Consider the following 50244-nt stretch of genomic DNA (forward strand, 5'->3'; position numbering starts at 1 on the left):
ATAAAATAATTTCAAACTGTCAGCAATGTAGCGAAAGCTTGCAAAACATTACTGATTTTAATAATAAGTAGTCATTTAAAATTAGGTATTTACACATAATGAGTAAGCAAAAGCAGCAGGGTAAAACGAATATAACGTGGGCCGCTTTTATCGCAATAGTACTGTGTATTGTTGTTGGCAATGCAGTTTTGGCATTAAGTACTATTCAGGGATTAACGCAAACCCAAAAAAGCTTGGATAACACCAGCTTATTAGCCGATGGTATTGACCGTCTTCACTTATCAATTGTGCAGGCAGAGTCTGGCCAGCGCGGCTACTTACTCACCGAAGAAGAAGACTACTTAATGCCTTATTACGATGCGATAGGGCAAATAGAATCGCAAATGGAGCATGTAAAGTCTCTACACTCTGAAATTGAGGGCCAAGCTGAGCGAATTGCTGAGCTATTAGTGTTAACAGAAGCTAAAATTAAAGAGCTTAAACAAACGGTTAAGCTGGCTACGAATGACAAAGAGCGCCGTGCGTTATATGTATTAAATACGCACAGAGGGCGAGAGCTATACAAAGATATTCGCGTTAAAGTTAATGATATTCAAGACCGAGAATTACTGTTTAAGGTGAGCCATTTTTCTAAGCTGGCACAAATAAAAAATGAAGCAAAAATCACCTTTGCTATTACAGCGGTTACTAGTGCGCTTTTAATAATAGGTATGTTTTTATTAACCCGGCTAAACTTAAGAAACGCGGCTAAATACCGTGAGGAGCTTGAAATACAAAACGAAACACTTGCAACTAAAGTGTCTGAGCGTACCCAAGAGCTGACCTTATATTCAGATGAGCTTAGCCGCTCAAACCGTGAGCTTGAAGAGTTTGCGTTTGTTGCCAGCCATGATTTACAAGAACCACTTCGAAAAATTCAAGCATTTAGTGACCGCCTAGAAACCATGTTTAAAGATGAACTGGGCGAAAAAGGCATAGATTATATAGGCCGTATGAAAAATGCAGCGCAACGTATGTCTAACCTTATTAACGACTTGCTAGAATTTTCGCGGGTAACAACGCGAGGTAAAGACTTTGATGACACTGACTTAAAAGGCGTAGTTAACGACATTTTAAGTGATTTAGAAGTTGCCATTAAAGAAAGCAATGCGCAAGTAGAGGTGGGCGAACTACCGGTTATACAAGCCGATAAAAGCCAAATGCAGCAGTTGTTTTTAAACTTACTGTCTAATGCTGTTAAGTTTAGAAAACCAGGTATTGAGCCACACATAAGCGTAATGTACGAGCACAAAGACGAGTTTAGTGAAGAGCACAACGAGAAAGTGGGTTGGCAAATTATTACCATAAAAGATAATGGTATTGGTTTCTCACAAGAGTATGCTGATAAAATATTTGTACCATTTCAGCGCCTGCATGGGCGTTCGGAATATAAAGGCACAGGGATTGGGCTTTCAGTTTGTAGGCGTATAGTTGAGCGGCATGGTGGGATAATTACCGCTCATAGTAAAGACGGTGAAGGGGCAACCTTCATAATAAAATTACCTGTGGAAACAACGCTTTTCACACTTCAAGGAGAGGCTTAGATGCCGTATTCAAAAGTGAAACCTATTACAATATTAATGGCAGATGATGACGAGGATGATCGCCTACTCACGCAAGATGCGCTAGCCGAAAGCCGTGTATTAAACGAGCTGCATTTTGTGGAAGATGGGGTTGAATTATTAGAGTACTTAGAGCGCAAAGGTAAGTTTGAAGATAAAAATTCATCGCCACGCCCAGGGTTGATTTTGCTTGATTTAAATATGCCACGTATGGATGGCCGTGAAGCACTTGAGGCCATTAAGGCAAACCCAAACCTTAAAGGCATACCGGTTGTTATTTTAACCACCTCTAAGCAAGAAGAAGACATGGTTAAAGGTTATAACTTAGGAGCGGCCTCTTATATTACTAAACCGGTAACATTTGATGGCTTGGTTGATTTAATGAAAACCCTAGGAAAATACTGGGTAGAATTTGTAGAGCTGCCGACAACGTTTAACGACTAAATAAGTAGCAACATTAAGCCCCTAATTAGGGGCTTATTAAATGCAATTAAAAGGAGGTAGTATGTTAGATAAAGTGACTCGCTTACTTTTAGTAGAAGACGATGAAGATGATTACATTCTCACTTGCGACTACTTAGATCAGTTAGATTCACATACATTTGACATAGAATGGATAAGCTCTCCTGAGCAAGCAATAAGCATTTTAAGTAAAAACGATCACGATATTTGTTTGCTTGATTATCGATTAGGCGCCTCAAATGGGCTAAGTGTATTAAAAAAGGCCATTGCTAATGGATTTAGCGGGCCAATTATTATGCTTACGGGGCAATCTAATGATGAATTAGACTCTGCAGCACTTGATGCCGGCGCGGTAGATTACCTTATAAAAACAGAAATGAGTTCGAGCCGGTTTGCTCGCGCTATACGTTATGCTTTAGCGCGTAAAGATGTTGAAGGCGAGCGAGTAGAGCGTTTAAAAGCCGAGGCAGAGAACCGCTCAAAAGACAGATTTTTAGCCCACTTAAGCCACGAATTACGTACCCCGCTTTCATCTATATTAGGTTATACAGAGTTACTGCTACAAAGCGACTTTAGCAAACAGGCCGAAAACGAATTAGGGGTTATTTACCGAAACGGTAAGCACTTGCTGAGCTTGTTAAACGACGTGCTCGATTTATCTAAAATTGCTGCCGACAAATTAGAGCTCACCTTAAGTGAAGTAAACTTAGATAGCATGCTGGCTGATGTTTACACCTTAATGCGTGTATCTGTGCTTGATAAAGGTTTAAAGCTTCGCTTTGAGTCTCTACAGCCTTTACCTCTTATTGTTAGAGTAGATGCCACCCGCGTACGCCAAATACTCATTAACTTAATCAATAATGCGGTTAAATTTACCGAAAAGGGCGAAATAGTGGTTAGTGCCTGGACCGAGTGGGTTGAAGGCCAAGAAATGCTATTTTTTAGTATTAAAGACTCAGGCATGGGGATTGCCCCTGAAAAACAAGCATTAATTTTTAAACCCTTTGAGCAAATAGCCGATGTAGAATCGCGCTCTGTTGGCGGAGCAGGCTTAGGCCTTGCTATTTGTGCCGAGCTATTAACGCGTATGCACGGCAGTATTGATTTAACCTCTAGAATGGGGGAAGGCTCTACCTTTACTATTTCGGTGTACCCAGGTGATATAAGCGAAGTAGAACGCCAAGTATTAAACTTTAGTAGTGGCTCGCAATTACAGACAAAATCAGCGCCATGCAAAGTGACTGGCCGCGTATTAGTGGTTGATGATTTACGCGATTTACGCATGTTAGTTGGTCATATGATTAGCACATGTGGTGCGCGCGTAGACTACGCCGAGCATGGCCAGCAAGCGCTTGAAAAAGTAAGAATTGCACAAGCGTATCGCTCGCCTTATGATATTATTTTTATTGATATACATATGCCTGTAATGGGTGGTAAAGAAGCCACAATAGAGCTTAGAAAAATGGGCTACACAGGCCCAATTATTGCGCTTACTGCCGCCACTATGAAAGGCATACATGAAGAGCTGGCAGCCCTTGGCTTTAACGATGTAATACCAAAGCCCGTTGATAGCTCTTCTTTGTATCAATGCTTACAAGATTACTTAGTATCGCCAGAGCATGCGCCTCAAGCTAAAAACATTCACAGCGACAAAGCTGTAATAGAGAAAAAGCAGCGCTTTTTATTGGTTGAGGACGACCAAGATGCAGCGCAAATTACGCAGTTGTTGCTAGAAAGTTTAGGGGTAGAAACCGTTATTACCTCAACGTGTGCACAGTGTTTACAAACCCTCAATCATGACCAACAATTTAATAAGGTTTTGCTAGATATGCACTTACCTGACGGGCGTGGTGTCGATTTAGGTAAGCAAATTAACGAACGTTACCCTGACTTAAGCTTGGTGATTGTTAGTGGTGCAGAGCCCGATCCTAAGCAGATCAAAGATTTAAATATTAATCATGTACTTTTGAAACCGATTAATCTGAGCTTATTAGAAACCTTGATCAGCTCGTAATTTAGAAGTTATTTTATGCAGTCGATAAAACTAGAAAGTGAGTTATTAACGCCCTCTAAAGTAGTATGCGTTGGGCGTAATTACACCGCGCATATTGCTGAGCTTAATAATGAGCTACCAGATCAAATGGTATTGTTTAATAAACCGAACAGTGCGCTTTCGTCTACCTTATTTGCTACGCACAATAACGACACACTGCACTATGAAGCCGAGCTGTGTTTTGTTATTAAAAATAATGAGTTGGCAGGCGTAGGTTTAGGGTTGGATTTAACTAAACGTACCGTGCAAAGTAAGCTTAAAAATAAAGGGTTACCGTGGGAGCGCGCCAAGGCGTTTAACGGCTCGGTATTATTAACGCCCTTTGTCGCTATAGCGGATGCTGAGCAGGCGTTTACGTTTGAGCTTAAAATTAACGATAACGTTATTCAACAAGGCGATACGCAATTTATGATACACAAGCCTAAAGATATTTTAAGTGAAATTAATGAGTTTATGCACTTAGAAAATGGCGATGTAATAATGACAGGAACGCCTGCAGGCGTAGGGGAAGTGCCTGCAAACAGCGTATTTACAGTAAGCTTGTATGCTAATTCGACCTGCTTGTTATCGCAAAGTTGGCAGGCACAATAGGATTAAGTATTTGCTGTTGGTAATGCTTAGTAAACTGCGGAAAACTTTGCTCTAACCAAAAGCGCTGACTATTTATATAAGCAGGCGATTGCAATACCTGCTTATGTAGCGCTTTATTTATTTTATTAAGCGCCTTGGTAGCAAAATCATTCGGTGCTCTTACTGCACACCCTATAGCCCCTAAAACAAACTTTCTAGGGTCTTCTTCAATTGGTAAACTGACTATATTTTTAAACTTACTGTGGTTGACAAAATAATCCCTCATAAACGGGTAGTCTATTGTGTAATCTAAAAAGCCGCGACTTAAGCGAGCAATAACAGCTTGGCTTTCATTCTCGCTGCTCCAGCTTAGCGATGCTTTATGATACACCGTGGTGTTTTCGATTATTTTATTAATTTTTGAAGTAAACTTGCGCGCCGCGGCTTGACCATACACATATTGCTCGTCTGACAATAAATGAATAAGTTTAATAGGGCTGCCATACTTAGCGTGTATTTCTGGAGCAAGTTTTTGAGTGGTTAAAACCGAAAAAGGCGGGTAAACCGTGGTGGGGGTAGAAAACTGTAACACCCCATTGGCCGTTTTTTTATGAATAACACACGGAAAGCATACATTATCGCCTTCATTTAAGTGCTTATTAATTCGCTCTTGCGGCACGATTAGTCGTGTATGTTTTACATCATCAATGCTGTTAATTAGTTGCTCGGTGAGGTTGTCGCAAATACCACCTTGCGGCGCATGCGAATCTTTATCCATATGAAAGGGGGGCGTGTAACTTTGTAGCCATACAATTTCTTTAATTGGGTGAGTATTGTCAGCGTACCCGTAACGCATTAAACCACCTAGGACACCAAAGAATAAAATTACATTTCTAAGCATAACTCACTAAAAATAATCCATTTAAGTTAACTTTAGTATAGTTTTACTTTGTATATGTTCAAATGTAAGAGAGAAAAAGGCAGTAAAAAAACTGCCTATTATTTTGGTTTAATATGGCTGCGGGTAATCTTTAAAAATAGTGCCAATTTCAGTTAGAGTGTCGTCGCTTAAAGTTATGCTAAAAGCGTCAATGTCTTCTTTTAATTGGGCCATGCTGGTCGCACCAATAATTGACGAGGTAACGCCATCGACTTGATTACACCAAGCAAGAGCCAATTGGGCTGGGGTTATGCCGCTTGCATGTGCAAGCTCTACATAACGCTGCGTGGCTTTTTGCGCGTTAGGGGTATCTCTAAAAATGCCATTGCGCTGCATAAATGTCCAACGCGAGCCCGCTGGGCGTGCGCCGTTTAGGTATTTACCCGTTAGCAGGCCAGCAGCAAGCGGCGACCAAGGTAAATAAGCAATGTCTTCATGGATACACTGCTCAATTAAATAAGGCCAATCTTTAGCGTGCGCTAGGCTAAATTCGTTTTGAATAGACACCATACGCGGTAAGTTATGCACTTTTGCTAAATTTAAAAATTGGCTAATGCCCCATGGGGTGTCATCTGAAAGGCCACAATATTTTATTTTTCCGGCTTTAACACACTCATTAAGGCCCTCTAAAATATCAAGCATACCCGCTTGTTGTTGCTCAGTATCTACGTCACTAAAAGTGAGTTTACCTGGCCACTGCCTGCCAAAATGTGGGGTAGAGCGATTAGGCCAATGCAATTGGTATAAATCTATGTAGTCGGTTTGTAGGCGTTTAAGCGAGTTATCTACGGCCTCAATGACAGCGCTGCGTGTTATATCGCCGCCATCTCGTACCCACGACAAGCCATTGCCTGCAATTTTACTCGCCAATACAATATCACTGCGCTTTTGCGCATTGCGACTTAGCCAGTTACCTATAATTTGCTCTGTTTTACCGTAGGTCTCTGGTGAAGGAGGAACGGCATACATTTCGGCAGTATCTATAAAATTAACGCCTTGTGCCAAGGCATAAGCTATTTGCTCATCGGCGTCTTGTTGGGTATTTTGTTTACCCCAAGTCATGCTGCCTAAGCATACTCTAGAAACATCAACACCGCTGCTGCCTAACGGACTGTATTGCATTTAAAATCCTTAAATTATGTAAGATCTTGAGAGTGGATAATTAATATCAATTCGCAATAAAACCTAATTAAGCGAATTGGTGTAGCGCCGATAGTAATGGCTCTGAAATCGCCGCTTTTTGTCCTGTTTTAAAGTCAAACATAACAACTTGAGAATAGCCTGTGGTAGTAATAGCTTGCTGAGCATGGCTAAATACAGAGTAATTCATCATAAAACGGTCGCTTTTTATATCTGAAATAGTAATACCTACGGTTAAGGTATCTGGGAAGGTCACTGGACGTTTATAGCGAATATTGTTTTCACTAATGACCGGGCCTATTCCACCTGGTTTTATCGTATCAAACTGATTTATTTTATTTAGAAAATCGATACGCGCAATTTCAAAATAACGCAAGTACACCACGTTGTTAACATGTTGTAGGGCGTCCATATCGGCCCATGCTACGGTGATATCGGTATGAATAGGGTGCTGATCTTTGAACCTTTGCATGTATGTGTACTCTTAGTTTTAAATGAATGAGGTTATCAATATGGTGTTTGTAGCTCAAGACAATAAATGCCATGTTTTTTTATAAGATGATTGTACCTATTTATTTTTAGGACTACAGTTAAATAACACAGACAACACACACGAGAACACACATGCAAAATATAATTAATTGGGCTTTAGCCAGTTTAGTTTTTATAGCGTCTTTTGCTTGCTATGCAATGGGTAATGCCTCCGGCGGCATAATGCTTTTAGCTGCGGGGTTTTTATTGGAGTTTGTTTTTTGGCTACATTGCTTTAAAAAATCAAAGCGCTTTAAGCAGCCGTTTTAAAAAAGCGGTTTAAAGCTTGCGCGGTTTAACGCGCGACACCTAGTAGCGCTTTAACTTTAGCAAGCTAAACAGGCTTTAATGGACTTGCTTAATGAAAGTGAATCCTTAATAATGGCTGTATAAATAAACAGTTGTTATGTGGTAATGAAAAAGTTTATTCATATCGACATGGACTGCTTTTATGCAGCGGTTGAAATGCGCGATAACCCCAAACTTGCCAGTGTGCCTTTAGCGATTGGTGGCAATAGCCGTCGTGGTGTGCTCTCTACAGCAAATTATATAGCGCGCGAATATGGTGTTCGCTCGGCTATGTCTAATTACCACGCTAAGCAATTATGCCCCGATTTAGTTATTGTGCCTGGGCGCATGGCGGTTTATAAAGAAATTTCTAACCAAATACGCGCTGTATTTAAACGCTACACCGACCAAATAGAGCCGCTGTCGCTTGATGAAGCTTACCTAGATGTAACTAACAGCACCGCATGCAAAGGCAGCGCAACGCTTATTGCTCAGCAAATTAGAGCAGATATTTATAACGATACCGGCCTTACTGCCTCTGCCGGAGTTGCCCCCATTAAGTTTATTGCCAAAATAGCCAGTGACGAAAATAAACCCAATGGCCAATTTGTGGTTTTGCCGGATGAAGTTGATGCGTTTTTAAATAATTTACCGCTGGGTAAAATCCCTGGTGTGGGCAAAGTAACCCTCGAAAAGCTTAATTTAAAGGGGTTATACACAGGTAAAGACGTTCGCGAGAAAGGCGTTAATTGGATGCAGCAGCATGTGGGGAATTTTGGTGTATCGCTTTATCAAAAATGTGCTGGCGAATATATTGGTAAAGTAACCACTGAGCGAGTGCGTAAATCCCTTAGTGTTGAACACACCTATGAATACAATAAAAATAGCTTACAAGAATGTTTAGATCAGTTACCTAAATTACTGGAAGAGCTAACAGCGCGCCTTAATAAGCAACAGCTACAAAATCGTATTAATAAGCTAAGTGTAAAAGTGAAGTTTGCAAACTTTGTTGTTACCTCAGCGGATCAAGCTCATCATCAATTAAATACTGCTATTTTTACTGAATTACTCTCTAAGGCGTATCAACGCGGGATGCAGCAACCAGTGCGTTTATTAGGTATTGGAGTGGGTGTTAAAAATGAACCTAATTTAAATCTGCAACTGAGTATTCTTGATTAACTACATGCTTTTTGCAATTTAGAGTACTTTAGCAAAGTAATTTAAACATAGAGTAAGCAGGGGCTACCATTACTAAAAACTATATAGTGGTTGTTAATTTCTTCTTAAAATATGGAGTCACATTAGTTAGCTGTAAAACCAAGTTGCCAGATTAAAATGAGCTGATCGCAGTTGGCTGGTTTTGTGTTTTTATATCAACGATAATAGCCCCTTATGTTTTCTAACAGGAGTTTTACTTATGGCATATCCTCAAGCGATAGCTGCACAATCACTTAGTGCAAGCTTTGACTCATTTTCTCACGATGCACTTATTATAATTAGTGATGACTTTTCTCAATTAGCCAATAACTCATTAAGTGATGCTATCGAATCACACGCTAAAGTAGATTCTCGTATTGGTAAACAAGTTACGTTTTTAGTGGTTGATAATGTACGCGTTGTTTTAGCACCTACGGGGCCGCTTAACCGCGATTACGATGATGTAAGACGCTATTTTGATGCCGCTAAGCTAGCGATTAACGAAGCAAAAGCCGCGGGTAGTGTAAACCCTGCTATTTACTTACCAAAATTACATACAGATGCGCGTTACCAGCATGCATTAGAAGTGGCGTATTTAGGCGCATGCCAAGCCTTATGGCAACCTTTAGAGGCGCGCGAATACCACGGCGAAAGCATTGAGCCTATTACGCAAATAGGTTTAATAGATGCAAATGAGCAAACAGTTAAAGCTGTAAATGCAATTGCAGCAGGGCAATATGCAGCACGTGACTTATGCGGTACTGAGCCTGAACGTATGGCGCCACCACGTTTTGCCGATTACTGTGTTGAGCTTTTTAAAGGCTCTAAAGTAGCGGTTGATGTGATTGACGATATTAACACGATAGATAAAAACTACCCTATGCTTAGCACCGTTGCTCGCGCATCTTATGCGGTTGAGCGCCACCACCCACGTGTTGTAAAGCTAGAATACGTGCCAGAAGGTGAAGTAACGCGCACGCTAATGTTTGTTGGTAAAGGCTTAGTTTACGATACCGGCGGCGCCGATTTAAAAGTAGGCGGTTACATGGCAGGTATGAGCCGCGATAAAGGCGGGGCTGCATCCGTTGCGGGCTTTATGAAAGCCGTGGCAGATTACCAACCTAAAGGCGTTAAAGTTATTTCTTACCTAGCTGTGGTTCGTAATTCAATTGGCTCTGATTGTTTTGTACCAGATGAAATTATCACTAGCCGTGAAGGCGTACGTGTACGCATTGGTAACACCGATGCAGAAGGGCGTTTAGCTATGGGTGACCTACTTAGCGAAATGAAAGATGTAGCTAAAGGCGAAGTTAATCCAACACTGTTCACCGTAGCAACCCTTACAGGCCATGCGGCACGTGCTATGGGCCCTTACGGAGCGTATGTTGAAAACGGACCTGCACGTAGCGCTAATACCTCTCGTCAAATAGCGGATTGTGGTGATTTATGGGCAGATGCAGCTGAGGTTTCTCGCTCTCGCCGTGAAGATTACGACTTTATCAAACCGCGTACTCTCGCTGATGATGTTTTATCAAGCAATAATGCGGCCTCTGCTGTTACAGCCCGTGGGCATCAATTCCCTATGGCGTTTTTAGCCGTTGTTGGTGGGCTTGATAAACACGGTAACGACTCTGAGCAGCCGCTTCCTTATGTACATATGGACATTGCTGGTAGTGGTGTTGAAGGCGGTGATTGGCAGCACGGTAAGCCAACCGCAGCATCAGTAACCAGCTTATTTGCACGCTACTGTTTGTAAGTTAAAAACGCTTATGTAATAAAAAGCCCTGTTAATTCAGGGCTTTTTTTAATTATTTTAATTTAAAGCGATTAACCACGCTCGAAAGCCCTTGGCTACTTTGTTTAAGGTTATCGCTGGCATCGGTAAGTTGCTTTGTATTATTTAGTGATTGCTCGGTTGATTGAGATAGCTCGTTAATACGTAAATTAACCTCGTCAGCAGCTTGTGTTTGCTGCTCGGTGGCACGTGCTATTTGGCTGTTCATGTCGGTAATTATAGATACCAGCCTTTCTATTTCATTGAGCGATGTATCGGCAGATGAAACCTGCTCTACCGTCGTCACCGACAGTGCTTGGCTTGATTTTACCGCCTCTACAGCCGCTTTAGCGCCTTCTTGTAATTTAGTGATCATGGCTTGAATTTCATCTGTGCTTTGCCCGGTTCTGCTGGCTAATGTGCGCACTTCATCGGCAACAACTGCAAACCCTCTGCCGTGCTCGCCTGCACGAGCCGCTTCTATAGCAGCGTTGAGTGCAAGTAAGTTTGTTTGCTCCGATATACTTCTGATCACATCAAGCACAGAGCCTATATTGTTACTTTCGTTTGCTAAATCTTCAGTTACTTGGCTCACTGTCTCTATATTACTTGAGAGTGTTTCTATGGCGGTAATGGTATTCGCTACCACGTTTTTACCGGTTGAGGCATTGTGCGCTGCATCATTGGCTGCTTGTTCAGCGGCTTCGGCATTGCGACTCACATCATGAATTTGGTGCGTCATTTGCTCCATGGCGGCGGCTACTTGTGTGGAACTGTCGTTTTGTAGTTCAATGAAGGAGTGGCTTGTTTTACTTGACTCATCCACCGTATGAGCGTGTTTGCTTACATCATCAGCACTGTGCGATACATGTACTAACGACTCGCGCATTTTTAAAACAAATAAATTAAAAGAGCGTGACAGCTCTGATATTTCATCATTGCCCGATTCGCTTAGCGTACGTGTTAAGTCACCTTCACCTTGCGATATGTTTTTCATCATATCTGCGGCAAGACGAGTAGGCGTGAGTATACTTTTACCAATAAAGTAACTTAATAAAATGACAGCAATAATCATAACTAGGGCGCTAATTATGATGAGGTTACGCTGCTCGCTAAATGCTTCATCTATTGAATCTAGGTATACGCCTGAGCCAATAATCCATTGCCACGGGCTAAAACCTTTTACAAATGCGACTTTATCTACCGGCTGATCTTTTCCTGGTTTTGGCCATTTATAAGGTATAAAACCTTCTTTTTGTTGTTTTACAATGTTCACCATTTCTACAAAAAGTGCTTTGCCGTCGGGGTCTTTATTATTACTTAAGTCTTTACCGTTAAGCGCAGGCTTTATTGGGTGCATTACCATTTTGGGCTGGTAGTTGTTTACCCAAAAGTAATTTGTTTTGTCATAGCGCAGCGCTTTTATAGCGGCCAGTGCTTGTGATTGAGCCTGCGCTTGTGTGAGTGTATTGTTTTGTTCAAGCTGGTGGTAATGCTCAATAACACTGTATGCCGTTTCTACTACATTTTGGGTTTTTAGATATTGCTCGTTTTTGAGTGAGCTATATTGATGAGTTAGGCTAGATATACTAAGTACTATTAGGCCAAATACAACAATGGCTATTAACAGTAAAAAACGTTGAAAAATACTGAAACTACGTAGGTTAAGCATTAATTTGTCCTCAATTAGTGTACGCCTTAGCGCATAGAATAAGCGTAGCTAAAAAAAGCGTTTAATCTAGGCTCACTAACTTATTAAGACAAAAAAAAGGCTGATTTTTCAATCAGCCTTTAGTCTATTTAGTCGTCATCTGATTATTTAACATCAAAATGTCGATTAAAGAAGTTTGTAATGGTTTGGTGTAAATGTGTTTGCACCTGTTTACCGCGTAAGCTGTGTTTTGAGCCTGGGTAGGTCATCATTTCAAACTGTTTTTCGTTATCTTGTAGTTGTTTAAATAATTTAGTGGCGTGGGTAAATAACACGTTGTCATCGGCCATGCCATGGTAAATCATTAACGGGCCTTTTAAGCCATCAGCGTATGGGAATACGGCGCTGTCTTCGTAGCCTTTGGCATTGGTTTTTGGATGACCAAGGTAGCGCTCAGTGTAATGGGTGTCGTAAAGTGCCCAGTCGGTAACTGGTGCACCCGATACACCGGCTTGAAAGTAATCGCCCGCTTTAAACATGGTCATTAGGGCCATGTATCCGCCATAACTGTGGCCATAAATACCAATGCGTTGTGGGTCTACGTAATCAAGCGTGCGTAAAAACTCAACGCCTTTAATTTGATCAGCTACTTCTACAACACCTAAGTGTTTGTAAATAGCGTCTTCAAACTTTTTACCACGGTTGTATGAGCCTCGGTTATCGAGCTGAAAAATAACATAGCCTTGTTGCGCCATGTATTGAAAGTACAAGTTTTTGCTGCGCCAGCTATTTGTTACGCGTTGTGCATGCGGGCCGCCGTATACATTAACAATTACTGGGTGCTTTTTACCGTCTGCAATATTACTTGGTTTAAACAAGCGGTAATGCATTACTTGGCCATCTTCAGCTTTAATTGTGCCGTACTCTGGAGTTGCTAAATCACTTAAATAAGGTGTTAATGGGTGGCTATCATCAAGCTTATTTTGTTCAAGCCATGTGATAAATTCGCCATTTACTTTACGTAGTGCCGCCGAGTTAGGCTTGTTTACCGATGAGCTATTATCAATAAACGTTTTGCTGTCTTTAGCCATTACCACTTTGTGGTATTGGCCTTGTTCGGTGATGCGCTTAATATTGCCTTTTTTAAACAGTGGTGCGCTGTATAAATGGCTTTCAAGCGGGGTGTCTTTACGTCCTGCAAAATACACTATGCCTTTTTTCTCATCTACGCCTTTTAAGCTATCAACAACCCAGTCTCCTGAGGTGATTTGTCGAATTAGCTGGCCGTTAGTGCGGTACAAATAAAGGTGTTTAAAACCATCGCGCTCAGAAGCCCATACAAAATGCTTTTTGTCTTTTAAGAAATGCAGATCAAAGTTTAAATTGATCCACGTATCGCTGTTTTCTGTTAACGCTACTTTTTGCGTTTTAGTATCGCTATTGTAAAAGCGTAGTTCTAACTTATGTTGTGAGCGATTTTGCCATTGATACGAAAGGGTAGTGCTGTCTTTTAGCCATTTAGCACGTGCAATGTAAATGTCTTTATCGTCGCCTAAATCAACCCAGTCAACGTTTTGATTATTTAAAGACACAACGCCAAGTTGAATCTCAACGTTGTCGGTGCCTGTAAAGGGGTAACGTTGATTAAATAGCTTTACTTCGTCTGCATAAATTTCGTTACGGATGGCTTCTTTTACTGGGGTTTCATCTACGCGAGTGAATGCAATTTTAGATTCATCGCCAGCCCACCAGTAGCCAGTCATCCGGCTCATTTCTTCTTGTGCTACAAATTCGGCCATGCCGTTTTTAATAACGCCACCGCCATCTTTGCTCAGTTGTATTTCTTTACCTGAATCAAGTGCTAAAGCGTAAAGGTTTTGCTCGCGAATAAACGATACATAGTTACCTTTAGGAGAAAAACGGGCATCGGTTTCAAACGCTTCTGTATTGGTAAGTTTTTTACTTTTACCAGATGCAAGCTCGTAATAATACAGGTCACCATTGAGTGGGAATAACAGGGCTTTGCCATCTTTAGACCATTTATACTCTAAAATACCTTTACCAAAAATACGTTGGCGTTCGCGGCGTGCTTTTTCCTCATCAGAGAGGTTTTCTGGGCCTGAAAATAGCTTTGCAGAATCAACCAGTATTCTGTTGGTGTTATCTTTTAAGTTGTATTCCCATAAATCATAACGGTTGTAGTCATCGGTTTTACCTTGCAGGTAAGTTACGCGGCTACCGTCTGGTGAAAACTTAAGTTGTACGGGAGCTTTACCCGACAAGCTCGGATCATCAAAAATACGCTCTAGCGATAATGGTTTTGCTTGTACGCTTAGTGCGCCAACAGCTAGCGGTAGTGCGAGGGTTAAGTGTTTTATTTTTTTTAGCACAAGGTTGCCTTAGCTTATTATAAATATTGTATTAAATGGTAAAGCTAAGCGTGTGCAACTGCAAATAAATGCTATAAAGTGGCCATTATTAAAGACTAACTAGGATGTGACGATGACGAACCACACTTTTGAACTCGCCCCAGAGCTTAAGCGCGATTGTATAGAACTGGCAGATTGGCCTTTATGTAAGGTGCTATTACTTAACGACAGCCAATACCCTTGGTTTGTATTGGTGCCCAGAAAACCTAATTTAAAAGAGATCATCGATTTATCTGATGCCGATCAAATTGTATATTTAAAAGAGTCGGCCAAACTCAGCAAGCTTATTATGCAAGTGTTTAGCCCTGATAAATTAAACGTGGCCGCTTTGGGTAATATGGTGCCGCAATTACATATTCATCATATTGCACGTTTTACAACTGATGCTGCGTGGCCTGCACCTGTGTGGGGTAAGTTTCCTGCAAAACCATACACAGATGAGCAAATAATAGCGCTAAAAAAAGCGCTGCAGTTATAAACTACAGCGCTTTATTAAAGTATTACAAAGTATTACGTGTTGGGTTAGTTAAGGCCTAACACGTCTTTACCTTGTTTAAAGGTTACATCAACCGGAATATTTGCTTGGCTTAGTTTTTCTAAGTCTTTAGCCAGCTCTTCTTTAATTCCGCCATGAGTGGCAATTAGTTGATCTACTTTTTCGTAATCGCCGTCACCTTGTAATGTTAAAATTAAGCGCGACAGCTTAGCCATAGCCACGCCCATTTTTTCCATATTTACACGGTATAAGCCCTCTTCATTTTTAGAAAAAGCGCCTTCTTGTGCAAAAAAGTTAAAGCGGATCATGTTGGCTTTACCATGTGCGCTTGATGCACCAAAACGTACTGAGCGGAAAATACCCGCCATAAAGGTGGTGTAGTAATCTTCTAATGTGCCTTCGGTAATTTCGCCTTTTTTAAGTAACTGCTCAACCATGTATAAACCTAAAATATCGGCTTTACCTTCTTCAAGTGCACTTGCGTGCTCTTGTAATGATTGGCGCACAGTGCCTTTATTTGTAATGGTGTTTTTAATACCTAGGCCATGAGCCACTTCGTGAAACATGGTATTGGCAAAAAAGGCGTTAAAGGTAATATGCTTACGTTGCTCAGGTACAATTAACTGCTCAGCAATTGGCACTAAAATTTTATCAAATTTTGCACGCATTGCGTTTTTAAGCTGCAGGCGACGAGTGCCTTTTTCAAGCTGTACTTGCTCATCGTTTGGTAAGTTAATGGCAATCGTTTTACTGCCCGCATTTGAGTGACCTGCATAGTAAACCACATCGTAAGCATTTAAATCGGCGTCTGAGCCTGGCACTTCTTGCTTATATTTAGCATCTACCGGTAGACCTTTTTGAAGCTCTGGTAAAAAGGCTGCAAATTTAGCTAGGCGCTCGCTCCATTTTAAATCTTTAATTAGTACATACGACTCATAAGCAGAGCGGTAGCCAAAGAGTTGATCTTCGTAGGTTTCAATTGGGCCAATAACCACATCAACGGGGTTATTTTTCATGTCCATCCAGGCAAAATCAGAACCCTGAAAATCATCTTTTTGTAGTGCATCAGCACGTAGGTTTAAGTAATTGGCAAATTCTTTATCATCGGCAAGCTTACTGGCTTCACGTAATAAATCTGCTGCTTTAGCTAACTCCTCAGCGTATTCTTTTGAGTAAGGCACGCTGTAAAGGTTACCTTGCTCATCACGTTTAATTAATGAGTAAAGGCCTTTTTTATCTTCTACGTCGGCGTTATTTAGCTCTTCTTTTGTTATGTCGGCTGGGTAGAATTGTGCGCCAAGGGCTTTTTCTTTGTAGCCTGATAAAAACGGTTCGTCACCATTTAAACGATCCCAAGGGCCGTAGTTAATATCAGCAAATTTACGTACTTTTTCATCACTTAGCTTTGCTAAAAAAGCGTCTTTATTATCGCCAAAAGCCTGCTTCCAAAATAGCTCGTCCATAATTTTAGAGGCATCGATAAGCTTAGCAACCATGGCTTTTTGATTCTCACTTAAATGAGATAGGTCGGCTTCTAGGCTAAAGTCGGTGTAAATTTCTAAACGTTGTTTATCAATATTAATTAAATCTGGGCCAGCTTGCGCGGCACTTTTTTGAGCAAGTTCTACACCTGTGGCTTCGGTCGAAGAGGGGGCTTGCTCTGAGCATGCACTAAGAAAAACGACGCCTGAGAGTAAAATTGCTTGGCTAATTTTGTTTAAGATCATTTGATTGCCTGTTAAAAAAGTAAGTTTAATTATTTGTACGCTTAAATTTAATTGCTAGCGCGTACAAACGTTTCCTTATAGTGACTGCATTAAAGCAAAACTAAATGGTAAATAGCAAGTGTTTGGCGGTGTACCGCGCCTACAGGCGATAATAACAATTAATTTATATAATTTTCTTAACTTTATCGGTAAGTTAGATAATACTCATTGTATTACTCATTTTATCCGAGGTTAGCAGTTGCATTGCGGCCCAGAAACAAAAGGATGACAGTTCTATGTCTACAGAAAATGCACTATTAACGATTTTGGTTGATAGAATCAATAACGACACTTTGGTTTTACCTACGCTACCTGAAGTTGCAATTAAAGTGCGCCAAGCGGCCGATAACCCTGATGTAAACCTAATGCAAATGTCAGACGTGATTGGGCAAGACCCGGCTCTTTCAGCGCGAATGATTAAAGTGGCTAACAGTGCAATTATGGGCCGAGCGGTAAAAGTGTCTAACTTACAGCAAGCGGTTACGCGCATTGGTTTACGCCAAATTAAAAATATAGCAACTGCAATGGCAATGGAGCAGCTGTTTGTTTCTAATAATGAGCTAATAAAAGGCTACATGAGTAAAGCGTGGCAAAAAACGCTAAATGTGGCGGGGCACTCAATAACGCTTATGGCGTTTTATTTACAAAATAATAAACGTACATCGTTAAATAGTGACTCTATTACGTTGGCGTCGTTGGTATATAACATTGGTGTACTGCCTATTTTAACCGAAGCTGAGCGCCACCCAGAGGTGTTTGCTAACCCAAGCTTTTTAGCGCATGCAATTCAAAAGCTCAGTGGTAAAATTGGTGGTTCAATTATGGGAGCGTGGGAGTTTCCACCTGAATTTGTAAATGTGGCTAGACATTGGGCCGACCCTACGTATCGCCCTGAAGAGATTGGGTATGTTGATTTTATTCGTATTGGCGCTATTTTAGAGGGGACTTTACAGGTTTCTGATAAATCAGCGGCTTTACAAACCTACATAGATAAAGGCGTTATTCCTTCTATGCAGTTATTTTCAAGTGACGAATACAACGACATGCTTGAAAATGTAAAAGACACATTTAGCTAATTAGTAGTTATAAAGGTAAAAGCAAAAAGCACGACTTAGTCGTGCTTTTTTTGGTTTTAATAGCGCTTATAATTTTAGCGTTTTATAAATCTTCTGCATCACCCAAACCGGCCGTCAGCTCTTCAAGCAGTAGCTTGATTTCTTCTGAGGCTAAAATAAAGTCAGCATCTAATTTAACCGCCATATCTTCTTTAGGAATATCGGCGTTTTCTTCTTTTAAAGTTTCTGAGTAGCTTAAACGCTTGATAGAGCCATCGTTTTGCAGCATAAACTTCAGGCGTTCTTGCCAATCAAGTGCAAGTTTGGTCACGCGTTTACCATTTTCTAGGTGCGATTTAACTTCATCACACGATAAATCATGACCTTTTAGTTTAACCTGCGCGCCACTGTCATCGGCTTCTTCTAGCTCAGCATCAAAACCTATAGCAAAGTTTTCTGGGGTGCTGAAGTTAGTTAACCAATCAGTTAAAAATACATCTAGGTCGTAGTTTGCAAAAGCAGGTACTACCGGTAATGTGCCCAGAGACTTACGCAGCAATGCAAGTAGCTCTTCTGCTTTATTAAAACTGCCGCTGTTTACTACAACCCAGCCGTTTTCTTGGTCAATAAAAGCAAACTGTAGGCTCGATTTTTTAAACGCTTGAGGTAATAAGGTAGTTAAAATGTTTTCTTTTAACTCGTCTTTTTCTTTCTTTTTAACAGGGCGGTTTTCTTCCGCTTCTATTTGATCTACTTTTTCGGCAACCATTTCATTAACAACAGATGCAGGCAGCACTTTTTCTTCACGTTTGGCACACACTAAAATGCTTTTTTGTGAAAAATGCGCCAGCGAGTCACCATGCTTACCAAATGCTTTTGTCCAACCAAATGTAGAAAGGTCTTGAGAGCCACAAGGGCGAAATACATCTTGTTCTAACGCTTTTTCAAACTCTTCTTGAGTGTACGAAACATCTTGCTTAAAGCGATAACAAATCAGGTTACTAAACCACATAAGGTAACTTTTCCATCTTTTAAATTTGCTCAATCATAGCAATAAAATGGGGTTCTCGAAATGGCTGATTTTAAGCAAAGCCGTTATTGATTAAATAATGGCTTTGGCATGTTTTTAGGAAACTCAATATGGTAATGAAGCCCTTTGCCAGGCTCACTGCTTGCCTCTATTGAGCCGCTAAGCGTTTGCTTAACTAAGTTAAAGGTTATGTGTGTGCCTAACCCACTGCCGCCTTGGTCGCGTTTTGTAGTAAAAAATGGGTCAAACAATTTGGCTAATTGCTCTTTCGTTACGCCATTACCGTTATCGGTGTAGTCAATAATAAGGAGTGTGTCATCGGCGCTAATATTTATATCAATATTGCCCTGCGCAATATTATCAAAACCATGAATAATTGAGTTCATAATTAAGTTGGTAAAAATTTGGCTAATTGCCCCTGCAGGCAGATTAAGAACTAAATCATCCGGACACTGTAAATTTATGGTGTGCTTGGTTTTTTTAAGTTTAGGGTGGAGCGATAAAATTACTTCGTTTAAATAATCTTTAAAGTTAATTGTTCTTACAGCTTCACTGGCTTGGTCTACCGCTATTTGTTTAAAGCTGGCAATAAGCTCAGAGGCTCTATCAAGGTTGGTTGTAAGCAAGGTCGTGCTTTGCTTGGCTTCGTTTATAAACTCTTCTAATGCTTTGGGCGATAACGTTTTTTCTTTGTAGGCATTTTCTAACGTGTTTAAACGCTCTTGTAAAAACGATATAGCAGTTACACCAATCCCAATAGGTGTATTTATGTCGTGTGTAATACCGGCGACTAATCCGCCTAGAGCAGCCATTTTTTCGGTGCCTACTAAGCGCTCTTGTGCAAGGCTTAGCTCGTCTAGGTAGCGTTCAAGCTCTTTTTGTTTAGTTAATAATTCTTCTTCGGTATGTCTGCGTAAATCAACTTCTTCGGTTAGTACCAGCTTTTGTTTTTCTAGTTCGTACTTTTGCTGTTGTAAATCCATCATAGCTTGGCTTAAGTTTGACGTTTTACGGGCAACATCTTGCTCAAGCTGTATATTGTGCTGGTCGAGCTTTTCGTTACTAACAATCAACTCACGTTGGGTGTGCTCAAGCTCCTTTCTGTATTGAACTACTTTATCAATTAAGTTATTAAAAGACTGCTCCATAACGTTTAGCTCGTTATGCTCTTCGGTCTCAATGTCTATGTGTTGACCTTCTAAGTCATCAAGTTCTAAGTTTTCTATTTGATCGGTTAACTCGTTTAAGGGGTCGGTGAGCAGCTTTCTAAATGCCATTAAAAACAGAATGATCAAAAAGGTGGTTTTGATCATGGCGTTACCAATTAAAAAGTAAATAGATACCATTATTCGGCTAAATACCACATCGCGGCTAGAGAACAAGGTCACATCACCTACTTGAGTAGCGCGCCCAGAAAATTCAAAAATTAGGGGAAAGGTATAACCAAAGAGACCCGATTTGGTGTCCTCTATAATGACTTCCTCTTGTACGAGTTGTTGGTTATAAAGTTTGTGTATATCCAAAGAGCGCCCCAGCTGCGAAATAATTTCACCGCTGTCGTCGCGCACTATAATGCCCTCCACCATAGGTATAGCAAGTAAGCCTTCTGCGGTTGTAATTGTTTGCTTTGTATTTAGTTCCCAAATTGCGCGTGTTAAGCTTCGGCTAAAGGTTTTTTGTAGCGTACTTAGCTCATCACGAATGTAGTCTTTAGTATTTACAAATTCTGCAAGCACCTGTCCACATGTCACCACAAAGGTAAGCAAAAAATACACTGATAAAACATTAGTTAACAATTTCTTAGAAAGGCTTTTTTGTAACATATGGGATTTACTCATCCGGTGTAATTATATCTAAGTTGCAATTTCTAACTTAAAAGTTAGTCAATAAAACCTTAAAAATAAATAAAAAATTTATATTTTAAAGAGATAGCCCAGCTATTGAGTCGTTTTGTTTTAATAATAGTGCACTAAACTGATTTAAATTAATTTTAATGCCTACTGAGATTACAAAAACGATGATTTTTAATAGGCAGCTAAGGCAATTATTAATAATGTTTGACGTTTTATTGTAAGGTTACAGTATTACATTATGCGAACAAGCAAAGTGTTAGAGTTTTAGGAACGTGTTAGAATAGCAAAAACCAACGGACGGCTCGTTTTTATAATTTTTAGAAGGTTATTTTAGTAGTTAACATGATGAAATTTTCTATATTAGTGTGTGATGACTCCACTGTTGCACGCAAACAAGTTGTGCGTTGTTTAAATGAGTGCGTGAGTGCCGACATTCAACAAGCCGCAAACGGGGCCGATGCGTTGGCGCTTTTACGCTTGCAGCAATTTGATCTTTTGTGTTTAGACTTAACCATGCCAGAAGTTGACGGCGTACAAGTGCTGGAGCGCATTAAGGCAGAAAAAATAGAGTGTTTTGTACTGGTGATCTCCGCTGATATACAACAACAAATGAAGCAAAAAGTCGCGCAGCTTGGTGCTATCGACTTTATAAATAAACCTATTAATAAATCGGCTTTAAGTGAAGTTTTGCATAAATTTGGCATTCATTAGGTTTTTTCATGTTCAAAAAGGCTGTTTTATCTTTTAATTTGGGGTTGACAGCATAGCCTTTGTTAAGGCAGTCTTAGCTCTATGAAAACAAATAATCGCGCACTGACCATTATTATTACAACCACCATTCTTACTGGATAGTGGCATAGGTCGGTGCAACAAATTTAAAGGCCTGTGTTCACTAAGAACACAGGCCTTTTTTCGTTTTATGGGATGAGGAACATAAATAATGCGCGTTTTAAAATTTGGAGGCTCTTCGCTTGCCGACTTTGCCTGTTTGCAACAAGTAGCTTTGCTGGTAAAAGCACAGTTAAAAGATGAAATGTTACTGGTACTTTCTGCACCCGGAGGTATGACTGATTCATTAGTTGCGCTGGCCAGTGCCGCTGAGCAAGGTCAAGATTTTTCTCAGCAATGGCAATCTTTACTAAGCCGATGCGAGACATTAAAAGCAGAAGTAGAAAAAAGCAGTGGCGAAGTAACAAACTGGCCAGATTTTAATGAGCTTAAAAATAAGCTAGATGGTGTGGCGCTTATCAAGTGTTGCCCAGATCAAATTCGTGCTTTTGTAATTAGTTTTGGTGAGCGTGTTAGCGTATCGCTAATGCAAAGTTTATTAAGCTCGCACAATGCACAATACCTTGAAGCAACGCGTTGTGTTGCCTCTACTGGTGGCTACATTGATGCTGAGGCCGACTTAGTAACGAGTAAAGCACGCTTTCAAGCAGTACTTAAAGAAAACCCAGCCACCATTTACATTATGCCAGGCTTTACAGCAAGCAACGAGCAAGGCGAACTTACTACACTTGGTCGTAATGGCTCTGATTACTCGGCAGCTATTGCAGCGGCGTGTTTAGATGCTGAAATTTGCCAAATTTGGACTGATGTTGATGGTGTGTACAGTGCTGATCCGCGCTACATCAAAAAAGCAACTAAAGTTGATTTCTTATCTTATAAAGAAGCGATGGAGCTTTCTTACTTTGGCGCTAAAGTACTTCATCCTAAAACCATTCTACCGTGCGCGAAAGCGGGCGTACCGTGCGAAATTAAAAATACCCATAACCCAGATGCTCAGGGGTCATTAATTGGTAACGACTATTCATCTGATGAGCCAGTAAAAGCGCTTTCTAGCTTGCAAGACTTAGCAATGCTTACCGTGTCAGGCCCTGGCATGAAAGGTAAAGTGGGCATGGCCTCTAAGGTGTTTAATGCTCTTGCGCACGATAACGTATCGATAGTATTAATTACTCAATCATCGTGTGAATTTAGCATTAGCTTTTGTGTGCACGAAAGCGATTTAGCGCTCGCGCTAGAAGCCTTGCAAAGTGCATTTGAACTTGAATTACAAGCAGGCTTAATTGAGCCGGTACAAGTACAACGTAACCTTGCCATTGTCACTTTAGTGGGCGATAACATGCGCGCACACAAAGGTTTAGCAGCACAGTTTTTTGCTTCTCTTGCACAGGCCCAAGTAAACATTGTAGCCATTGCGCAGGATTCTACAGAAAGTGCTATTTCGGCGGTTATTGATGGCGAGCTGTGTAACGATGCAGTGAAAATATGCCATGAAAACTTTTTTACGCACGTCCCTTCAATTGACGTATTTTTACTTGGCTGTGGCTTAGTAGGCCAAGAGCTTATTTCTCAGTTAGAGCGCCAGCAAGCGTGGCTTGAAAAACGTAATATTAAGTTAAACCTATATGGCGTTGCCAATTCTCGTCAATTGCATTTAGACAGCGAAGGTATTGCATTTGATGACTGGCAGCAAAAGCTTACAGCATCAGAGCAAGCGTTTGATTTAAATTTAGTTGAGCAGTTTGTAAAACAAAATCACTTAGTAAACCCCGTGCTTGTAGATTGTACGTCTTCTGATGCGCTAGCAGCTCAGTATGTGGATTTTTTAAATGCGGGCTTCCATGTGGTTGCCGCTAATAAAAAAGCAACAACCAGCTCGTATGATTATTACCAAGACTTAATTGCAGCAACACAAAAAAATAATCGCAAGTTTTTATACGAAACAAACGTAGGTGCAGGCTTACCGGTAATCGATAACCTACAGTCGTTATTTGGTGCAGGTGATGAGTTACTTGAGTTTAGCGGTATTTTATCAGGCTCACTGTCGTACATGTTTGGTGCACTAGAAGATGGTTTATCACTTTCTGAGGCAACCATTAAAGCAAAAGAAAGCGGTTTTACAGAGCCAGACCCACGTGATGATTTATCGGGTACCGATGTAGCACGTAAATTACTTATTATTGCTCGCGAAGCCGGCATGAAATTAGAGCTTAGCGATATTGAAGTTGAGTCGGTATTACCACAAGGTTTTGCACAAGGCGACAGCGTAAATGAATTTATGGCTAAACTGCCAAGTTTAGACGCTGAGTTTAACGACCGTATTCAAAGTGCGGCAGCAGAGGGCAAGGTACTGCGTTATGTAGGTACAATTAAAGAAGGTCACTGTAAAGTAGGTATTGAAGCGGTCGATTCATCGCATGCATTAAATGTAATTCGTGATGGTGAAAACGCATTAGCTATTTTAAGCCAATATTATCAACCACGCCCGTTTGTAATTCGTGGCTACGGTGCAGGCTCTGCGGTAACCGCTGCAGGCGTATTTGCCGACGTATTAAAAACATTATCGCGCTAGGAGAGCATTATGATAGAAGTATATGCTCCGGCGTCTATAGGTAATTTTGCAGTGGGCTTTGATGCACTTGGTGCAGCGCTTGCGCCTATTGATGGCAGCTTATTAGGTGATGTAGCCGTAGTAAGCGCCGCAGCAAGTGATGAGTTTGTTTGCTCTGGCGAATATGCGCATAAGTTACCAAGCGATGCGAGCGAAAACCTAGCATATCAATGTTTAGTGCATTTTAGAGCGCACGTTGCGCCAGATATGCCAAGTGTAAAATTAGAGCTTAAAAAGAATTTACCAATTGGCTCAGGGCTAGGTTCGAGTGCGTGCTCGGTGGTAGCAACCTTTGCTGCGCTTGATAAGTTTGCTCAAACCAATTTAAGCCAAGTTGAGCTGATTGAATTAATGGCTGATTTTGAAGCGATAGTCAGTGGCGGGCGTCATTATGACAATATCACCCCGTGTTATTTAGGGGGCTTACAGCTTACAGGCGATTTAATTCCTGATAAGTCAATTGCGCTACCAGTTGATGAAAACTGGTACTACGTAGCTGCGTTTCCTGGATTTTCGCTTAATACCGCAAAGGCACGCTCGGTATTACCTAAAGAGCTAAGCATGCATGCAGGGGTTGAGTTTGCACAGCGTTTATCGGCATTTAGCAGCTTGTTATTAACGCAGCGTTTTGATGATGCACTGAGCATTATGCAAGACGATATAGCAGAGCCTTACCGAGCGCCGTTAATAACAGGGTTTAGCGAAGCGAAAGCAAATTTGCCAGCGCTTGGTGCAGAAATTGTCAGTATTTCAGGTGCAGGCCCTACGTTATTTACAGTGTGTAAAACATTAGAAGCTGCTGAAAAATGTGCGCAGTGGTTAGCGCAAAACTATATAAATGAGCAGGGCTTTTGCCACATTTGTAAATTAGATAACGACGGCACGCGTCAATTAACAGTTTTATAGGATAGGCATTTATGCAATTACATAATTTAAAAGAAAATTCTCAAAAAGTGTCGTTTGTTGAAGCGGTAAAAACAGGGCTTGGGCGTAATCAGGGGGTATTTTTCCCTGAAAGCTTAGCGCCACTCGCCGATGTAGATGCGTTATTAGATATGGACTTTGTTACCCGCAGTAGCAAAATTTTATCGCACCTTATTGGTGATGAATTACCCGCTGATACCGTTGCTCAAATGGTTAAAAATGCATTTAACTTCCCCGTAAAATTGGTAGAGGTTGAAGACAATAACTATTGTTTAGAGCTTTTTCATGGCCCTACGCTTGCGTTTAAAGACTTTGGCGGGCGCTTTATGGCTGAGTGTTTAGCACAGTTTAATCAAGGCGAAAAAGTCACGATTTTAACGGCAACCTCTGGCGATACTGGCGCTGCTGTAGCACATGCGTTTTACAACAAGCCAAACATAGATGTGGTTATTCTATACCCTAAAGGCAAAATTTCGCTTGCTCAGCAAAAGCTATTTACTACGCTTGGGAACAACATTCATTGTTACGCGGTTGATGGCAGTTTTGATGATTGCCAAGAGCTGGTTAAAAAGTCATTTTTAGATGACGAAGTTAAATCTACACTTGGCCTTAATTCAGCTAACTCAATCAACATTAGCCGCCTAGTGGCACAAGTATGTTATTACTTTGAAGCCATTGCTCAACTACCAAAAGAAAAGCGTGCTACAGCGCATATTTCAGTCCCTAGTGGTAACTTTGGTAATGTATGTGCCGCCATGATCGGTGCTGTAATTGGTTTGCCGGTGGGTAAACTAAGCGCGACTACAAATCAAAACGACACCGTGCCACGTTACATGCTTGATAAAAATTGGGCGCCAAATGCCACACTTGAGTCGCTTTCAAATGCGATGGATGTAAGCAAGCCAAATAACTGGCCACGTGTGCAAACAATGTTAGATAATAACTGGTTTAGCTACGATAATTTTTACTCAACCAGCGTGAGCGAAGAAAATACGCAAGCAGTGATGAAAAATATTCAACAAACTGGTTATGTTGCAGAGCCGCATACCGCCATTGCATACCAAGGTCTTGTAGAGAATAAAGCACCCGGCGCAGCAGGTATCTTTTTGGCAACTGCTCACCCTGCTAAGTTTAAAGATAGCGTAGAAGAGATTCTAAATATTGAACTTGATATGCCAAAACCACTTAGCGACGCACTTGCTAAACCTTGTTTAGCAAGCGACATTAACCCTGATTATGAAGCGTTACGCACTGAAATACTCGCTAAGTTAGGCTAACTAACTTAGCGTTAAAAAAGCGGCTTTGGCCGCTTTTTTTGTATTTTGAACGCGCTAAATAAAGTATTTATCATTAACTAATTAAATGTAAAAAATAAAAATCATTTAAATTATTAATGCATTTATAAAAAAATATCATCTTAAAAACGCTGTGAAATAGATTCAATCCCTGTTTAAATATCCTCAACTTAAGAGCGTAGGCAAAGAGTCGTTTAAAGCGTACAATAAAGCCTCTAAAAAACACCATACACGTTGCCCTAGGAGACCCCAATGTTAGAACGTAGCATGAATATTTCGGATTTTGATCCAGAGTTATTTGACGCGATAAACAAAGAAACTGCTCGCCAAGAAGAGCACATTGAATTAATCGCATCAGAAAACTACTGTAGCCCACGCGTACTAGAAGCACAGGGTTCACAGCTTACAAACAAATACGCAGAAGGTTACCCTGGCAAACGTTACTATGGCGGTTGTGAGCACGTAGACGTTGTTGAACAACTTGCAATTGATCGTGCTAACGAGCTATTTGGTTCTGACTATGCAAACGTTCAGCCACATGCGGGTTCTCAAGCAAATGCAGCTGTTTTCTTAGCATTATTAGAAGCGGGCGACACTGTACTTGGTATGAGCTTAGCTCATGGTGGTCACTTAACGCACGGTTCACACGTAAGCTTCTCAGGTAAGCTATACAATGCAATCCAGTACGGGCTAGACGAAGCAACTGGCGAAATTGACTACGCACAGGTAGAAGCGCTAGCACTTGAGCACAAACCAAAAATGATTATTGGTGGTTTTTCTGCGTACTCAGGTATTGTTGATTGGGCTAAATTCCGTGAGATTGCTGATAAAGTAGGTGCTTACTTATTCGTTGATATGGCTCACGTTGCTGGTTTAATTGCGGCGGGTGTTTACCCAAGCCCAGTACCTCACGCGCATGTTGTAACAACAACAACACACAAAACATTAGCAGGCCCTCGTGGTGGTTTAATTATTTCTGCCTGTGGCGACGAAGCAATTTACAAAAAGCTTAACAGCGCTGTGTTCCCAGGTGGCCAAGGTGGTCCTTTATGTCACATTATTGCTGCAAAAGCAGTGGCATTTAAAGAAGCTCTACAACCAGAATTTAAAACATACCAAGCACAAGTAGTTAAAAATGCTCAAGCTATGGTTGCTGTTATGCAAGAGCGCGGTTACAAAATCGTATCTGATAAAACAGAAAACCACTTATTCTTACTTGATTTAATCGATAAAGATATCACAGGTAAAGATGCCGACGCAGCGCTTGGCAATGCAAACATTACTGTGAACAAAAACTCTGTACCAAACGATCCTCGCTCACCGTTTGTTACTTCTGGTTTACGTATTGGTTCACCTGCAATTACACGTCGTGGCTTTAAAGAAGCTGAATCGAAAGAACTTGCTGGCTGGATTTGTGACGTATTAGACAACATCAATGATGAGTCAGTACAAGCGCAAGTTAAAGAAAAAGTTAAAGCAATTTGTGCAAAACTACCTGTATACGCTTAATTGCATAAGCAGCAGTAATTTAGATCACAACAAGGGGCCTGTTTACCTTTCGAGGTTTAATTTGCAGTAGTATGTTTGGTTTTTAGGCAAGGCAGAGTCTATGTAGTGTGGTTACTCCACACAAATAGGCGATAACGCAGCATAAATGCCAAACATGCACTGCCCTCGGGTTCGTCCTAGGGGCGATTTACTCTTTGTTGCTCGGTTTTTACTTAGCCCACTAGGTTACAAACCTCGCGCTGCGATCAAATCACCCCTAGATAGAACAAATTTAATCCTGAAAGGCCAACAGGCCCTATTTTTTTGCTAAGATAAAAGGCCGCTAAATAGCGGCCTTTTTTGTTTTAAAACGGAAGTACCGAGTTATGCATTGCCCATTTTGTACCGCAAAAGATACTAAAGTTATTGATTCTCGCCTAGTCGGCGGAGGCCACCAAGTTCGCCGTCGTCGAGAATGTAACGAGTGTCACGAGCGATTTACTACCTTTGAAGGCGCCGAGTTAGTTATGCCACGTGTAATTAAACAAGATGGCAGCCGAGAACCCTTTAATGAAGATAAACTACTCAATGGCCTTAATCGCGCCCTAGAAAAACGCCCTGTTAGTACAGAGCAAGTGGATGAAGTGGTTAATATTATTAAATCGCAGTTGCGTGCTACCGGCGAGCGAGAAATATCAAGTCACCTTGTGGGTGAGTGCATAATGGAGGCGCTTAAAAAACTGGATAAAGTAGCCTATGTGCGGTTTGCCTCTGTGTATCGCTCGTTTGAAGATATACGCGAATTTGGTGAAGAAATTGCCCGTTTAGGGGAGTAATAATGCAAAACCAAATAACCTTTACTGCGCAAGATGAAATGTACATGGCACGTGCCATCGAGCTTGCAAAGAAAGGGCGATTTACAACCACCCCCAATCCTAATGTAGGGTGTGTTTTAGTTAAAGATAACCACATAATTGGTGAAGGGTTTCATCAATTAGCTGGGCAGGGGCATGCTGAGGTTAATGCTCTTGCTGTAGCAGGTGAAAACGCAAAAGGCGCGACTGCGTATGTTACGCTTGAACCGTGTAGCCATTACGGACGCACTCCCCCGTGCGCAGAGGGTTTAAAAGCCGCAGGTGTAGTAAAAGTTATTGCAGCTATGGTCGACACCAACCCACAAGTAGCAGGTAAAGGGCTAAAAATACTTAGCGATGCCGGTATTGAGGTTGCATTTGGGCTTTTAGAGCAGCAAGCGCGCGCACTTAATTTAGGTTTTTTTAAGCGTATGGAGCAGGGACTTCCGTATGTTACGTGTAAAATGGCGGCCAGCATTGATGGTAAAACCGCGCTTAAAAATGGCCAAAGTAAGTGGATCACCGGCAGCGCTGCGCGACAAGATGTACAATTACACCGAGCACAAAGCTGCGCTATTTTAACGGGCGCCGATACGGTTATTACCGATGATGCTAAGCTCAATGTGAGGTTAAGCGAGTTGCCACAGGCTTTGCCTACCGATTTACCCCTACGCCAACCGGTGCGTGTTATAATTGACTCACAAAATAGGCTTACACCAGAGCTGGCAGTATTTAATATTGAAAGTGAAATAATAATTTTTACTACCAAGGTTGATAAATCAACGCAGTGGCCGCATTTTGTAAGGCATATAGAAGTGCCACAGCAAAATAACAAAGTTAATTTAACGTCTGTTTTAGCGCACCTTGCTAAGCTGCAATTTAATCATGTTTATTTAGAAGCGGGTGCTACACTTGCCGGTAAAATGACAGAGCTTAATTTAATAGACGAATATATATTTTATTTAGCGCCTAAACTAATGGGGTGCGATGCAAAAAGCTTAGTTAATTTTGCACCGCTAACAGATATGCAAAACACCGTTAATTTGACGTTTAAAGAGTGTTTGAAAATAGGCGATGATTTACGTATAACCGCCACAAAACACATTCCAATCACTTAATTAAAAGAGTAGGGCTATGTTTACTGGAATAATTGAAGCCACAGGCAAAATTGCGCTATTACAAAAAAAACAAGGCGATTTAGCCATTCGCATTCAAAGCGCTAATCTTGATATGAGCGATGTAAAGCTTGGCGATAGCATTGCCACTAATGGCGTATGTTTAACGGTAGTTGATAAGCACATCGATGGCTTTAGTGCCGACTTATCAAACGAAACTATCAGCCTAACTGGGTTTGCAAATTATAATATTGGCCAAACAGTTAACCTTGAAAAAGCCATGCAGCCGGTTTCACGTTTAGGCGGGCATTTAGTGTCAGGTCATGTTGATGGCATTGCAACCATTACAGCCATTACTAGTAATGCGCGCGCTACAGAATATTGGCTAAGCACCGATGAAAACTTAATGAAGTACATTCCTTACAAAGGGTCTGTATGTATAGATGGTATAAGCCTGACAGTAAACGCTGTACAAGGTAATAAATTTAAATTAACCATAGTGCCGCACACAAGCGAGCAAACCACCATTGCTGATTTTAAAGTGGGCACACGCGTTAATTTAGAAGTCGACCAAATTGCACGTTATTTAGAGCGCCTTATTAAAGGGGCTGAGCAGCCGACTGGCTCAGATATTTCAATGAGCTTACTAGCTAAAGCTGGTTTTGTTAAATAACGACACTGATAACTTACACGAGCAAATTTATGAATTTACACAGCGCACAAGAAATCATCGACGACATTAAAGCCGGTAAAATGGTTATTTTAATGGATGACGAAGACAGAGAAAACGAAGGTGATTTAATCATTGCAGCAGAGCACATTAGCGCCGAAGCAATTAACTTTATGGCCACTCATGGCCGTGGCTTAATTTGTTTAACTATGACGCAAGAGCGTTGTGAGCAGCTTGATTTACCGTTAATGGTTAAAAACAATGGCGCAGCGTTTTCTACTAACTTTACTATGTCGATTGAAGCTGCCAAAGGTGTAACAACGGGTATATCTGCAGCCGATAGAGCGCGTACAGTCCAAGCTGCTATTGCAAAAGGCGCCGTACCAAGCGATATCGTACAGCCTGGACATATTTTTCCTATTATGGCACAGCCAGGTGGCGTGTTAACGCGCGCAGGCCACACCGAAGCTGGGTGTGATTTGGCACGTTTAGCCGGCCTTGAAGCCTCATCAGTTATTGTAGAAATCCTCAATGCCGATGGCACTATGGCGCGCCGCCCTGATTTAGAAGTATTTGCTAAAGAGCATGGTATTAAAATTGGCACAATTGCAGATTTAATTGAATACCGAAACCTTAACGAAACCACCATAGAGCAGGTGGCTAAGTGTAAATTACCTACTGAGCACGGTGAGTTTGATTTAGTAACCTACAAAGATACGATTGACGGCCAACTGCACTACGTATTGCTAAAAGGCGAAATTAAAGAGCAAGAACCAACGCTTGTGCGCGTGCACTTACAAAGTACCTTTAACGACATTTTGCTTTCAGACAGAAGTGCGGACCGTAGTTGGGGGCTTTCTGATGCAATGGCTTACATTGCAGAAAATAACGGTGCACTGGTTATTTTAGGTAAACAAGAAAGCACCGAAGAGCTAGAGGCCACAGTAAAAGCATTTGCTGCTGCCGATGCTGGCGAAAATGTTACGCCGCGTAAATTTAAAGGTACATCGCGTACCGTTGGTGTGGGCTCGCAAATACTGGCTGATTTAGGTATTAAGCAAATGCGCTTAATGAGTCGCCCTAAAAAGTACCATGCACTTTCGGGCTTTCATTTAGAAGTGGTTGATTACGTTGAGCCACAATAAGGGCTCAGCTTTTAACTAGTCTATTTTTTTATTTTTATGGTATGATGCGCAGCAATTTTTGCGCAATCGCAACCGCTTGAACATATTTTTAGGGTTATCAAATGAAAATTATTGAAGGTAATAAGTACGCTCCAGGCAAAAAATTCGCTATTGTTATTTCTCGTTTTAACGATTTTATTGGTAGCAGCCTACTAGAAGGTGCTGTTGATGAGCTAAAGCGTACTGGTGGCGTAGCCGATGATGACATTACCGTTGTGTATGTACCCGGTGCAGTAGAGTTACCTTTAGCGGCAAAACGCATTGCGGCAAAAAAAGAGTATGATGCAATCATCGCATTAGGCGTAGTGATCAGAGGTGGTACACCACACTTTGACCTCGTTGCTGGCGAATCTAACAAAGGCCTTGCAAATGTATCGCTTGAGTATGATATCCCGGTTGCATTTGGCGTATTAACCACAGAAAGCATTGAACAAGCAATTGAACGCGCTGGTACCAAAATGGGTAACAAAGGCGGCGAAGCGGCATTAGGCGCGCTTGAAATGGTTAATGTGTTAGATAAAATTTAAGTTTAAGGAATTTTTGTGAAACCAGCAGCAAGACGTAAAGCACGTATCTTAGCACTTCAAGCCGTTTATTCTTGGCAATTAAGTGGCAATTTAATTGCCGATATCGAACAACAAATGTTGATCGAAAACGACGTGACTAAAATTGATGTTGAATACTTTAAAGATTTAGCGCGTGGCGTTGCCGTTAATTATAAGCAACTAGATGAAGCTGTATCTCCGCATTTAACACGTCCATTTGATGATTTAGATATGGTAGAGCGTGCAATTTTACGTTTAAGCGCGTATGAGCTTAAATTCCGTGAAGATGTGCCATACAAAGTAGCAATCAATGAAGGCATTGAGCTTGCTAAAATATTTGGCGCTGAAGACAGCCATAAATTTGTAAACGGTGTACTTGATAAAGCTGTTAAGCATTTACGCAAGTAATACTAACCTTGCTAAAGCGCTCTGCTAAAGAGCTTAGCTTTAACAGTTAGTACACGTTAAAAAGGAGAGCCGGCATAGGTCGGCTTTTTTGTGTATGAAGGAATTTGAATTAATAAACCGCTACTTTAAAGGTCGTGGTATAACTCGTCGTGATGTAAGCCTAGGAATAGGGGACGACTGTGCATTAGTTACCGTTCCGCAAAACTGCCAACTTGCAGTAACAACTGATACGCTTGTATCGGGTGTTCATTTTTTTGATGACATTTCCCCCCGAGCATTAGGACACCGAGCACTGGCCGTAAATCTAAGTGATTTAGCAGCCATGGGGGCTGAGCCTACTTGGGTGTCGGTGGCATTAACCCTACCAAATATTAACCAGCAGTGGATTGAAGAATTTACTGAGGGAATGCACGAAATTGCTGAGTACTTTAATGTACAAATAATTGGTGGCGATACTACGCAGGGCCCTTTAACAGTTACTATATGCGCTAAAGGCACTGTGCCAGAGGGCAAAGCTTTACGCCGTGCAGGTGCTAAAGTGGGCGACTGGGTATGTGTAACCGGCACGCTAGGTGATGCAGGCTTGGCTATTGAATCTCGCAAGCGTGGCCTAAGTATTGAGCCTGAGCACTTAAAGTACATAAATAGCCGCTTTGATTACCCCACTCCACGGGTGGCTGCAGGGCAAGTATTACGAGGCCTTGCTTCATCAGCTATTGATGTGTCTGATGGCCTTATGGCGGATTTAAGCCACATACTTGATATGTCACAAGTCAGCGCCAGTATAAATATTGAAAACATCCCAACCTCAGACGCTATGCGTTCAAGCCTGAGCTTTGAGGCGCAATTGCCGTATATTTTAGGCTATGGCGATGACTACGAATTACTTTTTACTGTCTCTGAAGATAATAAAAGCATGTTGGAGCTTAAATTACGTCAATACGGCGTAGAAGCAACGTGCATAGGGCAAATAAAAAGTGGCGAAGGGCACATTGAGCTTTTACACCACGGTGAAAAATTTAATTTTGAGCAACAGGGCTTTGAGCACTTTGCCAAGGAGCAGGTTTGACTAGCAAAAAACAGTTTAATTTAAAGCGCCCGCACCAGTTATTTGGCCTAGGGTTTGGCACTGGCCTTGCGCCTGTTGCGCCAGGCACCTTTGGTACATTTGCTGCTTTACCATTTATTTTTATGACCATGTATTTTCCGCTTTGGCTACAAATCGTGTTTGCCGTGGTTATTAGTATTTTTGGTATTTGGGCGTGTGGCAAAACCGCCGATGATTTAGGTGTGCACGACCACCCAGCTATAGTGTGGGATGAAGTTGCGGGTTATTACATCACGATGATTGGCGCAGCGCTTAGTTGGCAAACCTTACTTGTAGGCTTTTTATTATTTAGATTTTTTGATATTGCCAAACCAGGCCCGATCAAAACGCTCGATAAGAGAATGGACGGCGGCGTGGGTATAATGGCAGATGATGTACTTGCCGGTATTTTTTCGCTTATTTGTTTGCAAGCGTTAATAAAAGCAGGTTTACTACCCTTTTAATTTTTGTGTTTTATTTGTTTAACTAGGTGGCAGCGAAATGATGCGATTTTTACTGGTATGTGTACTTATGTTGTGTGCCATGCCAAGTTGGGCTTCTATTACTGATTACGTTGTTAAGCAATGGAATATCAAAGATGGCTTGCCCTCGCAATCGCTAAAAAGTGTTGTGCAAGATCAGCAAGGCTATATGTGGGTCGGAACGCAATTTGGCCTTAGCCGCTTTGACGGCACAACGTTCACTAATTACAACACACAAAATAGTCCTTTTTTGCCAAGCAATGGTATTAATAAACTGCTCATAGATAGCAATGGCTATCTGTGGGTGGGCACTAAAAGTGGCTTGGTGGTCATAAACCCGCAAACGCTTGCCGCACAAGAATTTAATATTAAAGGCCCAGTAAGAGACATATTAGAAGATGCCAAGGGCAGCATTTGGATTGCAGCTAATGGGCTTTATTATGTAGACCGCAACCAAGTTGATTTACGTGATAAAGCGAACGAACTCGTTCCTATTGTAAATGCCACTGTGATCACCCAAATAGTGGGGTCGGTTAGTCAAATGGCGCTTTCTCCAGAGGGGATTTGGCTTGTCAACGACCGTCATTTACTACGCTTAACTAAAAGCGCCTCTGATTTTTCAAAACTCAGGTTGGAATTAACAGCTAAGGTGTCGTTGCCTGAGCGGTTAGCACAAACCATTGTTCATGATCTGTCTTTTTTAAATGGTAATTTATATTTAGCCTCTGAACTGGGTGCCTACTTTTTAGATTTAGACGATGAGCTAAGACCTTTCCCGCTGCCGAATGCGAATAACTCAGCTGTGTATAAATTTATGAGCGACACCAATGGTGGCTTATGGGTTTCTACGTATGGAAGACTGCTTTTTAGAGCTAAGTCGGGTGAGTGGCAATGGGTTGAGCCAAGTCAGCTAGATCAAAGTATTTGGTTTGCCGATATTTACCGCGATAGCCAAAATAATATTTGGCTTGCAAGTTTTAGCGAAGGCTTATGGCTTGCACACGAAGGGCGTATAGAACGCCACTCTGCTTTATCGCAAATGACAGAGGCCGTTATGGCAATCAGCCAAGCGCCCGATGGTAATTTATGGGTGGCAAATAAAAGTGGTATTGGGTATTTCGATTTAAATAAAAACTTTGTCAATAAAATACCCAGTGCGCAATTTGGCCGTGCAACAGTACACGACTTACAGTTTGATGGGTCGCGTTTATATATAGCGACCGGACGAGGGCTGTTTTTTTACGAGCAAGATAAACTATACAGTTTTCCTGGCAGAGCGCTGCGCGACAATCCGGTATTCGCTATTAGCCCATCAAGCAAAGGTGGTTTTTGGATAGGTACAGGGCGTGGCTTGTATAGGCTAAGTTATGGCGGGTTAACACCCTTTGCATACAATGCCTTTTTAGGCAGTAAATTTATAACGTATGTGCTCGATAAAGCAAACTTTGGTGTAATAGGGACCAGTAAAGGGGCGTATTACTTTACTGACCGTGGCATTGAAAAAATAGGTGACCAAACTTCGCTCGAAAGTGCATACATCACCAGCGTATTACATATAGATGGTGTAGGTATTTTAATTGGCTCGCTTAATGACGGCTTATTTTACAGAAGTTTACAAGGGCATTGGCGACAGTTAGATGCAGCCAACGGCTTACCCTATGGCTCTATTTTTAGCCTAGAGTATGACGAAACCTATAAGCGTGTATGGGTAAGTACCATGAAAGGTGTTTACCGTATGCCAGTAGCGCAATTTAAATCAGAGGTGTCGAGCTTAAAAGTGGAAGAGGTTATTTCCTCTTTTGATAGACAACTCGATGGTAAAGCAAGCCAGTGTTGTAACGGTTTAGGACACGATGCCGTTGCCATGACCGATTATTCAATTTGGTATCCAAGCTTACAAGGCATTGTAGAAATACCTAAAAATACCGAGCTATTTGGCCTAAATGTATTAAAGCCTAAAGTAGAAACACTAACCACACCTCTGCGCGCGTTAACTACCGCAGCATTGGGCGAAAAGCCTTTACTAGATACTGATGAGCGCGACATAACGTTAAAGTACACCGCCATCGATTATTATGCGCCAAATAGTATTGAGTTTAGATATAAGTTAAGTGGGTTAGATAGTGATTGGCGCTATGCTAATGCACGCCGAGAAGCCATTTATACAAATTTACCGGCGGGGTCATTTTTATTTGAGCTTGAGGCAAAACGCCAAGGCGAAGATTGGGACAGAGCGCAAACTGTCGAGTATGCATTTGTAGTACCGCAGCGCTTTGACGAAACTATTTACTTTAGATTGCTAATTGTTAGTGGGTTTATTTTACTGTTTTACTTTATTTTTTGGGTATTTAGAGCGCAAGAGCGCCGTAAGCAAGAAGTACTCGAAGCCCTAGTAACAGAGCGTACATTAGAGCTGCGTCAAGCTAACGATAAATTAGGCCAAGTAAACTCACAGCTTAAACTAGTTAGTCACTCAGATGAGCTTACAGGGCTACGTAGCCGTCGCTTTTTGTTTGATCAGCTCCCTAAAGATATTGAGCACTTCCAACGTAATGCACAGTCTTTACAAGCGCAAGGTAAGTCACTTGTACTGCTTATTATCAACTTTGATAACTTTAGCCGTATAAACGATGCGTATGGCCCAATAGCAGGAGATAGCTGCTTACAACAAATGGCAGCGTTACTTAATTCGCGTACCCAAGGCTCTGACTATGTAGCACGCTGGAGTGGGGATGAGTTTTTATTATTGCTGCGCGATTTTAAGTGCAACATGATTGACAGCTATGCCTCTGATTTATGCCAAGCAATCGCATTAAATTCGTTTCAATTACCAAACGGTAAAACAACCAATATTACGGCTTCATTGGGATGGTCTTTTTACCCACTGCCACTTTTAGGTGGGCAAGTAATAAGCTGGGAAACGTCGATAAACTTAGCCGATATAGCGCTTCATCAGGTTAAAAAACGCGGTGGTGACGGTGTGGCAAATATTACGTTTGATAAACAGTTAGATGCGTTTGAGTTTGAGCAAAATTCGAATGTAGATCAGCAGCTGGGTATTTTACAAAGTAATGGCTTAGCAGATATTAAAGTGTGGATGCGATAATGCCCAACCTACAAAAGTAGGCTAGGCATGGTGAGGGTAACGCTATTTAATTACTGGTTTAGCCACGCTGGTAAAATAGCCACTGACTCAGGAGCACTAAATGCCATACTTGCATCGGCACTTATATCTCCCCCTGCGGTACTTAAAATATTATTAAAGCGCATAACTACGTTGTTAGACTTTTCGGCAACGTATAAATCGGTTCCGCTATACATAATATCAACAGGGTTTCCTAATAATGTATTGGGCCCGCTAATCGTCGCGCTTATATTAACTAGTCCCGAGGCATTTGCGGTATTATTTAATACATAAATTTTGCCATCGTCAGCAACGGCTGCGCTGCCTACATCAGAAAGTATTAACGCACCACTTAATGAGTCGTAATCTATTCCATGAATATTGGTAGGTCCTGCTAGTGCTTGTGAATTATTGGCAGGTGTAATTAATCTATCTTCTGTACTTATTGTGGTCTCGCCACTTAGTAGCTTATTTTTAACTTGATCAAATACCGCTACAGTGCCATTAGTTAGCGCAACAAAAGCGCGGTCAGTGTTACTGTCGTAATCAACATCCCACGGGCGTGCATTATTGGCAAAAGTTAAGGTCATAAGAGGTGATACATCGCCGGTGGCACAGCTTGAAAATATAGCAATGCTCGGCGTGGTTTCATTATTTTCAGCCACAAAAATCATTCCACTATCGGAGGCAATATCTAATCCTTTAGGTGAAATAAGGCCTGTATTGCTTCCTGAAATCAGTCTATCTTGGCTGGCGTTAAATGTTTCGCCATCACGGTTATAAGCCACTTTAGTAGAGATGACGATTCCGCCCATTCCTGTACTGGCATTATCGAATGTTGCGTAGCTATTACCTGCTTTATCAAAGCTAACGCTTTCTATCGTTTGGCTTGCATTATAGCTTGCAAGTTCGCTACTTAATGTTGTATTTAAACGGCTAATTTGGCCTGTTGTATCACCCGCAGAGCTTGGATTACTGGATACGGCTACGCCTAATAGCGCCATATTAGGCTCAGTACTATCTGATATATCAGCCATTGAGCTTTGAGTTAGCGTGTTAGTAATTGACTCTGGCTTAGTAGACGCAGTACTTAAATCGGGCGCTATATCGCCACTTTCACCGGCAAATATATTACTAAACACTAAAATTGCATCGTTTGATTTTTCGGCCACACGTAAATCGCTACCCTCAAGGGTAATATCTACAGGGTTGCCTAGCATAGTCGCAGGGCCTGAAATACTGCGTGCAACAGATGTATTACCTTGCGCAGTTGAGGCATTATTAATAACAAAAAGCGCGCCATCGGTAGCATCTGATGCGCTACCAACATCCGATAAGATAAGTTTATTGGTGGTTTCATCATAAACAATGCCGTGAATATTTACCGATATTTGCACACCATCGGCATCGCTTGGTGTAATAGTACGATTTGGCATAGCGGTAAATTCACCGCTTACAAAATCATCGTAAACCGCGACATCACCGTTGGTAAGTGCTACATAAAGTCGGTCGTTTACGTGGTCATAATCAACATCCCACGGGGCGGCTTCGGTAACAGTGGTAGCAAGCGGCGCGGCATCTCCCGCTGCAGCACTGCCAAATGTGGTAATTTGCATGGCACCAAAATCAGCTATAAATATCAGCCCGCTATTTTTTGCAATCGCTATGCCCTTAGGATTAACCAGTGTAGTTGCAGGGCCTGTAATTTCACGGTCTTGATTAGTGCTAAAGCTTGCACCATCATCGCGATTTGCAAGTTGGCATATAGTTTTAATACTACCATTTTCGCTGTCGCTTGCTTGTATTAAATTACCGAGGCTATCAAAGGCTACGCCTTCATTTGCAGTGGTATTAAAGGTTTTTAATTTGGCAGCGTTCTGGTTTATTAAATCAACAGTGCCTGCGTTTTGCTCGCCGTTATTAGCTAAAATAAACGTGGCTGCACTAAAGCCGGGGTTACCGTTTGTGCCATCGTTTCCATCTTGACCATCTGCTCCCGGCGTACCGGCTAAACCGTTTTCTCCATCATCACCGCTACACCCTGAAATACCAAGTACTATCCCAAGCGCTAATGCTGAAAAACAAAGGGGGCGTTTAAGTGAACTGTTTTGTGCATGAAGGTGAGTTAAATTAGCTTTTTTCATCATTTTTACCTTTTAATATTCCATCAAATGAAAGTAAATAACGTGCCTGTTTATACTCCTCAGTACGTACTATTTACTGTGTTAACCTCATAGAGATAACGCGTAGAAATACACATTGGATGCAAATATTTAAAAATAAAAAACAAAAAAGGAGCCACCAGGCTCCCTTTAAAAACTAGCTAGCAAAAATAATTAAGCGATAAACGATTTTATTGAATTTAAAATGCCTTGTTCGCCTAAACCCATTTCATCGTGCATTTGCGCTTGTGTGCCGTGCTTAATAAATTCATCAGGAATACCTAAGTTAAGCACTTTTAGGTTGGCTTTTTGCGCTGCTAAATATTCATTAACCGCTGAGCCTGCGCCACCACAAATAGCGTTGTCTTCAAGCGTTACTATTACATCATGAGTTTGGCTAAGCTCATCTAATAAACTTGTATCAAGTGGCTTAATAAAGCGCATATTAACTAGCGTTGCACCTAGCTCATTTGCAGCAAGTTGCGCGTTTTCAAGCAAAGTACCAAAGGATAAAATAGCAATTTTAGCGCCTTGTTTAATGGTATTGGCTTTGCCTATTTCCAGTAGCGTCATTTCGCTTTGAATATCAGCAGTACCGGCACTACCACGAGGGTAGCGAACTGCTACAGGGCAATTAGCCTTATAACCGGTATAAAGCATATGGCGGCACTCGTTAGTATCACTTGGGGCCATAATAACCATGTTTGGAATACAGCGCATAAAGCTTAAGTCGTACGCACCTTGGTGTGTTTCGCCGTCGGCGCCTACAATACCAGCGCGGTCTATAGCAAAAAGCACAGGTAAGTTTTGCAGTGCAACATCATGGATAAGTTGATCATACGCACGTTGTAAAAAGCTCGAGTAAATAGCTACAACGGGTTTTAACCCTTCACAGGCAAAACCGGCGGCCAATGTGACAGCGTGCTGCTCTGCTATGGCTACATCAAAATACTGCTCTGGGTGTTCTTTTGAAAAACGCACCATACCTGAGCCTTCACGCATTGCCGGCGTAATAGCCATTAATTTTTTATCTTGCTCGGCCATATCACACAACCAATCACCAAACACCTTAGAGAAAGTGGCGGCGCCAGGTTTAGATTTAGGTAAGCTTGATGTATTAGGGTCAAACTTTGGCACACCGTGATAGCCAATAGGATCAGCTTCTGCGGGTTTATAGCCTTTTCCTTTTTGGGTTTTTATATGTAAAAGCTGAGGCCCTTTTAAATTACGCATATTACGCAGTGTATCTACGAGCATATTTACATCGTGGCCATCAATTGGGCCAATGTAATTAAGACCTAGTTCTTCAAAAAAGGTACCTGGAATAACCATTCCTTTTAGGTGCTCTTCTACTTTACTGGCAAGCTCTTTAACAGGAGGCACGCCAGAGAGTAACTTTTTACTGCCTTCGCGAATGTTTGTGTAAAAGCTGCCAGATAAAATACGCGCAAAGTGATTAGTTAACGCTCCGACGTTTTCAGAAATCGACATTTCGTTATCATTTAAAATGATTAACATGTCAGATTTTACATCGCCTAAGTGGTTCATGGCTTCAAATGCCATACCTGCTGTAATGGCACCATCGCCTATAACGGCAACAGTTTTGCGGCCTTTGCCTTCTTTTTGAGCCGCAATAGACATACCAAGTGCTGCCGAAATAGAGGTACTTGAATGGCCTACGCTAAAGGTATCGTATTGGCTTTCTTCACGAAAAGGGAATGGATGTAATCCGTCTTTTTGACGAATTGTATGCATTAAATCGCGTCGTCCCGTTAAAATTTTATGCGGGTACGCTTGATGGCCTACATCCCATACAAGGCGATCTTCTGGTGTGTTATACACATAATGTAGAGCAACGGTAAGTTCAACAGTTCCTAAACCAGACGCTAAATGGCCGCTACTTTGCGAAACAGAGTTGAGTAAATAGTCTCGTAACTCGTTGCTAAACGCAGGGAGTTTATCTTGCGCTATATCGCGTAAGTGGGCTGGTTCGTCAACCAAGTTAAGTAATGGATACTTGCTACTATCAAGTGTCATGGTATTTATTTTATCCTTCGCTAACACCGGTGCTAACTTATTAGTTGTTACCGCTGTTGAGTAATAATGTCAGTGCTAAATGGCAATACGTATATGTAACACTCAATGGTCACGTTTAATCAGGTAGTTTGCCAGCGCCGCTAGAGTAGAGGTATCAGCATCTATTTTGTTTAATGCTTGATGCGCTTGCTCTATTAAATTTTGCGCCATTTGCTTGGCACCTTGCATACCTAATAGGGCCGGATAAGTTGCTTTATTAGCAGCTAAATCAGAGCCTTGTGGCTTACCTAAAGTAAATGTGTCACCTTCAACATCTAAAATGTCGTCGTGCACTTGAAATGCCAGCCCTATAGCATACCCAAAAACACGTAAGTTTTCTAAGGTTTGTTTGTCTGCTTTTTCGCTACATAATGCACCCAATGTAATGGCACAGTTGATTAAGGCACCCGTTTTTAATTTATGAATTCGTTCAAGCTGTTGTACTGTAATCACTTTATCTGTGGCTGCAATATCTAGCCCTTGCCCGCCTACCATGCCTTCAAGCCCCGATGCTTTAGCCAGTGCGCTGATCATTTTTACTTGTGTTGATGCGCTGCAGGTGAAATTGTGAGCCGAGATAAGTTCAAAGGCTAATGTTTGTAGTGCATCGCCTGCTAAAATTGCATGCGCATCGTCAAACTCTATATGGCAAGTTGGGCGTCCACGGCGAAGGTCGTCATCATCCATGGCTGGTAAATCATCGTGCACCAACGAGTAGCTATGAATACACTCAATAGCAGCAGCAAGAATATCTAAATCTTGCTTATTAGCTCCGAGCATTTCGCCACTTGCGTAGACTAAAAAGGGGCGTAAACGCTTGCCACCGTTAAATAAGCCGTACTGGGTGGCTTCTTTTACTGTGTGTGCGGTATCAAGGGGTTGATCAAAGTACTGTTGCAGGGTCTTTACGACATCTTGTTGAGCACATTCTATTTTTTCTTGTATGCTCACGGTTATTCCATATCGTTGTTAAATGAAGTAAGCGCTGCTTTTTCGTCATTACCCATCAAAATAGACACTTTTTGTTCTGCTTGTTGTAACTTACCCGTTGAGGCGTTAGCTAAGGCTATACCACGCTCAAATTGCTTTAACGACTGCTCAAGCGATAAATCACCTTGTTCCATTTCACCGACAATGGTTGATAGTTCTTCGAGTGCTTGTTCAAAACTTAGGTTTTCAGGTTTTTTAGTCGCCATGTTTAATTTCAGCCAGCATGATAAATTTAGGAGCCAATTTTAGGGGGAATGCTAAACTAGGTCAAAGGATGATCGTTGTTTTTTGAGTTATATCAGTTTAAATCGTATTTTTACCATGTATAAGATGCGTATTAGTGCTCACTGTGTACAATAAAATTAATCAGTCGCTAGGCGAGTAGGGTATCTTGATCTAAAATTAGGCCAAACACAGTGTTTTACACTTTTTTCAAAAATGGCTTAAGTATTTCAGTATCTTGCCGATAAGCAGTTAATAATAAAAGTTTGAATAACAAAGTATAATACTTTGGAGGAAATGTGGATTTAGCAACCATAATTGGGATCCTTGGCGCAATTGGTTTAATTGTCATGTCCATGTTTATGAGTAGTAGCGGTGAAATGGGGATGTTTGCCGATGCGCCTTCTAGTGTAATTGTATTTGGTGGCTCACTATTTATTGTGTTATCAAACTTTACCTTGTCGCAGTTTTTGGGCATAGGTAAGGTTGTTGGTAAAGCATTTATGTTTAAAATCGAATCGCCAGAAGAGCTGATAGAAAAAGCAGTTGAACTTGCTGATTCAGCCCGTAAAGGGGGGTTTTTAGCCCTCGAAGAAGCCGAAATACCAAACCCTTTTATGCGCAAAGGTGTAGATATGCTTGTTGATGGTCACGATGCTGATGTAGTTCGTGCCACGCTTCAAAAAGACATTTCTTTAACCACAACTCGTCACGAACTGGGCGCCGGTTTATTTAAGTCACTTGCCGATATAGCCCCAGCAATGGGTATGATAGGAACGTTAATAGGCTTAGTTGCTATGTTATCTAACATGGATGACCCTAAAGCCATTGGCCCCGCAATGGCGGTGGCATTATTAACTACTTTATATGGTGCATTTTTAGCAAATGTAGTGGCTATTCCTATTCAGGTAAAACTGGAGCTTCGTAAAGACGAAGAGGCCATGAATCAGCGTCTAATACTGGATGCTATTTTAGGTATTCAAGACGGCCAAAACCCGAAAGTAATTGAAGGTATTTTGAAAAACTACCTTGCTGAGTCTAAGCGCAAAGTAGATACCGAGGAGTAACCATGTCTGATCAAGAGTGCAAATGCCCACCCCCAGGTTTGCCTGCTTGGATGGGAACATTTGCCGACTTAATGTCGCTTTTAATGTGCTTTTTTGTACTTTTGCTCGCGTTTTCAGAAATGGATGTACTTAAATTTAAGCAAATAGCAGGCTCGATGAAGTTTGCATTTGGTGTGCAAAACAAAATAGAAGTAAAAGATATCCCTAAAGGGACCTCGGTTATTGCTATGGAATTTACCCCTGGTAAGCCTGAACCTACCCCGATAGAAACCATTCAGCAACAAACGGTTGAAATGACCCAGCAAATGTTAGAGTTTCAAGCGGGTGATGAAAGCTCTGCTGGTGGTAGACAAGAGCAACGTGGCGATAAACGTGGTGGCGAGTCACGTAGTACATCGCAGCAGCAATCTTCAGAGCAAGCAACTTCAGCCGCCGATCAAGAACAAACTAACGAGTTAGTAAAAAAAATAGCGCAACAGCTCGAAAAACAAATTATCGACGGTGCAATCGAGCTTGAATCTTTAGGGCAGCAAATCATTATTCGTATCCGTGAAAATGGCTCATTTCCCTCTGGCAGTGCTTTTTTACAACCTAAGTTTAAGCCCATAATTCAAGATATTGGTGAGTTATTAAAAGATGTACCTGGTGAAATTACGGTATCGGGTCACACCGATGATTTTCAGGTTTCTAACGAGTTATATATTAATAACTGGGACTTATCGTCAAAGCGTGCTGTAGCAGTAGCAAGCGAATTACAAACGGTACAAGGGTTTGATAAAAACCGTATGATGGTAGTAGGGCGTGCTGATACTCGTCCACTTGTGCCGAATGATTCAAACGAAGATAGACGCCGAAATCGCCGAGTAGAAATATCAATCTTACAAGGTAAGGCTAAAGAGTCAGACCCTATTGATGTGCGCTAGGCTAGTAGCGGGCGCTAATTTCTCTAATTAAGTTTCTTTTTAAGGTACTTAATCGCCTAAGTATCTTGGCAAGTTCATTATTTTAGCTTAAAGTACATTTCCTTAACATATGTAATGGATGTGCTGTGAAAGTTATAATTAAATATTGTGATATGCCAGGTAATGGTGATGGTACCGACGACGATACAAAAGAAAAATAAGGTAAAACATTTTGCCTGATTGGTTTTTGTATTTCGTTAGTATTTTAAGTAAAAGCTGGGTCTTTATGCTAAGCCCGGCTCTTTTAATATTTTTTATATTTAAAGATTACTTAGCCTTTAGGTTTGCATCACTGACCGTCGCTTTTTTCTTCTTTGGGGGGATAACAGCCTCTAGCTTGAGAGAGTTTGACGATATTTATATCTATCGTTATTTAGTATGGGCGGCTACCGATATTATATGGATGGCGTTAATAGCTTATTGGGGAATAAAAGATAAAGTTTATTTATGGCAATGCGTTATTGGTCAGTTAGTGGTTATTGGCGCACCTATATTACAATTATTCAGATTAGTTGACCGTCACCTTTGGGATTTAGCGTACAGCACCATTATTTACAAAACGTTAATGCCCTTTATCAACATTGGCACCGTCATAGTGTGTTATTTACCTTTAATTATGCTTTTCGCTAAAAAAAGTAATACCCCCTCAAAAATAGAAAGCGCTCCACCTTCTAAATAGCTGTGCTAAACTACTGTTCATATAAACAGTTAATGAGCAACTCCCATGAAACTCTATATCGCAGAAAAGCCATCACTTGGCAGAGCTATTGCTGATGCATTGCCAAAACCACATAAAAAACACGATGGTTATATAGAAGTGGCTAATGGTGACTGTGTCTCGTGGTGTATAGGGCACTTACTAGAGCAAGCTGAACCTGATGATTATGATGCGCGTTTTAAAAAGTGGCAATTTGAACACCTTCCCATAGTGCCAGAACAATGGCAGCTCAAGGCAAAAACGAAAACGCGTAAACAATTAACTATTTTAAAAAAGCTAATTAAGCAGGCATCAGTACTCGTGCATGCGGGCGATCCCGATCGCGAAGGCCAATTGTTGGTTGATGAAGTCATAGAGCAAGCCAAAATAAGTAAAACCAAAAAGCAAAGCATTCAACGTTTACTTATAAGTGATTTAAATTTAGCGGCGGTAAAAAAAGCGCTTACGACTATGCGTTCAAATCGTGAATTTATTCCGCTTAGTGTGTCGGCGCTTGCGCGTTCACGTGCAGATTGGCTATTTGGTATGAACCTTACGCGTGCTTATACGCTGGCGGGGCAAAAAGCAGGCTTTGGCAATGTGTTGTCGGTGGGTCGCGTACAAACCCCAATTTTAGGTTTAGTGGTTAATCGGGATAACGAAATAGCTAACTTTGTGTCAAAACCATTTTATGAAGTGTTGGCGCATTTAATAACCCCTGAGCAGCAAAGCTTTGTGGCCAAGTGGGTACCAAGCAAAGCCTGCGAGCCGTACCAAGATGAAGAGGGCCGCGTTTTAAATAATGCATTAGCCGAAAACGTCGCCTCGCGAATAGCCAATCAACCAGCTGAAGTCACTGCGCTCGAACAAAAACAAAAAAAACAAAGCGCGCCGCTGCCTTATAATTTATCGGCACTGCAGATAGATGCTGCAAAGGCATTTGGTATGGCAGCTCAGCAAGTACTCGATATTTGCCAAACGCTTTATGAGCGTCATAAGTTAATTACTTACCCTCGTTCTGATAATCGTTATTTGCCTAAAGAGCATCATTTAGATGCGCCTGCAATTTTAAAAGCAATTGCAGCTAATGGCGGTCAAAATACTGAGTTTGTGAATGGGGCAGACGCTAAAAAACGCAGCAAATGTTTTAACGATGCAAAAGTGGCTGCGCACCATGCAATTGTACCTACCGCCAAACAACTAAAAACAGCGACTTTGGCGGCTGATGAAGCAAAAGTATATCAACTTATTAGTAGGCATTATTTAATTCAGTTTTACCCCGATTATATTTATAACGAAACTAAAGTAGATGTAACGATTGCGGGAGGTTTATTTAAAGCCAATGCAAAGCAAGATGTAAGCCTAGGATTTAAGGTACTAATGGGCAAAGCCGAGCTAAAAGATGAAGCAACCTTGCCTCATTTAACAAAAGGCATGGCGCTTAACTGCACTAAAGGTGAGGTGGTAGAAAAACACACTACGCCACCGTCTCATTTTACTGATGCAACATTGCTAAGTGCCATGACCGGCATTAGTCGTTATGTAAAAGATTCACAAATTAAAAAAATACTCAAAGAGACCGATGGGCTAGGAACAGAGGCAACCCGCGCAGGCATTATTGAATTATTATTTAGGCGTCGTTTTTTAAAGCGCGAAGGTAAATCAATTAAAGCAACGCAAACAGGCTTGGCACTTATTCGTGTTATACCAGAGGGCTTAGCTAGCCCCGATTTGACCGCTAAATGGGAGGCGAGTTTAGGCAACATTGCTCAACAAGCAATGAGCTACCAACAATTTTTACAACCACTGCTGGTGGAGCTTGAAGGTTTTGTACAGCAAGCAGCTAGTTGTGATAGCCATGTATTTTCAAAGCTACCTAAAACGCCACCTAAAAAGCGCTTTGCTAAGGGTGGTAAAAAAGCACCATTTAAAAAATCAAATTATAAAAAGAGCTCAGCAACCACTTAATCGCTGAGCTCTCAAATATGCTTATTTTTTATTAAATAACGCGACTGCAGCGTTACTCATGGCTTTTATACCGGTCGGTAATGCTACTTTATAATCTGGCGCAAATTCACTTGAGTGTAATGAAGGAAGTGTTTGGTTACTTTTCATCGCATTTGTATATTGCTGCTGGTTTACTCCACCTAACCAAAATAACGTAATAGGAATGTTTTCATCAGTTCTACCGTACAGTCCAAAATCTTCACCAGCCATAACCGCTTTTGTCTCAAGTACATTAGTTTCGCCAATTGCATCAGCAATAGCACTCCTAACAATATTAGTTTGCTGAGGGTTATTGTAAGTAGATGGAATAGATTCATCTTCATGAACGTGAACAACAGGGTAGTGTGACTCAGTAAGGCCAGCACTTTGAGCAATACCCGCTGTTATACGTTTTATTGCTGCTATTTGCGCCGTCCGTACCTCTGGGTTGTAGCTTCTAAGCGTAAGCTGTAGTTTTACTTCATCGGAAATCACATTATGCTTTGAGCCACCATGAATAGATCCCACAGTCACAACAGAAGGCTCAAGTGGAGAAAGCTCGCGGCTTGTGATTGTTTGTAATGCTAATACCGTACGCGCCGCAATAACTACAGGGTCTACGGTAGTGTGCGGGTAGGCGCCGTGCCCGCCTTTACCTTTTATAGTTATATCTACCGAATCAACACTTGCCATGGTGTATTCATTTTTCATTGATACCTTACCCGCAGGCACGCTGGCACTAACATGCAGCGCAATAACATGATCAGGCTTAGCATATTTACTAAATAAGCCTTCACTTAACATGGCTTTTGCTCCACCGCCAACTTCTTCTGCAGGTTGCGCAACCATCATTAACGTTCCTTGCCACTTATTTTTATGGGCAATAAGTTGCTCAGCAGTACCAATAAACGAGCTCATATGTATATCGTGGCCACAGCCATGCATTACACCTACTTTATTCCCATGCTCGTTGGTCACTTGTACTTTAGATGCGTAAGCTTTACCGGTTTGCTCTGTGATTGGTAGGCCATCAGTATCAGTACGAATCATTATTGTAGGGCCGGTGCCATTTTTATAAATCCCTACCACACCATAGCCGCCCACATTATCTGTTACGTCAAACCCAAGGTTTGTTAATTGCGCTGCTATTTTTTGGCCAGTTTCTTGTTCGTGATATGAAAGCTCTGGAGATTGATGTAAGTCGAGGTAAAACTTTTCAATAGCTGGCATACTCTTAGTTAAATCTAAGCTTAGTGACTTAGCGAAAGTAAGTGGGCTTGCTATCATTAATGCTGCAGCTAGATAGGTGATTTTCATGTTTTCCCTCATTATTTGAAAGTATTTAATACTTGTATTTATTATGTTCGTCTCCATATAAAAACCTAAATAAATGAATATGGCAATTAATTCAATGAGCAACATAGTTAGTATCAACGCACAAAACCTTCAGCAAGTACTCGGTGAAACATCACAACAAAAGTTGGTGCTGCTTAACTTCCACTCACCACAAAGTCCTGAGTGTATTAGCCAAATCGGTATATTAGAAAATTTAGCTACGCAATATAAAGACCATATTGTAGTGGCTAATCTTGATTGTGACGCAGAACAAGCACTCGCCTCGCAATTAGCGCAGCAGGTTGGCTTGCAAACCTTACCTACACTTGTGTTGTTAAAAGATTCAGCTCCAGTAGATTTATTAGCGGGTGCACAAACAGACACGCAAATTCGCGAAGTCCTGAGTAAGCATTTACCAGCGCAACAGGACCTACTTCTTGAACAAGCAAAACAAGCATTATTAAAGTCGGATCTAAATGCTGCATTTAATTACGCAAAGCAAGCGTATGAAATAGACAGTGCAAACGCACGTATAAAGCTTGTGTTAGCCGATATATGCATTCAAATACACAAGTTAGATGATGCGCAAGCACTCATTGATACAATTGACGCCCAAGAGCAAGATGCTTATTTTCATAATATAAAAGCTAAATGCGAAGCGGCTCTAGAAGCTACCGACTCGCCAGAGATAAAAGAAAAGCAATCTCAAGTAGAAAAGTACCCAAATGACTTAGACCTGAAAATAGAGCTAAGCCAATTGCTAAATGATGCAGGACGAAAAGAAGAAGCACTCGAAACACTCTTCAGCGTACTTAAAAAGGATCTTAACTTTAATGACGCTAAAGCAAGCTTTTTAGCAATTATCGCTTCTCTACCAGATGGAGATGCACTTGCAGCAAAATACAGAAGAAAGCTTTATAGTATTTTGTATTAATACGCGCAGTTAATAAATTAACTTAAAAGCACCTTATAGGTGCTTTTTGCGTTTTATACATCGTTATATTTAAAACAAACTGGGCTTTGCTTATAGGTTTGGTTTGTTTTTTGTACTGCTTTTGGCTCTTTAGAGTGAAAAATGCACGAAAGAGCTTTTATTTATAGTTTTTATTAAAAAACGCTTGCGTAAAAATCCGTTCTCCCTATAATGCGACCCCACTGAGACGGCAGAGCGCAACGCTTAGCGAGGCAAGAGTCAATCAGTGAGTCGAGTAAAACTTAGTTTTAAAAACTTTCAAGTTTAAAAAATTAAGTGTTGACAAAAAAATAGGAAAGCGTAAGATGCGCAGCCTTAGCGAGATAAAGTTTAACGCTTTAAACTCAAAGAACATTAACAAAATA

General features: G+C 41.2%; 41 protein-coding genes (1 of these 41 cut by a window edge). 28 read left to right on the forward strand and 13 right to left on the reverse strand.

The window, feature by feature from the left end:
- The 5 genes from CWC04_RS00555 to CWC04_RS00575 form a co-directional block, all read left to right on the forward strand.
- On the forward strand, positions 1-71 hold the 3' end of the coding sequence (locus CWC04_RS00555; protein ID WP_004588505.1) for a hypothetical protein. It extends 145 nt beyond the left edge of the window; the window shows 71 of its 216 coding nt (coding positions 146-216); the start codon falls outside the window, past its left edge; it ends in the stop codon at positions 69-71.
- Between the two features lie 27 nt (positions 72-98).
- Positions 99-1583, forward strand: coding sequence for a sensor histidine kinase (locus tag CWC04_RS00560; protein WP_138684362.1), 1485 nt, complete (start codon positions 99-101; stop codon positions 1581-1583).
- Complete coding sequence (locus CWC04_RS00565) at positions 1584-2045, forward strand: response regulator (RefSeq protein ID WP_024031669.1); 462 nt, start codon at positions 1584-1586, stop codon at positions 2043-2045.
- 61 nt (positions 2046-2106) lie between these two features.
- Positions 2107-4077 carry an ATP-binding response regulator gene (locus CWC04_RS00570; RefSeq protein ID WP_138684377.1) on the forward strand — a complete coding sequence of 657 codons (1971 nt, stop codon included), beginning with the start codon at positions 2107-2109 and terminating at the stop codon, positions 4075-4077.
- A gap of 15 nt (positions 4078-4092) precedes the next feature.
- Positions 4093-4707 carry a fumarylacetoacetate hydrolase family protein gene (locus CWC04_RS00575; RefSeq protein ID WP_138684363.1) on the forward strand — a complete coding sequence of 205 codons (615 nt, stop codon included), beginning with the start codon at positions 4093-4095 and terminating at the stop codon, positions 4705-4707.
- Here the strand turns inward: CWC04_RS00575 and CWC04_RS00580 are convergent.
- The 3 genes from CWC04_RS00580 to CWC04_RS00590 all read right to left on the reverse strand — a co-directional run bounded on the left by CWC04_RS00580 (position 4664) and on the right by CWC04_RS00590 (position 7238).
- Positions 4664-5542, reverse strand: coding sequence for an ABC transporter substrate-binding protein (locus CWC04_RS00580; RefSeq protein WP_138684364.1), 879 nt, complete (start codon positions 5540-5542; stop codon positions 4664-4666). The genes CWC04_RS00575 and CWC04_RS00580 overlap by 44 nt on opposite strands.
- A 153-nt stretch (positions 5543-5695) precedes the next feature.
- Positions 5696-6748, reverse strand: a complete 1053-nt coding sequence (locus tag CWC04_RS00585) for an aldo/keto reductase (protein ID WP_138684365.1) — start codon at positions 6746-6748, stop codon at positions 5696-5698.
- 67 nt (positions 6749-6815) lie between these two features.
- Positions 6816-7238, reverse strand: coding sequence for an acyl-CoA thioesterase (locus CWC04_RS00590; RefSeq protein WP_004588512.1), 423 nt, complete (start codon positions 7236-7238; stop codon positions 6816-6818).
- 473 nt (positions 7239-7711) lie between these two features.
- Between CWC04_RS00590 and dinB the strand changes: the two genes are divergently transcribed.
- Both dinB and CWC04_RS00600 read left to right on the forward strand, forming a co-directional pair.
- Positions 7712-8764, forward strand: a complete 1053-nt coding sequence (gene dinB, locus CWC04_RS00595; RefSeq protein ID WP_024031675.1) for a DNA polymerase IV — start codon at positions 7712-7714, stop codon at positions 8762-8764.
- Between the two features lie 238 nt (positions 8765-9002).
- Positions 9003-10538, forward strand: a complete 1536-nt coding sequence (locus tag CWC04_RS00600; RefSeq protein WP_138684366.1) for a M17 family metallopeptidase — start codon at positions 9003-9005, stop codon at positions 10536-10538.
- 52 nt (positions 10539-10590) lie between these two features.
- Here CWC04_RS00600 and CWC04_RS00605 read toward each other — a convergent pair whose 3' ends face one another.
- Together CWC04_RS00605 and CWC04_RS00610 are read right to left on the reverse strand one after the other, a co-directional pair.
- Positions 10591-12228 (reverse strand): methyl-accepting chemotaxis protein, encoded by a 1638-nt coding sequence (locus CWC04_RS00605; RefSeq protein WP_138684367.1) that lies wholly within the window; start codon positions 12226-12228, stop codon positions 10591-10593.
- A gap of 143 nt (positions 12229-12371) precedes the next feature.
- Positions 12372-14597, reverse strand: a complete 2226-nt coding sequence (locus CWC04_RS00610; RefSeq protein WP_004586850.1) for a S9 family peptidase — start codon at positions 14595-14597, stop codon at positions 12372-12374.
- Between the two features lie 112 nt (positions 14598-14709).
- On the opposite strand from CWC04_RS00610, the gene CWC04_RS00615 reads away from it, so the two are divergent.
- Positions 14710-15114: an HIT domain-containing protein gene (locus CWC04_RS00615; protein WP_004586851.1), complete on the forward strand. Its 405-nt coding sequence runs from the start codon at positions 14710-14712 to the stop codon at positions 15112-15114.
- 44 nt (positions 15115-15158) lie between these two features.
- On the opposite strand, the gene CWC04_RS00620 is transcribed toward CWC04_RS00615, so the two are convergent.
- Positions 15159-16859: a DUF8614 domain-containing protein gene (locus CWC04_RS00620; protein ID WP_138684368.1), complete on the reverse strand. Its 1701-nt coding sequence runs from the start codon at positions 16857-16859 to the stop codon at positions 15159-15161.
- Between the two features lie 275 nt (positions 16860-17134).
- Between CWC04_RS00620 and CWC04_RS00625 the strand changes: the two genes are divergently transcribed.
- Positions 17135-17974 (forward strand): HDOD domain-containing protein, encoded by an 840-nt coding sequence (locus CWC04_RS00625; RefSeq protein WP_096740057.1) that lies wholly within the window; start codon positions 17135-17137, stop codon positions 17972-17974.
- A gap of 82 nt (positions 17975-18056) precedes the next feature.
- Here the strand turns inward: CWC04_RS00625 and rdgC are convergent, their stop codons facing one another.
- Positions 18057-18965, reverse strand: coding sequence for a recombination-associated protein RdgC (gene rdgC / locus CWC04_RS00630; RefSeq protein WP_004586854.1), 909 nt, complete (start codon positions 18963-18965; stop codon positions 18057-18059).
- 83 nt (positions 18966-19048) lie between these two features.
- On the reverse strand, positions 19049-20806 hold the full coding sequence (locus tag CWC04_RS00635) for a sensor histidine kinase (RefSeq protein WP_138684369.1): 1758 nt from the start codon (positions 20804-20806) through the stop codon (positions 19049-19051).
- Between the two features lie 372 nt (positions 20807-21178).
- Between CWC04_RS00635 and CWC04_RS00640 the strand changes: the two genes are divergently transcribed.
- The 14 genes from CWC04_RS00640 to CWC04_RS00705 all read left to right on the forward strand — a co-directional run bounded on the left by CWC04_RS00640 (position 21179) and on the right by CWC04_RS00705 (position 37391).
- Positions 21179-21547, forward strand: coding sequence for a response regulator (locus CWC04_RS00640; RefSeq protein ID WP_024031682.1), 369 nt, complete (start codon positions 21179-21181; stop codon positions 21545-21547).
- Between the two features lie 229 nt (positions 21548-21776).
- Positions 21777-24194, forward strand: coding sequence for a bifunctional aspartate kinase/homoserine dehydrogenase I (gene thrA, locus CWC04_RS00645; protein ID WP_138684370.1), 2418 nt, complete (start codon positions 21777-21779; stop codon positions 24192-24194).
- A 9-nt stretch (positions 24195-24203) separates the two neighbouring features.
- Entirely contained in the window at positions 24204-25139 is a 936-nt protein-coding gene (gene thrB, locus CWC04_RS00650; RefSeq protein ID WP_029773773.1) for a homoserine kinase, read from the forward strand.
- Between the two features lie 11 nt (positions 25140-25150).
- On the forward strand, positions 25151-26434 hold the full coding sequence (gene thrC / locus CWC04_RS00655) for a threonine synthase (protein WP_004586859.1): 1284 nt from the start codon (positions 25151-25153) through the stop codon (positions 26432-26434).
- A gap of 270 nt (positions 26435-26704) precedes the next feature.
- A complete protein-coding gene (glyA, locus tag CWC04_RS00660; RefSeq protein WP_024031685.1) occupies positions 26705-27961 on the forward strand; it encodes a serine hydroxymethyltransferase in 1257 nt (418 codons plus the stop codon).
- A 365-nt stretch (positions 27962-28326) separates the two neighbouring features.
- On the forward strand, positions 28327-28776 hold the full coding sequence (gene nrdR, locus CWC04_RS00665) for a transcriptional regulator NrdR (protein ID WP_004586861.1): 450 nt from the start codon (positions 28327-28329) through the stop codon (positions 28774-28776).
- Positions 28777-28778: 2 nt separating this feature from the next.
- Positions 28779-29912, forward strand: coding sequence for a bifunctional diaminohydroxyphosphoribosylaminopyrimidine deaminase/5-amino-6-(5-phosphoribosylamino)uracil reductase RibD (gene ribD, locus CWC04_RS00670; RefSeq protein ID WP_138684371.1), 1134 nt, complete (start codon positions 28779-28781; stop codon positions 29910-29912).
- A 16-nt stretch (positions 29913-29928) separates the two neighbouring features.
- Positions 29929-30582 carry a riboflavin synthase gene (locus CWC04_RS00675; RefSeq protein ID WP_004586863.1) on the forward strand — a complete coding sequence of 218 codons (654 nt, stop codon included), beginning with the start codon at positions 29929-29931 and terminating at the stop codon, positions 30580-30582.
- A 29-nt stretch (positions 30583-30611) separates the two neighbouring features.
- Positions 30612-31724, forward strand: coding sequence for a bifunctional 3,4-dihydroxy-2-butanone-4-phosphate synthase/GTP cyclohydrolase II (gene ribBA / locus CWC04_RS00680; protein WP_055254705.1), 1113 nt, complete (start codon positions 30612-30614; stop codon positions 31722-31724).
- 101 nt (positions 31725-31825) lie between these two features.
- On the forward strand, positions 31826-32290 hold the full coding sequence (gene ribH / locus CWC04_RS00685; RefSeq protein ID WP_004586865.1) for a 6,7-dimethyl-8-ribityllumazine synthase: 465 nt from the start codon (positions 31826-31828) through the stop codon (positions 32288-32290).
- Between the two features lie 15 nt (positions 32291-32305).
- Positions 32306-32716, forward strand: coding sequence for a transcription antitermination factor NusB (nusB, locus tag CWC04_RS00690; RefSeq protein ID WP_004586866.1), 411 nt, complete (start codon positions 32306-32308; stop codon positions 32714-32716).
- Between the two features lie 94 nt (positions 32717-32810).
- The gene (thiL, locus tag CWC04_RS00695; protein WP_054983488.1) at positions 32811-33785 is read left to right on the forward strand and encodes a thiamine-phosphate kinase; all 975 of its coding nucleotides are present in this window, start codon (positions 32811-32813) and stop codon (positions 33783-33785) included.
- A complete protein-coding gene (locus tag CWC04_RS00700; protein ID WP_024031690.1) occupies positions 33782-34267 on the forward strand; it encodes a phosphatidylglycerophosphatase A family protein in 486 nt (161 codons plus the stop codon). Before thiL ends, CWC04_RS00700 begins: the two co-directional genes overlap by 4 nt.
- 37 nt (positions 34268-34304) lie before the next feature.
- Positions 34305-37391: a ligand-binding sensor domain-containing diguanylate cyclase gene (locus tag CWC04_RS00705; protein WP_029773767.1), complete on the forward strand. Its 3087-nt coding sequence runs from the start codon at positions 34305-34307 to the stop codon at positions 37389-37391.
- A 50-nt stretch (positions 37392-37441) separates the two neighbouring features.
- Here the strand turns inward: CWC04_RS00705 and CWC04_RS00710 are convergent, their stop codons facing one another.
- The 4 genes from CWC04_RS00710 to CWC04_RS00725 all read right to left on the reverse strand — a co-directional run bounded on the left by CWC04_RS00710 (position 37442) and on the right by CWC04_RS00725 (position 42843).
- Entirely contained in the window at positions 37442-39553 is a 2112-nt protein-coding gene (locus CWC04_RS00710; RefSeq protein ID WP_138684378.1) for a hypothetical protein, read from the reverse strand.
- Positions 39554-39745: 192 nt separating this feature from the next.
- Positions 39746-41608 (reverse strand): 1-deoxy-D-xylulose-5-phosphate synthase, encoded by a 1863-nt coding sequence (gene dxs, locus CWC04_RS00715; protein ID WP_029773765.1) that lies wholly within the window; start codon positions 41606-41608, stop codon positions 39746-39748.
- A gap of 102 nt (positions 41609-41710) precedes the next feature.
- Entirely contained in the window at positions 41711-42598 is an 888-nt protein-coding gene (gene ispA, locus CWC04_RS00720) for a (2E,6E)-farnesyl diphosphate synthase (protein WP_126006121.1), read from the reverse strand.
- A gap of 2 nt (positions 42599-42600) precedes the next feature.
- On the reverse strand, positions 42601-42843 hold the full coding sequence (locus CWC04_RS00725; protein ID WP_004586873.1) for an exodeoxyribonuclease VII small subunit: 243 nt from the start codon (positions 42841-42843) through the stop codon (positions 42601-42603).
- Positions 42844-43158: 315 nt separating this feature from the next.
- Between CWC04_RS00725 and pomA the strand changes: the two genes are divergently transcribed.
- The 4 genes from pomA to CWC04_RS00745 all read left to right on the forward strand — a co-directional run bounded on the left by pomA (position 43159) and on the right by CWC04_RS00745 (position 47553).
- Positions 43159-43926, forward strand: a complete 768-nt coding sequence (gene pomA / locus CWC04_RS00730) for a flagellar motor protein PomA (protein WP_004586874.1) — start codon at positions 43159-43161, stop codon at positions 43924-43926.
- 2 nt (positions 43927-43928) lie between these two features.
- On the forward strand, positions 43929-44849 hold the full coding sequence (locus tag CWC04_RS00735) for a flagellar motor protein MotB (protein WP_004586875.1): 921 nt from the start codon (positions 43929-43931) through the stop codon (positions 44847-44849).
- A 211-nt stretch (positions 44850-45060) separates the two neighbouring features.
- Positions 45061-45567 (forward strand): hypothetical protein, encoded by a 507-nt coding sequence (locus CWC04_RS00740; protein ID WP_138684372.1) that lies wholly within the window; start codon positions 45061-45063, stop codon positions 45565-45567.
- A gap of 45 nt (positions 45568-45612) precedes the next feature.
- Complete coding sequence (locus CWC04_RS00745; protein ID WP_138684373.1) at positions 45613-47553, forward strand: DNA topoisomerase III; 1941 nt, start codon at positions 45613-45615, stop codon at positions 47551-47553.
- A 21-nt stretch (positions 47554-47574) separates the two neighbouring features.
- On the opposite strand, the gene CWC04_RS00750 is transcribed toward CWC04_RS00745, so the two are convergent.
- The gene (locus CWC04_RS00750) at positions 47575-48888 is read right to left on the reverse strand and encodes a M20 metallopeptidase family protein (RefSeq protein ID WP_138684374.1); all 1314 of its coding nucleotides are present in this window, start codon (positions 48886-48888) and stop codon (positions 47575-47577) included.
- A 94-nt stretch (positions 48889-48982) separates the two neighbouring features.
- On the opposite strand from CWC04_RS00750, the gene CWC04_RS00755 reads away from it, so the two are divergent.
- On the forward strand, positions 48983-49840 hold the full coding sequence (locus CWC04_RS00755) for a tetratricopeptide repeat protein (protein ID WP_138684375.1): 858 nt from the start codon (positions 48983-48985) through the stop codon (positions 49838-49840).
- Positions 49841-50244: the final 404 nt, after the last annotated feature.

It is taken from the genome of Pseudoalteromonas sp. S2893, assembly GCF_005887105.1.
GTDB lineage: Bacteria > Pseudomonadota > Gammaproteobacteria > Enterobacterales > Alteromonadaceae > Pseudoalteromonas > Pseudoalteromonas atlantica.

What these genes read in the sequence shown, in the direction of transcription:
- CWC04_RS00560 (WP_138684362.1), top strand. Translation starts at nt 99, where the DNA reads ATGAGTAAGCAAAAGCAGCAGGGTAAAACGAATATAACGTGGGCCGCT.
- CWC04_RS00565 (WP_024031669.1), top strand. Translation starts at nt 1,584, where the DNA reads ATGCCGTATTCAAAAGTGAAACCTATTACAATATTAATGGCAGATGAT.
- CWC04_RS00570 (WP_138684377.1), top strand. Translation starts at nt 2,107, where the DNA reads ATGTTAGATAAAGTGACTCGCTTACTTTTAGTAGAAGACGATGAAGAT.
- CWC04_RS00575 (WP_138684363.1), top strand. Translation starts at nt 4,093, where the DNA reads ATGCAGTCGATAAAACTAGAAAGTGAGTTATTAACGCCCTCTAAAGTA.
- CWC04_RS00580 (WP_138684364.1), bottom strand. Translation starts at nt 5,542, where the DNA reads ATGCGTTACGGGTACGCTGACAATACTCACCCAATTAAAGAAATTGTA.
- CWC04_RS00585 (WP_138684365.1), bottom strand. Translation starts at nt 6,748, where the DNA reads ATGCAATACAGTCCGTTAGGCAGCAGCGGTGTTGATGTTTCTAGAGTA.
- CWC04_RS00590 (WP_004588512.1), bottom strand. Translation starts at nt 7,238, where the DNA reads ATGCAAAGGTTCAAAGATCAGCACCCTATTCATACCGATATCACCGTA.
- dinB (WP_024031675.1), top strand. Translation starts at nt 7,712, where the DNA reads ATGAAAAAGTTTATTCATATCGACATGGACTGCTTTTATGCAGCGGTT.
- CWC04_RS00600 (WP_138684366.1), top strand. Translation starts at nt 9,003, where the DNA reads ATGGCATATCCTCAAGCGATAGCTGCACAATCACTTAGTGCAAGCTTT.
- CWC04_RS00605 (WP_138684367.1), bottom strand. Translation starts at nt 12,228, where the DNA reads ATGCTTAACCTACGTAGTTTCAGTATTTTTCAACGTTTTTTACTGTTA.
- CWC04_RS00615 (WP_004586851.1), top strand. Translation starts at nt 14,710, where the DNA reads ATGACGAACCACACTTTTGAACTCGCCCCAGAGCTTAAGCGCGATTGT.
- CWC04_RS00620 (WP_138684368.1), bottom strand. Translation starts at nt 16,859, where the DNA reads ATGATCTTAAACAAAATTAGCCAAGCAATTTTACTCTCAGGCGTCGTT.
- CWC04_RS00625 (WP_096740057.1), top strand. Translation starts at nt 17,135, where the DNA reads ATGTCTACAGAAAATGCACTATTAACGATTTTGGTTGATAGAATCAAT.
- rdgC (WP_004586854.1), bottom strand. Translation starts at nt 18,965, where the DNA reads ATGTGGTTTAGTAACCTGATTTGTTATCGCTTTAAGCAAGATGTTTCG.
- CWC04_RS00635 (WP_138684369.1), bottom strand. Translation starts at nt 20,806, where the DNA reads ATGTTACAAAAAAGCCTTTCTAAGAAATTGTTAACTAATGTTTTATCA.
- CWC04_RS00640 (WP_024031682.1), top strand. Translation starts at nt 21,179, where the DNA reads ATGATGAAATTTTCTATATTAGTGTGTGATGACTCCACTGTTGCACGC.
- thrA (WP_138684370.1), top strand. Translation starts at nt 21,777, where the DNA reads ATGCGCGTTTTAAAATTTGGAGGCTCTTCGCTTGCCGACTTTGCCTGT.
- thrB (WP_029773773.1), top strand. Translation starts at nt 24,204, where the DNA reads ATGATAGAAGTATATGCTCCGGCGTCTATAGGTAATTTTGCAGTGGGC.
- thrC (WP_004586859.1), top strand. Translation starts at nt 25,151, where the DNA reads ATGCAATTACATAATTTAAAAGAAAATTCTCAAAAAGTGTCGTTTGTT.
- glyA (WP_024031685.1), top strand. Translation starts at nt 26,705, where the DNA reads ATGTTAGAACGTAGCATGAATATTTCGGATTTTGATCCAGAGTTATTT.
- nrdR (WP_004586861.1), top strand. Translation starts at nt 28,327, where the DNA reads ATGCATTGCCCATTTTGTACCGCAAAAGATACTAAAGTTATTGATTCT.
- ribD (WP_138684371.1), top strand. Translation starts at nt 28,779, where the DNA reads ATGCAAAACCAAATAACCTTTACTGCGCAAGATGAAATGTACATGGCA.
- CWC04_RS00675 (WP_004586863.1), top strand. Translation starts at nt 29,929, where the DNA reads ATGTTTACTGGAATAATTGAAGCCACAGGCAAAATTGCGCTATTACAA.
- ribBA (WP_055254705.1), top strand. Translation starts at nt 30,612, where the DNA reads ATGAATTTACACAGCGCACAAGAAATCATCGACGACATTAAAGCCGGT.
- ribH (WP_004586865.1), top strand. Translation starts at nt 31,826, where the DNA reads ATGAAAATTATTGAAGGTAATAAGTACGCTCCAGGCAAAAAATTCGCT.
- thiL (WP_054983488.1), top strand. Translation starts at nt 32,811, where the DNA reads ATGAAGGAATTTGAATTAATAAACCGCTACTTTAAAGGTCGTGGTATA.
- CWC04_RS00705 (WP_029773767.1), top strand. Translation starts at nt 34,305, where the DNA reads ATGATGCGATTTTTACTGGTATGTGTACTTATGTTGTGTGCCATGCCA.
- CWC04_RS00710 (WP_138684378.1), bottom strand. Translation starts at nt 39,553, where the DNA reads ATGAAAAAAGCTAATTTAACTCACCTTCATGCACAAAACAGTTCACTT.
- dxs (WP_029773765.1), bottom strand. Translation starts at nt 41,608, where the DNA reads ATGACACTTGATAGTAGCAAGTATCCATTACTTAACTTGGTTGACGAA.
- CWC04_RS00725 (WP_004586873.1), bottom strand. Translation starts at nt 42,843, where the DNA reads ATGGCGACTAAAAAACCTGAAAACCTAAGTTTTGAACAAGCACTCGAA.
- CWC04_RS00735 (WP_004586875.1), top strand. Translation starts at nt 43,929, where the DNA reads ATGTCTGATCAAGAGTGCAAATGCCCACCCCCAGGTTTGCCTGCTTGG.
- CWC04_RS00745 (WP_138684373.1), top strand. Translation starts at nt 45,613, where the DNA reads ATGAAACTCTATATCGCAGAAAAGCCATCACTTGGCAGAGCTATTGCT.
- CWC04_RS00750 (WP_138684374.1), bottom strand. Translation starts at nt 48,888, where the DNA reads ATGAAAATCACCTATCTAGCTGCAGCATTAATGATAGCAAGCCCACTT.
- CWC04_RS00755 (WP_138684375.1), top strand. Translation starts at nt 48,983, where the DNA reads ATGAGCAACATAGTTAGTATCAACGCACAAAACCTTCAGCAAGTACTC.